Annotated in this window: 56 protein-coding genes (1 of these 56 only partly in view); 33 read left to right on the top strand and 23 right to left on the bottom strand. The window is 44.7% G+C overall.

What is annotated here, in order from left to right; translation table 11 throughout:
• Positions 1 to 1,034 precede the first annotated feature (1,034 nt).
• Positions 1,035 to 1,328: a YczI family protein gene (locus G475_RS0122740; protein WP_026703210.1), complete on the bottom strand. Its 294-nt coding sequence runs from the start codon at positions 1,326 to 1,328 to the stop codon at positions 1,035 to 1,037.
• 979 nt (positions 1,329 to 2,307) lie between these two features.
• Here G475_RS0122740 and G475_RS27470 point away from each other — a divergent pair.
• On the top strand, positions 2,308 to 2,583 hold the full coding sequence (locus tag G475_RS27470) for a hypothetical protein (protein WP_026703211.1): 276 nt from the start codon (positions 2,308 to 2,310) through the stop codon (positions 2,581 to 2,583).
• A 525-nt stretch (positions 2,584 to 3,108) separates the two neighbouring features.
• Here the strand turns inward: G475_RS27470 and G475_RS26610 are convergent.
• The 4 genes from G475_RS26610 to G475_RS0122765 all read right to left on the bottom strand — a co-directional run bounded on the left by G475_RS26610 (position 3,109) and on the right by G475_RS0122765 (position 7,259).
• Entirely contained in the window at positions 3,109 to 4,134 is a 1,026-nt protein-coding gene (locus tag G475_RS26610) for an exonuclease domain-containing protein (RefSeq protein WP_051302842.1), read from the bottom strand.
• Positions 4,135 to 4,138: 4 nt separating this feature from the next.
• Complete coding sequence (locus G475_RS0122755) at positions 4,139 to 4,342, bottom strand: YwbE family protein (RefSeq protein WP_026703212.1); 204 nt, start codon at positions 4,340 to 4,342, stop codon at positions 4,139 to 4,141.
• Positions 4,332 to 5,972 carry a hypothetical protein gene (locus tag G475_RS0122760; protein ID WP_026703213.1) on the bottom strand — a complete coding sequence of 547 codons (1,641 nt, stop codon included), beginning with the start codon at positions 5,970 to 5,972 and terminating at the stop codon, positions 4,332 to 4,334. The genes G475_RS0122755 and G475_RS0122760 overlap by 11 nt, the downstream gene beginning before the upstream one ends.
• A 270-nt stretch (positions 5,973 to 6,242) precedes the next feature.
• Positions 6,243 to 7,259: an LLM class flavin-dependent oxidoreductase gene (locus G475_RS0122765; protein WP_026703214.1), complete on the bottom strand. Its 1,017-nt coding sequence runs from the start codon at positions 7,257 to 7,259 to the stop codon at positions 6,243 to 6,245.
• Between the two features lie 208 nt (positions 7,260 to 7,467).
• Between G475_RS0122765 and G475_RS0122770 the strand changes: the two genes are divergently transcribed.
• Positions 7,468 to 8,673: a CHAD domain-containing protein gene (locus tag G475_RS0122770; RefSeq protein WP_026703215.1), complete on the top strand. Its 1,206-nt coding sequence runs from the start codon at positions 7,468 to 7,470 to the stop codon at positions 8,671 to 8,673.
• Positions 8,674 to 8,676: 3 nt separating this feature from the next.
• Here G475_RS0122770 and tatC read toward each other — a convergent pair whose 3' ends face one another.
• The 3 genes from tatC to G475_RS0122785 all read right to left on the bottom strand — a co-directional run bounded on the left by tatC (position 8,677) and on the right by G475_RS0122785 (position 11,131).
• Entirely contained in the window at positions 8,677 to 9,393 is a 717-nt protein-coding gene (gene tatC, locus G475_RS0122775; RefSeq protein ID WP_026703216.1) for a twin-arginine translocase subunit TatC, read from the bottom strand.
• 71 nt (positions 9,394 to 9,464) lie between these two features.
• Complete coding sequence (tatA, locus tag G475_RS0122780; protein ID WP_026703217.1) at positions 9,465 to 9,686, bottom strand: twin-arginine translocase TatA/TatE family subunit; 222 nt, start codon at positions 9,684 to 9,686, stop codon at positions 9,465 to 9,467.
• Positions 9,687 to 9,700: 14 nt separating this feature from the next.
• Complete coding sequence (locus tag G475_RS0122785) at positions 9,701 to 11,131, bottom strand: alkaline phosphatase PhoX (RefSeq protein WP_026703218.1); 1,431 nt, start codon at positions 11,129 to 11,131, stop codon at positions 9,701 to 9,703.
• Between the two features lie 357 nt (positions 11,132 to 11,488).
• Between G475_RS0122785 and G475_RS0122790 the strand changes: the two genes are divergently transcribed.
• Positions 11,489 to 12,277 (top strand): ABC transporter ATP-binding protein, encoded by a 789-nt coding sequence (locus G475_RS0122790; RefSeq protein ID WP_026703219.1) that lies wholly within the window; start codon positions 11,489 to 11,491, stop codon positions 12,275 to 12,277.
• On the top strand, positions 12,274 to 13,971 hold the full coding sequence (locus tag G475_RS0122795; protein ID WP_026703220.1) for a putative ABC transporter permease subunit: 1,698 nt from the start codon (positions 12,274 to 12,276) through the stop codon (positions 13,969 to 13,971). The genes G475_RS0122790 and G475_RS0122795 overlap by 4 nt, the downstream gene beginning before the upstream one ends.
• Positions 13,972 to 14,459: 488 nt before the next feature.
• Here the strand turns inward: G475_RS0122795 and G475_RS0122800 are convergent, their stop codons facing one another.
• Together G475_RS0122800 and G475_RS0122805 are read right to left on the bottom strand one after the other, a co-directional pair.
• Positions 14,460 to 14,834 carry a DUF2512 family protein gene (locus tag G475_RS0122800; protein ID WP_026703221.1) on the bottom strand — a complete coding sequence of 125 codons (375 nt, stop codon included), beginning with the start codon at positions 14,832 to 14,834 and terminating at the stop codon, positions 14,460 to 14,462.
• A gap of 91 nt (positions 14,835 to 14,925) precedes the next feature.
• A complete protein-coding gene (locus G475_RS0122805) occupies positions 14,926 to 15,876 on the bottom strand; it encodes an L-lactate dehydrogenase (RefSeq protein WP_026703222.1) in 951 nt (316 codons plus the stop codon).
• A 242-nt stretch (positions 15,877 to 16,118) separates the two neighbouring features.
• On the opposite strand from G475_RS0122805, the gene G475_RS27475 reads away from it, so the two are divergent.
• From G475_RS27475 to G475_RS0122820, 3 genes are all read left to right on the top strand, one after another.
• A complete protein-coding gene (locus G475_RS27475) occupies positions 16,119 to 16,283 on the top strand; it encodes a hypothetical protein (RefSeq protein ID WP_156911872.1) in 165 nt (54 codons plus the stop codon).
• 105 nt (positions 16,284 to 16,388) lie between these two features.
• On the top strand, positions 16,389 to 16,892 hold the full coding sequence (locus tag G475_RS0122815; protein WP_026703223.1) for a ferritin: 504 nt from the start codon (positions 16,389 to 16,391) through the stop codon (positions 16,890 to 16,892).
• A gap of 149 nt (positions 16,893 to 17,041) precedes the next feature.
• Positions 17,042 to 17,260, top strand: coding sequence for a YdbC family protein (locus tag G475_RS0122820; RefSeq protein ID WP_026703224.1), 219 nt, complete (start codon positions 17,042 to 17,044; stop codon positions 17,258 to 17,260).
• A gap of 57 nt (positions 17,261 to 17,317) precedes the next feature.
• On the opposite strand, the gene G475_RS0122825 is transcribed toward G475_RS0122820, so the two are convergent.
• Positions 17,318 to 17,497: an H-type small acid-soluble spore protein gene (locus G475_RS0122825; RefSeq protein ID WP_026703225.1), complete on the bottom strand. Its 180-nt coding sequence runs from the start codon at positions 17,495 to 17,497 to the stop codon at positions 17,318 to 17,320.
• 177 nt (positions 17,498 to 17,674) lie between these two features.
• Between G475_RS0122825 and G475_RS0122830 the strand changes: the two genes are divergently transcribed.
• Both G475_RS0122830 and G475_RS0122835 read left to right on the top strand, forming a co-directional pair.
• A complete protein-coding gene (locus G475_RS0122830) occupies positions 17,675 to 18,325 on the top strand; it encodes a nuclease-related domain-containing protein (RefSeq protein ID WP_026703226.1) in 651 nt (216 codons plus the stop codon).
• A gap of 141 nt (positions 18,326 to 18,466) precedes the next feature.
• A complete protein-coding gene (locus G475_RS0122835; RefSeq protein ID WP_233275835.1) occupies positions 18,467 to 19,378 on the top strand; it encodes a glycosyltransferase in 912 nt (303 codons plus the stop codon).
• A 7-nt stretch (positions 19,379 to 19,385) separates the two neighbouring features.
• Here G475_RS0122835 and G475_RS0122840 read toward each other — a convergent pair whose 3' ends face one another.
• The 6 genes from G475_RS0122840 to G475_RS26150 form a co-directional block, all read right to left on the bottom strand.
• Entirely contained in the window at positions 19,386 to 20,399 is a 1,014-nt protein-coding gene (locus tag G475_RS0122840) for a D-glucuronyl C5-epimerase family protein (RefSeq protein ID WP_026703228.1), read from the bottom strand.
• A 35-nt stretch (positions 20,400 to 20,434) separates the two neighbouring features.
• On the bottom strand, positions 20,435 to 21,112 hold the full coding sequence (locus G475_RS0122845; RefSeq protein ID WP_026703229.1) for an acyltransferase: 678 nt from the start codon (positions 21,110 to 21,112) through the stop codon (positions 20,435 to 20,437).
• Positions 21,113 to 21,215: 103 nt separating this feature from the next.
• The gene (locus G475_RS0122850) at positions 21,216 to 21,713 is read right to left on the bottom strand and encodes a spore coat protein (RefSeq protein ID WP_026703230.1); all 498 of its coding nucleotides are present in this window, start codon (positions 21,711 to 21,713) and stop codon (positions 21,216 to 21,218) included.
• 89 nt (positions 21,714 to 21,802) lie between these two features.
• The gene (locus G475_RS0122855) at positions 21,803 to 21,997 is read right to left on the bottom strand and encodes a hypothetical protein (protein ID WP_026703231.1); all 195 of its coding nucleotides are present in this window, start codon (positions 21,995 to 21,997) and stop codon (positions 21,803 to 21,805) included.
• Positions 21,998 to 22,204: 207 nt separating this feature from the next.
• A complete protein-coding gene (locus tag G475_RS0122860; RefSeq protein ID WP_026703232.1) occupies positions 22,205 to 23,215 on the bottom strand; it encodes a glycosyltransferase family 4 protein in 1,011 nt (336 codons plus the stop codon).
• Between the two features lie 29 nt (positions 23,216 to 23,244).
• Positions 23,245 to 24,426 carry a glycosyltransferase gene (locus G475_RS26150; RefSeq protein WP_035712547.1) on the bottom strand — a complete coding sequence of 394 codons (1,182 nt, stop codon included), beginning with the start codon at positions 24,424 to 24,426 and terminating at the stop codon, positions 23,245 to 23,247.
• Positions 24,427 to 24,592: 166 nt separating this feature from the next.
• Here G475_RS26150 and G475_RS0122870 point away from each other — a divergent pair, with 166 nt between their 5' ends.
• Both G475_RS0122870 and G475_RS0122875 read left to right on the top strand, forming a co-directional pair.
• Positions 24,593 to 25,348 carry an SDR family NAD(P)-dependent oxidoreductase gene (locus G475_RS0122870; protein WP_026703233.1) on the top strand — a complete coding sequence of 252 codons (756 nt, stop codon included), beginning with the start codon at positions 24,593 to 24,595 and terminating at the stop codon, positions 25,346 to 25,348.
• 35 nt (positions 25,349 to 25,383) lie between these two features.
• On the top strand, positions 25,384 to 26,358 hold the full coding sequence (locus G475_RS0122875) for a GDP-mannose 4,6-dehydratase (protein ID WP_026703234.1): 975 nt from the start codon (positions 25,384 to 25,386) through the stop codon (positions 26,356 to 26,358).
• A gap of 45 nt (positions 26,359 to 26,403) precedes the next feature.
• Here G475_RS0122875 and G475_RS0122880 read toward each other — a convergent pair whose 3' ends face one another.
• Both G475_RS0122880 and wecB read right to left on the bottom strand, forming a co-directional pair.
• Positions 26,404 to 27,639 carry a glycosyltransferase gene (locus G475_RS0122880; RefSeq protein WP_233275836.1) on the bottom strand — a complete coding sequence of 412 codons (1,236 nt, stop codon included), beginning with the start codon at positions 27,637 to 27,639 and terminating at the stop codon, positions 26,404 to 26,406.
• 91 nt (positions 27,640 to 27,730) lie between these two features.
• Positions 27,731 to 28,804 carry a non-hydrolyzing UDP-N-acetylglucosamine 2-epimerase gene (wecB, locus tag G475_RS0122885; RefSeq protein ID WP_026703236.1) on the bottom strand — a complete coding sequence of 358 codons (1,074 nt, stop codon included), beginning with the start codon at positions 28,802 to 28,804 and terminating at the stop codon, positions 27,731 to 27,733.
• A gap of 180 nt (positions 28,805 to 28,984) precedes the next feature.
• Here wecB and G475_RS0122890 point away from each other — a divergent pair, with 180 nt between their 5' ends.
• On the top strand, positions 28,985 to 30,211 hold the full coding sequence (locus G475_RS0122890) for a glycosyltransferase family 4 protein (protein ID WP_035712550.1): 1,227 nt from the start codon (positions 28,985 to 28,987) through the stop codon (positions 30,209 to 30,211).
• Between the two features lie 94 nt (positions 30,212 to 30,305).
• Entirely contained in the window at positions 30,306 to 31,646 is a 1,341-nt protein-coding gene (locus tag G475_RS0122895) for an N-acetylmuramoyl-L-alanine amidase (RefSeq protein ID WP_026703238.1), read from the top strand.
• 97 nt (positions 31,647 to 31,743) lie between these two features.
• Here the strand turns inward: G475_RS0122895 and G475_RS0122900 are convergent, their stop codons facing one another.
• Positions 31,744 to 33,069, bottom strand: a complete 1,326-nt coding sequence (locus G475_RS0122900) for a S8 family peptidase (RefSeq protein ID WP_026703239.1) — start codon at positions 33,067 to 33,069, stop codon at positions 31,744 to 31,746.
• 274 nt (positions 33,070 to 33,343) lie between these two features.
• Here G475_RS0122900 and G475_RS0122905 point away from each other — a divergent pair, with 274 nt between their 5' ends.
• Together G475_RS0122905 and G475_RS0122910 are read left to right on the top strand one after the other, a co-directional pair.
• Positions 33,344 to 34,639 carry a nucleotide sugar dehydrogenase gene (locus G475_RS0122905; protein ID WP_026703240.1) on the top strand — a complete coding sequence of 432 codons (1,296 nt, stop codon included), beginning with the start codon at positions 33,344 to 33,346 and terminating at the stop codon, positions 34,637 to 34,639.
• Between the two features lie 24 nt (positions 34,640 to 34,663).
• Positions 34,664 to 35,785 (top strand): DegT/DnrJ/EryC1/StrS family aminotransferase, encoded by a 1,122-nt coding sequence (locus G475_RS0122910; protein WP_324603228.1) that lies wholly within the window; start codon positions 34,664 to 34,666, stop codon positions 35,783 to 35,785.
• Here G475_RS0122910 and G475_RS0122915 read toward each other — a convergent pair.
• Entirely contained in the window at positions 35,782 to 37,062 is a 1,281-nt protein-coding gene (locus G475_RS0122915) for a glycosyltransferase family 2 protein (RefSeq protein WP_026703242.1), read from the bottom strand. The genes G475_RS0122910 and G475_RS0122915 overlap by 4 nt on opposite strands.
• A 214-nt stretch (positions 37,063 to 37,276) precedes the next feature.
• Between G475_RS0122915 and G475_RS0122920 the strand changes: the two genes are divergently transcribed.
• Both G475_RS0122920 and G475_RS0122925 read left to right on the top strand, forming a co-directional pair.
• Positions 37,277 to 37,588 (top strand): DUF2642 domain-containing protein, encoded by a 312-nt coding sequence (locus G475_RS0122920; RefSeq protein ID WP_026703243.1) that lies wholly within the window; start codon positions 37,277 to 37,279, stop codon positions 37,586 to 37,588.
• 14 nt (positions 37,589 to 37,602) lie between these two features.
• Positions 37,603 to 37,815, top strand: coding sequence for a DUF2642 domain-containing protein (locus G475_RS0122925; protein WP_026703244.1), 213 nt, complete (start codon positions 37,603 to 37,605; stop codon positions 37,813 to 37,815).
• A gap of 201 nt (positions 37,816 to 38,016) precedes the next feature.
• On the opposite strand, the gene G475_RS0122930 is transcribed toward G475_RS0122925, so the two are convergent.
• Positions 38,017 to 38,970: a Gfo/Idh/MocA family protein gene (locus G475_RS0122930; RefSeq protein WP_026703245.1), complete on the bottom strand. Its 954-nt coding sequence runs from the start codon at positions 38,968 to 38,970 to the stop codon at positions 38,017 to 38,019.
• A 294-nt stretch (positions 38,971 to 39,264) separates the two neighbouring features.
• Between G475_RS0122930 and G475_RS0122935 the strand changes: the two genes are divergently transcribed.
• From G475_RS0122935 to G475_RS0122965, 7 genes are all read left to right on the top strand, one after another.
• Positions 39,265 to 40,020 (top strand): IclR family transcriptional regulator, encoded by a 756-nt coding sequence (locus tag G475_RS0122935; protein WP_026703246.1) that lies wholly within the window; start codon positions 39,265 to 39,267, stop codon positions 40,018 to 40,020.
• A 22-nt stretch (positions 40,021 to 40,042) separates the two neighbouring features.
• A complete protein-coding gene (locus G475_RS0122940) occupies positions 40,043 to 40,942 on the top strand; it encodes a fumarylacetoacetate hydrolase family protein (protein WP_026703247.1) in 900 nt (299 codons plus the stop codon).
• Between the two features lie 15 nt (positions 40,943 to 40,957).
• Positions 40,958 to 41,983: a zinc-dependent alcohol dehydrogenase gene (locus tag G475_RS0122945; RefSeq protein WP_026703248.1), complete on the top strand. Its 1,026-nt coding sequence runs from the start codon at positions 40,958 to 40,960 to the stop codon at positions 41,981 to 41,983.
• Between the two features lie 15 nt (positions 41,984 to 41,998).
• Positions 41,999 to 43,180 (top strand): L-rhamnonate dehydratase, encoded by a 1,182-nt coding sequence (rhmD, locus tag G475_RS0122950; RefSeq protein WP_026703249.1) that lies wholly within the window; start codon positions 41,999 to 42,001, stop codon positions 43,178 to 43,180.
• A gap of 39 nt (positions 43,181 to 43,219) precedes the next feature.
• Positions 43,220 to 44,311, top strand: a complete 1,092-nt coding sequence (locus G475_RS0122955) for a TRAP transporter substrate-binding protein (protein WP_026703250.1) — start codon at positions 43,220 to 43,222, stop codon at positions 44,309 to 44,311.
• Between the two features lie 69 nt (positions 44,312 to 44,380).
• Positions 44,381 to 44,836, top strand: coding sequence for a TRAP transporter small permease (locus G475_RS0122960; protein ID WP_233275840.1), 456 nt, complete (start codon positions 44,381 to 44,383; stop codon positions 44,834 to 44,836).
• A complete protein-coding gene (locus G475_RS0122965) occupies positions 44,833 to 46,110 on the top strand; it encodes a TRAP transporter large permease (RefSeq protein WP_026703252.1) in 1,278 nt (425 codons plus the stop codon). Before G475_RS0122960 ends, G475_RS0122965 begins: the two co-directional genes overlap by 4 nt.
• Positions 46,111 to 46,162: 52 nt before the next feature.
• On the opposite strand, the gene G475_RS0122970 is transcribed toward G475_RS0122965, so the two are convergent.
• A complete protein-coding gene (locus tag G475_RS0122970) occupies positions 46,163 to 47,716 on the bottom strand; it encodes a histidine kinase N-terminal 7TM domain-containing diguanylate cyclase (RefSeq protein WP_026703253.1) in 1,554 nt (517 codons plus the stop codon).
• 170 nt (positions 47,717 to 47,886) lie between these two features.
• On the opposite strand from G475_RS0122970, the gene G475_RS0122975 reads away from it, so the two are divergent.
• The 9 genes from G475_RS0122975 to G475_RS0123015 form a co-directional block, all read left to right on the top strand.
• Complete coding sequence (locus tag G475_RS0122975) at positions 47,887 to 48,450, top strand: nitroreductase family protein (RefSeq protein WP_026703254.1); 564 nt, start codon at positions 47,887 to 47,889, stop codon at positions 48,448 to 48,450.
• A gap of 118 nt (positions 48,451 to 48,568) precedes the next feature.
• The gene (locus G475_RS0122980; RefSeq protein ID WP_026703255.1) at positions 48,569 to 49,885 is read left to right on the top strand and encodes a short-chain fatty acid transporter; all 1,317 of its coding nucleotides are present in this window, start codon (positions 48,569 to 48,571) and stop codon (positions 49,883 to 49,885) included.
• Positions 49,886 to 50,055: 170 nt separating this feature from the next.
• The gene (locus G475_RS0122985; RefSeq protein WP_051302843.1) at positions 50,056 to 52,056 is read left to right on the top strand and encodes an alpha-amylase family protein; all 2,001 of its coding nucleotides are present in this window, start codon (positions 50,056 to 50,058) and stop codon (positions 52,054 to 52,056) included.
• A 44-nt stretch (positions 52,057 to 52,100) separates the two neighbouring features.
• Complete coding sequence (locus G475_RS0122990; RefSeq protein ID WP_026703257.1) at positions 52,101 to 53,018, top strand: aldo/keto reductase; 918 nt, start codon at positions 52,101 to 52,103, stop codon at positions 53,016 to 53,018.
• A 15-nt stretch (positions 53,019 to 53,033) separates the two neighbouring features.
• Positions 53,034 to 53,681: an HAD family hydrolase gene (locus G475_RS0122995; RefSeq protein ID WP_026703258.1), complete on the top strand. Its 648-nt coding sequence runs from the start codon at positions 53,034 to 53,036 to the stop codon at positions 53,679 to 53,681.
• A 470-nt stretch (positions 53,682 to 54,151) separates the two neighbouring features.
• A complete protein-coding gene (locus tag G475_RS0123000) occupies positions 54,152 to 54,526 on the top strand; it encodes a YbaN family protein (protein ID WP_035712554.1) in 375 nt (124 codons plus the stop codon).
• A gap of 73 nt (positions 54,527 to 54,599) precedes the next feature.
• Complete coding sequence (locus G475_RS0123005; RefSeq protein WP_026703260.1) at positions 54,600 to 55,583, top strand: Gfo/Idh/MocA family protein; 984 nt, start codon at positions 54,600 to 54,602, stop codon at positions 55,581 to 55,583.
• A 75-nt stretch (positions 55,584 to 55,658) separates the two neighbouring features.
• On the top strand, positions 55,659 to 57,056 hold the full coding sequence (locus G475_RS0123010) for a hypothetical protein (RefSeq protein ID WP_026703261.1): 1,398 nt from the start codon (positions 55,659 to 55,661) through the stop codon (positions 57,054 to 57,056).
• A gap of 580 nt (positions 57,057 to 57,636) precedes the next feature.
• Positions 57,637 to 57,671, top strand: the beginning of a protein-coding gene (locus G475_RS0123015) for a GntR family transcriptional regulator (RefSeq protein ID WP_026703262.1). Its footprint extends 376 nt past the window's final position; only the first 35 of its 411 coding nucleotides appear in the window; it begins with the start codon at positions 57,637 to 57,639; its stop codon lies off the right edge, out of view.

Consider the following 57,671-nt stretch of genomic DNA (forward strand, 5'->3'; position numbering starts at 1 on the left):
GACTCGTGCTTTTCCCGCAGGAGTCGACCTATTTTGACTCCGCTGAATGGACGTTCTTGTTATATAAACCCTAAGATGTCCGTTTTACCAATTTTTCTTTTGTTTGGCCCAACCTCCCTCTCTATTCAGTCGAGGCCGGCCACGAAGGCTCCTATGGGACGGAGACGAACTGAAGATTCACTTGGTAATGCGATCTTCTTTACCAAGTGAGCTGAAGTCGTCCCCATGGAAAGCGCAGGGACCGGCCGCAGCGATTGTACAGCGGCAGACTCCGTTCCCATTGGGTGTTTTAAGAGGGCAGATGCCGCATGAAAAAATCCGAACGACGCCAAATTCTAATAGAAAATGTAAGATAATCGTTCGGATTTTTATCTGCCCTATATGATTTTGTCCCAGCCCCTTTTTGTACAATATCGACAAGTATAAAATTTCGCCTTTTCAAGGTCCAGTTACATCGTCATCGGCCCGAGGATCTGCAGGATGCAGGTCAATTCAGCGTTGCCCCCGGATGTGGCGGTTTTAGCCGAATGTCCTTAAGACAATCCGCGACTTTCGCGGCAAGTCTCCTCGGCGGGTCTTCAGCCCTTGTCGCCGATAGCAGACGCTTGCGCTTTTCTTATGGTAGGGAGGGAGAGGATACTAAGTGATCGATAGGGTGTTTTAGTGTCTTCCAAAGTGATTTTGTGGACACTATAACTCTATCATCTACGGTTAGTGTCCGCCAGCGGAAAATGGGAACCACTAGCGCCGGCTTTCAGCAGCATAGTAGTCTTAAACATAGACTGAGAGAAACTAAGCAGCTGATTCATGTTCATGGTGTCCCTTTGTAATACTTCCCAGCGAAGATGGGAACTACATACATCAGATTTATTTGACAGTTATTTACCTGGCCCGTTTTGCTGCATTAACAGAAGTGAAATCATCAAATGGGATTTCGGTGATTGTTGCATTTATTATTGCAGCTCAAGCCCCTTTTATTTCTGCTAAATTTTTACCACCGCATTGCAGCATTTCAGGAAAACGCCCTCTTCAGCTTAAATAGTATAGATCCCTACATACAAACCAATTCCAACTGTGAGTAAAAGAAAAGCAGCCATTACCTTTCGATACTCTTGAAATTCATTTATTCCCCAAACTAAAAACATTCCTCCTAAAAGCAAATGTATATAAGGCATTATTCTATGTTCCTTGGTTATAAAACTGTAACTTGATCCAGTCTTCATTCTTTTCTCCATTTTAAATTTTACTGGATGGAGTTTCTGGGTTATATCTTGACCTACTGTCGCCGCAGTATTTATCTTATCTCTCCTAACAGCAGCCACGTCCACGTTTATTTCCAGAGTTATTTCAAGATATATTACATTAATTGGTATTTATGTTCCAATAGCGGTTATTTTAATATATTTGATCTCCCAATATCTCATTTCTTATTTGTTAATCACTGATTATCCTATGTCTCTTACAATAATCACGTATGCAGGTTTAATCATTGTAAGCAGCTTCCTCCTCATTTTTAGGTGGAAAAAGAGAGACAAGTGGATATCTTCTGAATAAGGGTGGAGGTTACCGATTTCCGCCCCTTTCGCCTACTTGACTACTTTTATTTTTCATTCTTTTTATAGCAGAAAATGAAATCGCTTTCATGATATAATAGATTTTAGATGCAATGGGAATTTCCTTTAAGGATGGGCAGCCACTCCCCGTGGAAAGGGGGTGGTGCTATGTCTGATTTTCAGATCATCATGATATTGCTAACGGTATTGCTTATCATGGCATCAGGCAAAAAGTAAAACCCCATCCTTAAATTAGAGCGGCAACTCTAAAAAGGATGGGGTTTTAAATTCCCCGATAAAATTGTTGCCCTCTTTGAAGGACCATTCGCATCTTCAAGAGGCAGGGGCAGTTCATCGCTGTCCCTAGCTTTTATTATGTGTTAACTGTACCATATTATGATGATAACATCAAAACAATAAATCGTAATGCTTTAAACAGAAGGGAAATCATCAAATGGGTTCGGTAATCCAAAATAAAAATTTACAAGTAGTGGGAAGTAAGTTTCCCCCTTGTGACGTAGGTAGAGATTTATTCACCTAAAGTATAAATCCCTACATACAAACCAATTCCAGCTGTGAGTAAAAGACCGGTGCTGATGATTCTAACAAAACATCTTCGAAAGAAAGGGAAAACAAAGAGTCAAATAATCCATCTAACAGCGAAAAAAGTGATACATTATCCAGTTATTCTTCCAGCGAGATCGAATATGCCAGAGTATGGTTACAGCTTGGAGCGAATCCAGACATAGACACATTGTACGTCGAACATATTTCAACTGGTGAACCACTCCATGCTGATGATGAAACGAGCATTGACTATCCAGAAGACGTCATCCAGTTATCAGGCTCCCGCTTAGTAGATGGATCTGTAACGTATAGCAGTAATGGAAATGGCACCATTAATGAATACAATATCCCTAAGCGTTGGGATGGGGAAAACCCTGCTGGTGAGGATGTCTATCAAGCGATTATTGAAATACAAAACAAGTATCTATTGATCCAGGCAACGATGATAAGGTGGCAGCATTGATTAAACTACTTGATATTAGGTAGCAAACAGGCGTAAATCTCGAATAAATTTACACCTGCTGTTGTTTTAAACCGTTATATCACCGAATAGAGCATGGTATGAAAGGGGTGTTCATCATTACAATATCATTAATATTTTTAGGGGTTGTAGGCATCCTTTCACTTTCAGTATTTATTATATCTGCAATCATGACAGGTAGAAAGAATGAGGAAATAAAACGTTCCCTGAACTCTGGTTTTTGTTGGAATAATTAGTTTTTCGCTAGTTTTTTTGGAAATTCTAATACTTTCAGGGATTGGTGAGGTGGTTTAGCAACGTTGGTTTTGCCACCCAACATCAACCTGGTACGCGGAATTTGCCATAAAAAAACTGCCCCTCCAGTTTTTACATTGTGCGTCCAACAATTGGGGTACAGTTCACTATGTTAAAAAGAGCAGTCCTGATAACATTATGAAACAACGGGAACAGGACTGCTCTTAACCATATGGTTAAGTTATAGTAGTGTTTTCAAAAACACTAGAAAGATCATTGCTCCAGTAGTTCTTTCATGTAATACTCTCCGGCCGGGCTCTGCTGCTGCAAAAGCTGGACGGTAAGTTTGACATCATCAAGGGCGCGGTGGCTCTGGTGCTGGGTTAGCTGATGGCGCCGGCAGAGATCAAGCAGTTTTCTCGTCGGGAAGCCGTACCGTTTCCAACTTATGCCCTGTACCGAACAACGCCACTTCATCGCCGCAGCAGCGGGAAAATAGCGTTGCACGAAGCTCCGGTCAAAGGAAGCATTATGCGCAATGACAACATCCGTTTCATGGAACAACCGCTCCAGCCGGGGGAAGTCAATTTGCCTGCCCGCCACGTCTTTGTCACGAATGCCATGAATCCGGGACACCGCCGGCGGGATTGGAAAGCTGGGTTCATGCAGTTGGTCGACTTCTTCTAGAATTCCGGTGATCTCCCCGTTTTGCTGATCCACGCGGCAGAGCATCACCCCGATCTCGACAATTTCATCGCGGGCTCTGGACATTCCGGTAGTCTCCACGTCAAGGACGGCGGCTTTTATCTGTCTTTCCTCAGGAACGGAGGCGGGAAACCAAAGGGAATAACCGGAGGAATCCGGCAGTTTTTTCACCGTGTAGGAATTTGCGGTATACCAGCGGAGGGCGGTTTCATCGCACTCTTTTTGTAACGCGGCCGCGGCCTCGTTTTCGAGGATACCCGGATGGGACCGGATATAAGCATGAAGAGCTTCTTTTGCCTTTTCCATCGCCTCGACCCGGGCAAGAACGGCTTCTTTTCGTTCCGCTGGATAAGCACCCGCCTGATCTGCACGATCTACGACGTCCCGTGCCTCTTGAAAACGATCGCGTGCGGCATAAGCCTGAATCAACGTTTCCCGGCAGAAAATTGAACGGGGCTGCTCTGTGAAATGAGGGAGCACTTCCGGCAGCAGCTCCATTCCCTGTTCACAAAGAGCGATCAACTCGCTGCTGTATCTGCGGTGTTTTTTAATGGTGTTATGAATCGCAGTAAATTCATCTACGTCTCTATTCATGAGCTCATCCTTTAAAAATTTCCTTCACCCGGCCGACGTTTCCATCGGTCAGCCTGACTTTGATCCCGTGAGGATGAGAGGGGGAATTGGTCAAAATATCCTGGATCACCCCTCTTGTCCGTTTCCCGGAACGCTGATCCCGTTTAAGAACAATCGCTACTTCCATTCCCGGTTTCAGAGCTGATCTGCTTTGGCCGTTACCTGACATCTGCGTTCCCCCCGTATCCTGCTTTCCGGTAAAGCCGGTACGCTTCCCGAAACGCTTCAGCTGGTTTATTCAGAGCGGCAATCCGACGGACAATCAAGTCATGGTGTTTGGAAGGAAATAAAAAGAACACCCCGGAAGTCATCGAAAACCCTTCAAATGGCAGGAGTCTGGCATAAATTAAATCTCCGGCGGAGGCATGGACGCTGAAGTGGGTATCGATGATTTCACGCTCTACACCAGTGAGGAGATCTGTTAAACAAACTGTGCCATCCACCTTGCTTCCGCCTTTCACATCAAACAAGGAAGCCTCCGCTTTCAGCATCTGTTCGAGAAAATAGTTCCGGCTTCCTTCTTCCGAATTTTCTTCCTGATAATGATGAATGCCTGCCTTTCCATCGATCCTGTTTTCATAAATCACAGCATCGGTGATCACATCACGGTCAAACACGGCATCTTCTTCAAAGGGAACGCCAAGCCATTCTCCCATGTCGCGCATAATATGAGGTCCGTTTTTCTCCACCAGGTAGGAAAAAATGTCAGTATGGAGCTGGACCCCGGTTTGGCGGAGCTGCTTATATGTTTCGAGATTTTCCTGTTTCACGCGGGCCCGCTCTGGCTCCAGCAGATGGTGCCAGGTTTGTTCTTTCTCTTCAAGTTCTTCTATCCGGCTTCCAAGAAAAAGCTCCGCGAGCGGGTAAAAAGAGGCAAGCATTGTCTCTTCGTTCTGGAAGTGCTCCAGTTTCTCCCATATTTCGTTATCGGAAAGCGAAAGAAAATCCTGCAGAGCCCCGCTGCCAATCGAGGCAGCATCTTCGGCTGTCGGGAAAGCGGATCCTGTTCCCGCTTTTTTCATAGCTTCGAGTTCCCATAAGCTGTGTGCGGCGACATCCCGGAGCATAAGAGGATCCAGCTCTGCATACCGATGAACGCTGAGCAGCACCTGGACAAAATAAAACCGGGACGCTTCCAGGTTCACGGTGTCGAGGATCTGCGCAAGGGTATAAAGGGCTTCCGTATGGTCCGGGGCAAGTTTGACCGCCTGTTCCAGAGCGGCGGCAGCAAGATCAGCCCGATGGCCCTTGTAATACAGAATGCCTAATTTGTACCAGAGAAACGCATTTTCCGGATCCTTGCGCAAATAGTGGAGCAGATGCTCCTCTCCATCTGTGGTCCAGGTTGGTTTGTAATCATCAAAAAGGCGGGACTCTCCATTCACCGGAATCGATGGGTCGTCGGGATTCTCCGCATTTCCGAGCACACCAAGATACACCGATTTTTCCAGTCGCTCGCTCCAATCCCATTCACCGGCTGTGTTACAGTTTTCACAACGAAAATAGAACGGAAACTGGACTTTATCTGCCGCTGTCATTTCTTGTGTAATCAGCTGGGAGGTATCGATTTCCGAATAATCGAGGAGCGGCTGGCCGATGTTGTATTTTGCCCGGTGGCCGCATTGCCGGCAGGTCAGCATATGGCGGTTTCTCCGGAAAAACCGGGGCATGTTTTTTAAATGGGCCGTGACTTCCTGTACATAACGTCCGGGAAGACGGCTGCTCTCCGGGAGAACGACATCCTCCGGCAGGGTATCTTCGGCTAATAACTCATAAAGTGCTGGATTGATAAGAAGCATAATATGTATATCCTTATCCTTTCATACAATTTTTTTCTCTATTGTATCATAGCGGAAGGAAAATCCGTGTGACAATCGAATAAAACAGGGAGTTAAAAAGATAATCGCCCGGCATAAAAAGATAACGGGCTGGGATGATAAGGAAATAGGTTTGCTGCTGATAAACGAGCCCAGGTAAGGAGAAAATCAAGCTGGGTAAAAAAGAAAATGGCAGCTGATCATAGAAAAACCCCGATTTCCCTATCCAGGAAAAATCGGAGCCGGTTCCATTTAACGGGAGGGGTTCATTATGTCAGCGACGATTTCATAGGAATGCAGACGGGCGCTGTGATCATAAATCTGCGCGTTCACCATGATTTCATCGGCCTGTGTGTCATTCAGAAAGGTCTGCAGGTCTGCTTTCACTTTCTCCGGTCCGCCGATTATGGAAGAGCCGAGCTGCCGCTGGAGCGAATATTTTTCATGCTCGGTCCAGATGCTGTCCATGTCTTCCACCGGCGGCTGCAGTTTCATTTCCGTGCTGCGGACAAGATTGAGAAACTGCTGCTTCATGGTCGTACTTAAATATTGGGCTTCCTCGTCGGAATCTGCGGCAATGACATTGGCGCAGACGAGGGCATATGGTTCCTCCAGTTCTTGGGAGGGCTGGAACGATTCGCGGTACAGGTTCATAGCCGGTATGGTATTATCAGGTGAAAAATGGCTGGCGAAGGCAAACGGCAGGCCGAGCTGGCCGGCAAGCTGGGCACTGAAGCCGCTCGAGCCGAGCAGCCAGATCGGCATCGTCAGCCCCTGTCCGGGGACGGCCCGGATCCGCTGTGGTCCGGAAGCAAGCGACGGATCAAAGTACTGACGAAGTTCATGCAGCAGCTGTGGAAAATCGCTGCCGTCGCTTTTACTATTGCGGCGGAGCGCCTGCATCGTCAGCTGGTCGGTGCCGGGGGCGCGTCCGAGACCGAGATCAATCCGATCCGGATACAATGTTTCCAGGGTGCCGAATTGTTCTGCAATCACAAGCGGAGAGTGGTTCGGGAGCATAATGCCGCCTGACCCCACCCGGATCGTTGAGGTGGCGCCGGCTACGTGGCCAATCAGAACAGAGGTAGCAGAACTCCCGATAAACGGCATATTATGATGCTCGGCCAGCCAGTAACGCTCAAAACCCCACTTTTCCACATGACGGGCCAGGTCTACCGTATTCTGATACGAATCAGCGGCAGTGCCCCCTTCTACGATGGGAGATAAATCCAGCGCAGAATAGCGTACATTTTCAAATGTATTGGTCATATCTATTCAACTTCCTTCTATATTAAAAATAAACCGATTTTATTTTATCAATTTTCTTTAGGGTTCCAAAATAATTTGATTGTAAGGAATGGCTGAGCACATACACCGGGTGTCAAATAACTACCTGTCATTTCAGCCGGAGAATTCATAGTTTCGGGCAGAGGAATAAGGGAAAGAGAAAGAAAAAGGGAAAAGCGGGGGAAGAAAAATGGCAGATAAAACACAAACCAGGCAGGTTGATGCGATGGGGCGCGTCGTCATTCCAAAACATCTGCGGGAGCAGTTAGCTTTAGTGGATGAGCCACTTCTGTTAAAACATCAAAAAAATAATCGGGCGGTGCTGGTAACTAAAGTAACTTCCAGGGACGTACCAGAGGAGCATAAGGTTCTTGATGAGCAGGGACGTCTTCTTATTCCAGCCGAGCTGCGCCATCAATATAACTGGCAGCAGGGGGAAAAAATTCAGGTAGAACTTGATCAGGATACCATCCGGCTCCAGGGGCTGCATACGAGATGCAGCATTTGTGGGGCCAGAGAATCCCTGTTAAAAATTAAAGACGGATTTCTCTGTGAGCCCTGTCTTACCACCGGTAATGAGAAAATCGCGGAGCGCTGGCGCCTTGTTTTGGATGAACTACAAAACGAATACATCGAATACTGCCAAAAGGCGGTGTCTTTCACCGATAGGGAAGATCTTCATCAAGCGCGGGTAAAAGGACGCCGGCTGCAGATGCTGCTGCTGTTTTTAGGAATGAAAAAAGACCATAAACTGCTGGAAAAAATCCAGAAAGCTCATCGGCACCTGGGCAAAGTAAGGGAAAGAGATGTGCTTATTGAAGCTTTCGCGAAAAGAGCAGCAAACGAAGAGAAGGAGACGCATGCTGCCGTATTCCATCAAGTGAAAGAAATAGTAGATGAAAAGCGGCGGAAAGAACAGAGAAAACTGGAAAAAAACCTGCCGCAGATCATCAATGAAAAATTTGAACGCCGCTGGGACGCCTTTATTTCTAAAGAACTGTACCGTTTAGTGATGCCGCTTGAGATAGAAAATAGAATAGCAGAGTATGAACAGACATTCACCGAGGCCGTGACTTCGTACGAGGAAGCAGCAGCAGAAGAAGGAAAAACCTCCAAGCCGGCTTTGAAAGCTCTTCATGAGGTTCGCATTCAAGCGAAACAGCTCCGCTACATCTATCTTTACGTAAGTAAGATTCACAGTACGGTTTACGAGTCCCGTGCTGAAAGATATAAACAGTATCAACGCCAATTCGGAGATATTAATGATATCCGGGACTGGCTAAGCAAACTGAAAGACAGCCGCAAGAAAATCGAAGCTCCGGCAGAAGAAATAAAGGAAGTAAAAGATAAGCTGAGAGCAGAACTCGAGCAGTCCGTCTCTTATATAAAGTGGTAATGTTTACATTTCGTTTCCTGCGGCATAGTGTTTTTTATACACGATGACACTGAGACCGATACTGCATTCGTAAAGAAACAGCAAAGGAACGATCACGAGCACATCCGACATAAAATCAGGCGGGGTGATCAAAACAGAAAGGACAATCAGGCCAAAATAAGAATATTTTCGTTTCTTCATTAGCTGGTTAGGCTGCAGAATGCCAAGCCGGGTCAAAAACATAATAATGGCAGGCATTTCAAATAAAAAACCAAATGGCAGTGTCAGGTTCATCATAAAGGAAAAGTACTTCTGCACCGTAAAAAACGTTTCAAATTGACTGCCGGCCAGGCTTTCCAAAAACGATAGGACAAGAGGAAACAAAACGAAGTAGCCGAACGCCAGCCCTGCCAAAAACAAAAAGAACAGTCCCGGAATATAGGAAAGGGAAGCTTTCTGCTCCCTGGCAGTCATCCCGGGGCTGACAAATTTCCAGACTTGCAGCGCTGCAATTGGCAGAGTAACAGCCACTCCCACCACCCCTGCCATCATCATATAGGCCCAAAGAATATCACCAGGTCCGAGCAGTGCCAGCTTACCATCTACATCCTGAAGAAGAAACTGATAAATATTCGGTACAAAGAAGAAGGAGACTCCAAACGCGAACAAAAAGGAGAAAAAAGTGATCAAAATTCTTTTTCGAAGTTCGCGCAGATGCTCCGTTACATTCAAATCTTCCATTAATCAGCTTACCCCCTTACTATACATAGAAGCAGGCAGGCTTTTTTCAGGCCTGCCCGTTTTCTTATTTCTTAACTTCCGGTTTTATCCTCGTTTTTTTCCAGCGGATGAATGTTCGTTTGATTCTGATCATTTGTATCATCGCTGTTCATCAAATCATTGGCTGATTTTTTAAACTCTTTCAGTGTGCTCCCAAAAGCACGGCCGATTTCCGGAAGCTTTGACGGCCCGAAAATGATGAGAGCAATAACGAGGATGAGGATCAACCCGGGAATTCCAATGTTGTACGGCATTATTTCGTCCTCCTTTACAAAATCGGCATGCCGTGCCGGTGAAAGGCAGCAGCTTCGAGACTGGTCAGACCTTTGCGTTCGGCAAAAGCAGAAAGTTTATCGGGGATCTGCGGAGCATAGGAAGCCGGCGGCGGGGCATGTCCCATCTGCCGCTGGCGTGCCGCATTTCTTCGTGCAAACGGCCCCCAGACGGCAAACGTAATGCCTGGACTTTGAATATTGACAAAAAAGGTTCTGCCATCGGAGGAAAAAGTGGGTCCGGCCAGCTCGGAATCATTTAAGCGGTTTTCGGCAAACGTGTAGACCTCTCCTTCCGGAGTCATGCCGATAATACGGTCTACGCCGCCGCCGTCTTCGGCTATCCATAAATCGCCCCAGGGCGTAATACAGATATTATCGGGCATTTCAAGATCATTTTGGCTGGTAGATTCGTAGAAAAGCTCTAAGGTATTGGTGGCTGGAATATAACGGTAGACCCGGCCAAGATTTTTATCACCGGCGGAGGTGTCATCAAACCAGAATACCCCTCCGGCAAAGTAAGCTCCTTCCAGACGGGAAAACTGGATACAGTCTTTTTTTATCGCATCATCCGATGGTTTTTCAGGATCGACCTCTTTCCAGACAATGCTGAATTCCTGCCCGTCATCAAAATCAGAGGCCATGGAAGAAGGTTTCTCCTCCAGAGCTGCCGCCTGCAGTGTGCCGCCTTCCTGCAGTGCCCCGGGTTTTTGTTCTCGATTATTCGGAAGAAATCGGAAGAAAAAGCTCGGCCCCTGGTCTTCTGTTAAATAAACAATCCCGGTTTCGGGATCAATCCCCGTGGCTTCATGGGAGAACGTTCCCATATCACGGATGGGTGTTTTGGAAAGGGAGCCCTCCGGATCCGTTGGATCAATTTCAAACACATACCCGTGTCCGCGGTTTAATGTTTCCTCACAGGTCAGCCAGGTTCCCCAAGGAGTAGGCCCGCCTGCGCAGTTGCGGATATTTCCAGAAGACGTGATATATTCCGCTGTGGTTTTGCGGTGGGGGCCAACGACCAGAGCTGTCGTACCGCCGGTGGCTTCTTTATTGTATGGGTTTTTTCCTTCCACCGGATAGTCATGATTGCCGCTTAATTCATGGTTCCGCACGAGAATCGTAGAATGATGCCTGCCGGGAAAAGCCGCCATTCCATCAAACATGGCCGGGATAGGACGACCGTCCGCCAGTTTATCTCCTTCTTCTGAAATAATCCGGTATTGAAAGCCTTTGGGAAGATCAAGGACGCCGCCTGGATCTTTCTGCAGAGGACCGAATCCGAAAAAAGGATTTTTATTGGGGCCTGCAGCCATGGCAGAAGAGCCTGTCCCCAGGGAACCTAGGCCGGCAGAAGCCATGGTTAAGGCAACGGCGCTCATACTCCCGGCCTTTAAAAAATCACGACGGTTCATGTGCTTCTCCACGTTAATTCCTCCTTTTCATAGTAAAAGTGGAAGCTTACCCGAGAAGTAAGCTCTATCATTAATCTAGCAAACTAGTTTTGATAAACCATGTAGTTTCTGTAAAAATAGGTAGAGAAGTCATTTTAGACCAAAAGCCTCAACATACAGGGAAGGATGCAGAAAACCAAAGATGATAATCTAAACCAATAGAGATAGAACGAACCTAGAAATCGAAGCATGGAATAAGAACATTCTGCATCTTGGGAAGGATAGAAGAACTTCGGTTGGTTAAGATTGTAAAGGGAAAGTGAAAAGGAGATAACAGCCTTGAAACGAAGCACATAGAGAAAACGTACAAATAGATAAGGGGGGAACAATATGTCTCATCCAGCCATATATTTGCAAAATGTAACGAAACAATTTGGGTCATTTACAGCTGTGTCTGATATCAACATTGAGGTCACCACAGGGGAATTGTTCGGATTCCTGGGGCCGAATGGAGCAGGAAAAACGACAGCAATCAAAATGATGACAGGACTGCTGGAACCTTCGGAAGGTACTGTGGAAATCGCAGGGACCGACATCTGGAAAAAACCCCTGAAAGCGAAGCGGAAGATTGCGTATGTTCCGGACCAGCCGGAGCTTTATGACAAGTTAACCGGCTGGGAATACATACAATTTATCGCTTCTGTCTTTCGGATCCCCGCAGACCGTGCCAAACAAAAAGCAGACCGGCTGCTGGAACTGTTTTCGCTGCAACACCGGGCCCATGAGTTAATAGAAGGCTATTCCCACGGAATGAAACAAAAAATGGCTCTGACTGGAGCGCTGCTGCATGATCCGGATGTGTTGTTTCTGGATGAACCAACCGTAGGCCTTGACCCGAGCAGTGCCCGGACGTTAAAGGATTTACTGCTTCAGCTGTGCCGCGAAGGAACGACGGTATTTGTTTCGACACACATTTTGGAAATCGCCGAGCAGATGTGTGATCGGATCGGAATTATCCGGAATGGAGAAATCATCGCCCTTGGCACCATGGAAGAGCTCCGCCAAAGTCAAACCGCTGACGGCGCAAGCCTGGAAGATATTTTTCTCGATCTGACCGGAGATGAAGAGCAGCAGGATCTCATACGGGAACTTTCGGAGGAAAGGCCGGAATCCCCATGATCCGTGTTTTATTAAACGTCCAATGGAAAATAGCAAAACATACGATGGAAACCAACCGCGCGCAAACGAATGCGGGTTATGCGATCGCAGGACTGGTGCTGTTTGGCGTACTGCTTTTAATGATGAATATGATCACCTCCCTTCCGGAAACCTATGCGGTGGAATGGCTGCGCTTATTATTCTCTTATGTGTTTCTGATGATGATGGGATTCTTACTGCTGATGGGGATTCCCCAGGTGTTTAAGCACTTATATGCTGCCAATGATTTATCCCTGCTGTTTACGCTTCCAATCAAGGCCCGCCATATTTACTGGGTAAAATATATGCAGAGTTTTATAGGAGTGCCGGCCATTTTATTTATTTTTACGTTCTTTCTGGGGATTCCCTACGGGGCTCGTGTTGGGGCTCACTGGTTTTATTATCCGGCGCTTCCATTGATTTTAATTTCGTTTCTTGCGCTGGGGCTTGCGTTAGCGTATTTCATCAATATGGGCCTTGTCCATATTATCCCGGCAAAAAGAGCAAATGAATTGATGACAGCAATGAGTGCAGTTTCCGGTTTACTGGTATACGGGATTTTTCAAATTCCCAACTTTTTCATGGATGAGGAGGACTTTACTAATCTGCAGTCCGGAATCGTGCCGGAGATGCCGGGATGGCTTCCAATGAGCTGGGGAGCGTCCGCATTAACAAAAGCGATGGAAGGGGACGGCTCTTTTCTGTTCCCCTTGCTGCTGTTATTCGCAGCCGCGGTTGGGTTGTCTTTTCTTGCCTCCATTCTGGTTGAAAAAGGATTCCGTACCGGCTGGATTCAGCTGAACGAAGGAAAGAACAAGAAAAAGAAAGCAGCGGCAGCAAAAACCATGACAAAGGTCCGCCATGTGGTAACAGAAATCGGATGGAAAGAATGGAGGTATATGAAACGGGATGTGCGGGAATGGCTGATTTTCATGCCGTTTGTCTTCTTTTTTATCTTTGTCGGGGCGGGTTACTTTACCAGCGGAGCAGAGGCAGCCGGCATAAGAGAATGGGACCCTTTATTAACGTGGACTGTTGTGCAGGCGGTCGTATTCCTTATGTTCGCTTTCTTCAACGGCAGCATCGCTGCATCCTTTGTGGCAAGAGAAACAGTCTCAAACTCGATCCTGCCGGCCCTTCCTATTACCGGAAAACAGATCGTACTCGGGAAATTATGGATCAGCTGGCTTCTTCCATGGATTCTGGTATCGATGATAGAAACAGCAGCCGGGATTTTTCTTGGCTGGGCTTTTTGGCAGTTTGCTGCGTCTTTGCTAATGAATGGTCTGGTCAGCGTTGGGATTAGTGCCATGGGAATTTGGATTGGCATCATTGGGGGAAAATATAACCCGGCTAATCCACAAAATCGAATTCAATTTGCTCCTTCCCTCCTGCTGCTGGTAATGTCCTATGTTTACGTATTTGCTGTGATCGCTCCCTTTTTTATCCTGGCTGTTCCTGCTTCCTATACGGACTTTTTCCATACCCTCAGCAGGGCGATGCCAGGATTTATAGGCGGGACAGCCGGGGCAGGAGCGCGTCTGCTTGAATGGAAAATGATAAATACCATAGCAATGACAACTGGAAGCATTATAATCTTTTTCCTGTTAACGGCGGGGTGTACCTTATGGTTTATCCAGTTGGCCGCGAAGAAAATGCTGAAGGAAAAAGGATAGAGGCAGCACAAAGACAAAAAACGGGCAGAATTCCTCTCTCTGCCTTGTTTTTCGATCCAAGCGAAAAGACAGGCGACTTCACCAGGAGGAGCTAAGTTTGGAAAAAAGCTCAATCGTTGATGAAGTGAGGGAGATTGGAGGACAGCCCAACGGAGTTACTTTTTGCTAGCGGGGTTCATGGGAGGATTGGAAGACAGTAGCTGTCTCCTGTTTTCTGTTCGTGTCCTCCAAGAGCATTTAAAGAACACTGCTTCTCCTTTTTTTCCTGCTAATGGGTTTAACAGCTGTTTTGGAGGCTACTATGAACGTAAACCTATGAGCTGGTGGTCTCCAGGGGTCTCCCTTAGATTAGAGAGCACTATAGAAAGGTTGATCGACGGACCGTGAGAGGGGATAGCTGTGTCGACGGCCTTTAAAACGGCCGTGACTCCGCCTGCAGCGGACGCACGGCCAAACAGGCCAAGTGAGTGGTTTTTCTTATTTAGGAATCACTGGGTGTCCATCATCAGGCGGTTGTTGGAAGGCAGCACGTGCGTGGCAAGGTATAAATGAAAATAATATTCACACACAGCCAGGACGGCAGCAGCGATGGCGGAAGCAGCAGCCAACGGCACTCCGGGATCCACTAGGAAAGAACCTGCTCCCCATAGTAAAAGAAAAGCAAGTACAAAATCAGCAATGGCAGCAGGCAGATTTAAGATGCGGGGTAGAATAAATAAGTCTCCGGGATAAGATACGGCACCTACAACAAGGGTTAATAGAAGGACAGTTAAGAAAGAAACGCCATATCCGATGCCCAGGATAAGAAACAGGACAACAAGTGTCGTTACGCCTTTTAAAAGCAGGGCTTTGGTGTGTTCCATACAAATGCCTCCTTTGGCACTGGTCTTCGATGTTTCTATATTGTCCTTTTTCCGTATCCTGTATTCGTTAAACAATCGAATATGGTAAACGTTACCGTGCTGCCTGCTTCATCATTTTTTTTAGAACATTGGCAGAGTAAGTGAATTGTTCTTGTTCCCGGGGATTGAGCTCAATTTCAATAATCTCCCGGACTCCGCCCCGGCCGAGGACAGCCGGTACGCCGATATACATATCATGCTGGCCGTATTCTCCGTCCAGATAGGCGGACACGGTCATCACGGACTGTTCGTCGTTCAAGATAGCTTTTGTTATCCGCAGGAGCGACATTCCGATACCGAAATGGGTAGCCCCTTTCCGCTGTATGATGTGGTAAGCCGCATCGCGGACATTTTCAAAAATAGTGTCCAAAGGCTTATTTTCATCCACTGCTTTTTCTTCTAAAAGGGTTTTGATGTTCTGCATTCCAACGGTGGCATGACTCCATACCGGTAGTTCCGTATCCCCGTGCTCACCGATGACCGCAGCGTGAATATTCCTTGCATCCACATCAAAGTAATCACCGAGTATGTACCGCAGACGTGCAGAATCAAGAACGGTTCCTGAGCCGATGACTCTTTCCCGGGACAGGCCCGAAGCCTTCCAAGTGACATACGTCAGGAGGTCCACAGGATTGGTGGCGACAAGAAAAATACCATCGAAGCCGTTTTCCATGACCTGCCTTACAATCTGTTCAAATATCTCTGTATTTTTTGTAAGAAGGTCCAGCCGTGTTTCTCCTGGTTTTTGGGCAAGACCGGCCGTCATTACAATCAGATCCGCTTCTCTGCAATCCGTGAAATCCCCGCTCCATATGCTCACTGGCGCAGGAGCGAAAGGGACCCCATGGTTTAGATCCATCGCTTCTCCCGCCGCCTTCTCTTGATGGACATCTATCAGCACAATCTCACCGGCCGTCCCGTGGTGGAGCAGGGAATAGGCGTAGCTGCAGCCCACAGCTCCTGCTCCTATGATAACGACACGCTGTACATTATTGTGTTTCATCGTTCATACCTCCTTGTATAACATGTGAATCATTTCACAATTATAGTTTAACATAAATATTGTGAATGTTTTCACGTAAAAATGTGAAAAAAGTGTGAAATAGTTTAAAAAAGTTTATTAATGCGGAAATATAGGTAAAATAATAGGTAAGGAAAAAGGGGATTCAAGAAGAAGCAGCTGTTAAGGGGGATCAAGCGTCCTTTAAAATTCAGGAATAACATTTGCAGGAAAGGAGCATCTCTATGTCGTTGCGGGATGATATTCACGCTTTGATCGACAGTCTGCCGGAAGAAAGCCTGATGGAAGTATACAATAATTTATGGGAATACCGGGAAGAAGAAGAAAAAGAGCTGCTTGAAGAAGCGAAAAAAGAAGTTCAGGCGGAACGCCAGCAGAACAGCGTGTAGAAAGGGGAAAAAGAAAAGCACGTTTATGACATTCACCTTTTCCAATGATATGATTAAAATAGAGAAGTGAAAATTGTGGAAAAATGCGAAAAGGTGTGATGCATGATGTTAAGTGATAAGCTGAAAAACGGTTTAATCGAACAGTTGAATTACGAGTTTTATTCGGCACACGCCTATATGGCGGCGGCAGCCTACTGCTCAGCGGAAAGCCTGGACGGGTTTGCGAATTTCTTCCTCGTACAGGCCGAAGAAGAACGGTTTCATGGAATGAAATTTTATCATTTTCTGAATGATATGGGCGAGCGCGTTTACGTGCACGGTTTTGACAGCCCGAACAATGAATTTTCCTCTGTACTGAATACATTTGAAAAAGGCCTGGAACAGGAAAAAGATGTGACACAGCGGATATACAAGCTTGCGGACATGGCTTTGGATGAACGGGAGCATGCGACCATGACGTTTTTAAATTGGTTTATTGAAGAGCAGATTGAAGAAGAATCCCTGTTTGATGACCTGATTCAAAAGCTGAAGCGGATTGACAGTGACAGCAATGCCTTTTTCATGCTGGAAGAAGAACTCGGCAAGCGCAAATTCAATGTATCTGAATAAATAAAATACAAGGCGGAGCCCGGTTTAATTCGGTCTCCGTTTTTCTATGCCATGGGACACTCTTGGCCGGACCATTTTTCATATCGTACCGGATCCTTTTCTTATTGTATAATTAAAGATAAAAAAACAAAAGGAGCAGTTAAGATAGTATGGCAGATATCAATTATGAAATCACCGCTCATCTAGGCGTATTATCAGAATCGCCAAAAGGCTGGACGAAAGAGCTGAATCTAGTCAGCTGGAATGGCCGGGACCCGAAGTATGATATAAGGGACTGGGCTCCCGGGAAAGAAAAAATGGGAAAAGGGATTACGCTAACCAAAGAAGAAGCTGTGGAACTTCAAACATTGCTCCACTCGCTGGATTAATAAACCGGACCAGTGCACGGCATCTGGTCCGGTTTATTAAATGTGAATGTTTTTCGATTAATGTTCCTCTAGGTGATACAACGGGACGGTTAATTCCTGGTCGGGGTCATCCAGGGAATAGATTCTCGCTGTATTGCTCTCCTCATACACATGTTGAATATAGATGGGGGTCCCATCATACGTTACATCTGCCATAACCGGTGATTCTGAAATTTCCTGAGCTCGTAATACGTCCACTTTATCCCCTCCAGTGTCTTTGTTCTTATTGTGGAGAAAAGGCCTTTTCTTATACTTTTTTCAACAACTTTCTGTATACACTCACAATTTTTTAACTTTTTTGTGTTTCCTTCCTCAAGTATTGCCGCTTCGTTACGATATAATAAGTAAGGAGAGAGGAAACGGGAGAGGATAACGATGCTTTTTAACCTTTTTTTTCATAAAAAGCAGAATCGGGATAAAATAGAGGCTTTTAAAAACGTGGGCGAAGTACCGGCAGAGGAGCTGAATGACCGGCTGGACAAGCAGTTTGAACAGCTGCCTGGAGAGTTGAAATGCATCAGGAACATTTTATTGAAAAATCCGGAGGCTTCTGCTGGTTATTCCTTTATGGATGGTATCGTTATTTCTCCCTATTGCATATTTTTAATTACTCACCGCTGCGAGGAAGGAACCATAGACGGGCGCCTGTCAGAGAATACGTGGTTTCTTAATGAGCGGGAAGAGATAGAAAATCCATTTATATCAATGAAGGAACGTATAAAAGCTTTAAAACCTTTAGTGGACACAAGGTACCATAATTCCTTTATCTCTATGGTTTCCTTTAAGGAAAACTGTACATTTAAAATAGATCCGGGACTCTGCAAAATGGTTTCCAATGAATTAGTAGTACATGAACAAAATCTCGCAGAGTACATTCATAGAAAATTATTTGTAGCAAGGTTTCAGCATACAGCGCCCTTAATTACGGAAACAGTCATGGAGTCCATGTATCAAACCATTTCCTCCAATCAGATCCGCCCGGTCAAGGGAAAAGAAAAGCATAGAAAGCCAGCCAAAAAACATTAGTTACATCGTAAGTGGCTGGGACCTGGGCGGGTGCCCCTGGTTAAGTTTTTTCTTCGTTCTCGTAAACATGATACCCAAGTTCCGTCATACAATATAGGGAGGATGTATTATTAGACAGGAGGAGAGGGTCTCATCAAAATATTGTGGATTGGGTATGACACCTCCCGGTTTGTTGATAATAATTTTTCTTTATTGGAAAAAGAACTTGCAGCCGTGCACGACTTGTATATTTGGAGGAAACCCGGCCATATCCACTATATCCTGAACCAGCTTCCCGAATGGCCGGATTTTATATTGCTATTAAACGACATCGGTCAAAGACTGCATCCGCGGGTGAAAGGGCTATCCACTATTAACATCCCGGCCGGTTTGTTTGTAAATGACGTCCACCGCCTGTCCAAAATAAGAGATAACTATATTAGAAAGAACAACATTCAATATATATTTTCAATGGTCCGGGACACGTTTCTATCGATCTATCCGGCCCATAAACATAAGATGATATGGTTACCTCATTTCATTGATCCGTCTCTGTTTAACGATTATCCGCAGGAAAAGAATATCGATCTCTTAATGATGGGAGCCGTTGATGATCATTATCCGCTCCGCCGGAAAATATGCGAGACGTATAAACATGACCATCGATTTGTGTACCATCCGCACCCGGGCTATCATACCCTTCCCGCAGAAGGCGACAAAGAGTATCTGATAGGTGGAAGGTATGCCAAAGAATTGAGCAAAGCAAAGCTGTTTTTTACCTGCCCCTCTATCTATTATTATCCTGTCAAAAAGTATTTTGAAGCACTGGCCTGCCGTACTCTGCTGCTGGCGCCGACATTTCCTGAATTAGAAGATCTTGGATTTATCCCAGGTCATCATTTTGTGGCGGTGGATGAAACGGATTTTAAAGAGAAGGCGGACTATTATCTGCAGCATCAAACCGAAAGAGAAAAAATAAGTGCACAGGGGTACGATTTTGTTCATCAATTTCATTCGAAGCGTGTGAGAGTGAAACAGCTGGAGACCCAGATTAATCGCATCCTTCAGCAGTAATAATTTGCTAGAACTTAAATTGTCCTTTTAGATAACTCTTCCATCTCGTCATAATTTCTTGGAGCCCCGTAGCTCTTTCAATAGAATAAAGAGCCGCCAGCAGATGCAGATGGGTGATGTGATATCCCCACGTAACAACATTTGGTATTCCGTGTCCTGTGGTATAATGCGTTAAATCGTATGCGGAACGGTGCCCCAAATCATACAGGGGAAGCATTCTTTTTAATGTAGTCATGCCTTGATTATATAAGAACAGAGGATCATCATTGTTTGTCATCCGGTATAAATCATACAGACCAAGCAGGGAAAACATAAACCCATTGAGAATAAAACTTGGTGGTTCAGTTGGACATTCTTCATAAAACGGAAACTTGTCTTCGAATTTAGCCAGGACACCGTTTTGGTGCACTGGAGTTTGGAACAGGGGTAAAGCTTTTATCGCAGACACCGTGTATTTTTTATTCTGCGTCAAATAAGAGGCTCTGGATAGCAGGGAAAAAGCCATTCCCAGGCCAATGGCTGAATACCAGGGAGCTTTAAGTTTTTGCACTCTTTCGGGATAAAAATCGTGATCAAATTGGTACGTCCACCCGCCCCGATTATCCTGGGCCAGTAAGAACCATTCGGACGCTGCCAGAAATTTTTGTTTATTTTCTGCCTGATTATTTTTTAAAAACAGGCTGTAGTGCTGTAAACCGTAATGGGCAATTGTAGAAGGGTTATAAAATTCTCCAGAAGGATAAACCGTTTTGGGAATGCCATTCTTGTCAAATACTACATTCCAGTTTTCCACTCGGTTTTTGTCATAGTGCAAATAATTGCCTCCCGGATGGTAATTGGTTATCTCAAGAGCGTCAGCATGAGTGGGACTGATCTTAAATACTTTATTTTCCGATGTCCACTTGGCCGCCGAATGATAAACATTTTCTAACAGACGATAAGGAACATATATTTCGTTATCTATTTGTTTTCCCGTGTCCTTTCCTAGTTCATGTAAGATGATAGTAATGTCCCGATACATATCGTTTTCCCTTCTTTCTTCCTATTCCTGCTTTTTTATGATTGGTTTTTTGCAGGTACACCTGTTACGACAAGGCCGCTTTCTACATCCTTTGTCACTACGGCTCCGGCTCCAACCACAGCATCTTCTCCGATTTGAATCCCTGGAAGCAGGGAGGCGTTATTTCCGACTTTTGCTCCCTGCTTAATATAAGGGCCGCGTAAAGTATATGCTTTGGCTCCCATATATTTATCGTTTGCCATGGAGACGTTTGGACCGAGAAATACGTTATTTTCTAAAATGGTATCCCCAGTTACGTAAGCCAGCGTTTGAACGGTACAGTTTTTTCCGATTCTACTATTTAATTCAATAACAGCCGATCTTCCAATAACCGTGCCTTCTCCTACGAGTACATGTTCTCTGATGCTGGCAAGATCGCCGATAAACACATTTTCGCCTACGAGAGTTCCGGCATAAATCGTGACCAACTGCCCGATTTTTGTACCGTTTTTGATTATTAAGGGGTGCACGTTTTGGGAGCTCTCGCGCATACTGTTATTTCCCTCTGGGTAGATTCCTATTACACAATTAGCACCGATTTTCACATTATCCCCTATGGAAGTGCCAGGTAAGATCACGGTGTTATGTCCAATGACCACATTTTTTCCGATATGGACATCTTCTTCGATAACCACATTTTTTCCGGTTTGCACGTTTTGAAATGGATCAGACATCGTACATCCCCTCTCTACTTGTTCTTTTATCCTGCTTGCTTGGGTGATAAGTATAGGAAGATACGCGAAACCGGGTAAAATAACCGGTTTCGCGTGAGGTTTTTTAGAAGATATCTACTACGATGGCTACAGCTAATAGGAGCTGTAACAGCAGTTGAATGTTGAGGGCAAGCTGCGTATCGTTTGTTTCTATGGTGACATCTCTGCTGTTTTCAATATAGGTTTGCTGGAAAGTGACTTGCTTGATTTTCGAAGATTGCAGCAGATCCTGCGTGAATTCATCAGCCTGGGAAGCATCGCCCCCGAAGATGGTAATGGTAATGATGATCACAAGGGCTGCCTGTAATGCTGCCTGTAAGTTCAAGGCACCTTTCGTATCGACGGTGGAGACCGTAACATCACAAGAGTCTACCACCTGGATATATTCTTCCGATGCCTGCACCGTTTTACTCGATTGTTCGGCTGATTGTGTTTCTCCACCAGTACCGCAAGAAGACATTCCGCCGTGGGTGCAGGATGGATCCAGCGCATCCCATTTCCTTTTGTCTCTTCTATCCCTCTTTCTTCTTCTATCTCTATCTCTATCTTTACAATTACCCATTCTTTTACCTCCTTTCTGTTACACTATATGATGAAGAGATGGAGTGGTTTGGACAATCTACCTAATATATTCGTTTGTTTTTCTATTATTTAATTATCTGTGTTAGAGTTTTCAGAGACCTGTTGGTTCTCCAAAAATTGATTTACTTCTTCTTCAATCTGCTGGATGATACCCTGCAACATCTGTCTATCTTCTTCTGAAACCTCAATGGAAGACGGGTCGACATTATATTTTCTCAAGAGTTTTCTTACTAACATTTCGGTTAGTCTTGGATTTTGCTGCATGTTTTTCCCTCCTTTATTCCGTTTCTATATCCATCAAATGCAAATGTCTCACTATTGTATAGGGAGATTACTAACATTCCAGCCTATTTCTGAAAGATTCCACTGCTGTCCCTCTATCACGGCCCCTTAAACAGGCAATACCACCAAAAAACGCTTTTCTTAGCATGAGGAGGCCCACGCTAAGAAAAGCGTTTCTTTCAGGACATTTTAAATCTTCAACTGTTGATAAACATCAATATACTGTTCTGCCGTTTTTTCCATGCTGTGGTGTTTTACAACATATTGTCTGCCTTTAACTCCGAGATCATACCGCTTTTGAGGATTCTGGACGACTTCCTTTAATACCTCGGTAATTGTGTCGGGGGTGGCGTTAACAATGGGGGACCCAGAAGGATACTTACTCTCTAGATCTTTCCGTATATAACAAATCACCGTTTTTCCAAGAGCCATGGCTTCAGAACTAATAAAACCGCTGGCTCCTATTCGTAATTGATCGATGACAACATCAGATTCTGAAAGAAGCTGCAATGTTTCTTTATAAGATTTTCCTTCAATTAACTGAAAATCCAACGTTGTACCGGACTGCTTTAATTGGTTCACAGCTTGCAACACAGCATCGGTTCCTTTCAGGTCCCGGGCAGTGGGAGCATGCACCACTTTAGGAACCCTCTGTGCGGGGTCCGGGTAGTGGGGTTTTATCTGTTCTGTGTCTATTGTGTGGGGGATAACATGGATTTGTTTGTAGTATTTTTTAATATATGGTTCTAACTCATAATCTTGGACAAAGGCGTGGTCGATATAATCTGACAAGACAGTCAAATTATGATGAATTTTTTCTTCCGACCAACCCGGCTTCTCTCGTACATGAGGATTATTTTGTTTCGCGATGGAGATCATCCGCACATCTGATCCATGATGATGAACTACCATTTTTTTTCCGGCCTGCTTTAACTGCTTTAAATCGCTTTTATCCGGAAAAAACGTTTCCCCAAAATGAAAATGAAAAATATCATATTCTTTCATGGCTCTTTTTAAATATTGATGAAGATATGCCTCTCTTTCTACTTTGGATAATATGTTAAGCCGTAAACAAATGTCGGGAGTAAACTGAAACCGGTTTTCATCAAAATGGCATGCGGCGGCGTCTATCCCTTTTTTACGCAGAGCCCTGCATAAATCAATCATAGGAGAACCATATGGCAGGTGTAGAACTTTCACAGTCAGCAGCCTCCTTGATTTTCCATGGTTTAGGTCATGAGGTATCCCGGTTTATCCCCTCGCATGGAGTTGTAAACTTTGAGTAATCTTTTTTCCATATAACTCCAGTTAAAATGATCTTCCATGACTTTTCGAGCGTTCCAGCTCATCTCTCTGGCTTTATTTTTGTGGCGGTATAAATATAGAAAACCATCTACATAGTCTTCCGGTTTTGGTTTTTGTTTGTTAATAACAATGCCGCAGTGATACGTACGTATAAAATGCTCCATCTCATGACATTTGCTTACTACGACGGGAACAGCGTTATTTAAATAAGTAAAAAACGAACTTGGTAAAGCAAAGGAGTCATGAAGGGAACGGGAGGAATCCATATTGATGAACCCAGTGTCCACATCGGCCAGTGTTTTCGGAAGGGAATCATAAGGTAACAAGTCTGTCATAGTTATATACGGGCTGAGCTGATCAGGAACAAAGACCTGGCTGCCCCCGCCGATCACTTTAAAACGCAAATCAATATCTTCTCTGCCTTTTCGCATGCAGGAAACAATCATCTCTCTGTTTTCCTTTGATGGAGCTCCAGTAAAAGCGGCAGTGAATGTCTTTGATTCTCTCCCCTTTAGATGGTAAGAAGAAACAAGGGGAGGTGAATCGTAAATCACTTCAACCGGGATACGAGGATATTTGGATAAATACCAGGCTTTCATCGACTCGGAAGTACTGATGATATAATCCACTTCTTTTAAACTTTCCAGAAGCATTATATCCCGCTGTCGAATCGACTCTTTTGGAGTATCGCTGTATGGGTCGGGGTCAACCCAACGACTGTCATATAGTAACTTTGTCATTTTGTTTTCCCCGGTACGCAGCGTGCGCTTAATTTCCTTCCCAATATGGAAAGATTGTAATTCATGGGCGTGATAAATGTCAGCGCGTTCTTTTAACCCAGTAAGATAAAGAGGATGAGCGGCAGCAGGATCCACTTTATGGGTGTATTCATAGGTTTTTATTGTGATATTTTGGTGGATAAATACCTCTTTTTGAAAACGATTAGAAAAAGGACTGCCATTTACATCAAATAACGCCCCTTTTATTTTCGGGGCAATAATGGTGACTTCGTATCCCTGTTTGACTAGACTTTTTCCTTCCTTTTCAAAAACCCGTTCATCTAAAAAAGAAAGGGAGTTTAATAAAAAACATACCTTTGTCCTCAATACTCATCCTCCATCCTTTAATGGATACAGTAATTCTTTGTTTATACATTATGTGTCCAGTCAGGAAAAAATGACTCAGGCTCTGCTGCAAAAGGGCTTATTACCGTGACAATGTGGATTCTCCTTTCATATGCTTAGTAGTAATTATGCGGTGGGAGTAGATATGATGGATTTGCAATTAAAGGGAAAAAAAGTATTAGTCACAGGAGGCTCAAGAGGAATAGGTAAAGCTATTGCTGCCGCTTTTCAACAGGAAGGGGCAATGGTGGGGGCAGCGGCCCGGAACAAAGAGGAACTTTATTCCGTTCAGAAAGAGCTTGGGATACAGACGTATGAAAAAGATTTATCCGTATCCCCTCACAGAGAACAGCTGATGGAGGCGTTTATCCAGGATTTTCACCGAATTGATGTATTAGTAAATAATATTGGAGCAGGTTTCGGAGGACCCCCGCTGTCCACTCCCTATACTGTTTATGAGGATGCGATGAATGTAAACTTCACCATTGCTGTGCATATGAGTCAGCTGGCTTCCAGCTACATGGTGGCCAATGAGTCCGGCTCGATTATAAATATCTCTTCTATTTATGGAAGAGAAGCGGGGGGGACGTCGGCTTATAACGCTTCGAAGGCAGCTTTGAATAGTTTCACGAAGTCCTTCAGTTCAGAAATGATAAAATATAATGTTCGTGTCAACGGCATTGCTCCGGGCGCCGTTTACCATCCTAATGAAATATGGAAGCGCCGACTGCAAGCAGACCCCCATGTTTTAGAAAAATATGCAAAGAAGAATATTCCTGCGGGACGTTTAGGAAAACCGGAGGAAATAGGGAATGCAGCGGTTTTTTTAGCTTCTGATAAAGCTTATTGGATTGTAGGATCCACGATAAATGTTGATGGCGGTCAATCCCATTTAAATTTTTAATACAGAATAGGTTACTTGGAAAGGAAGTGTATATCTTGAAACGTCCTGCTATTGCAGATAGTAATATATTGATCGTTGGTGGAGCAGGTTTTATCGGAAGCCATCTGGCCGATAAATTATTAGAAGAAGGGGCAAAAAAAGTAGTCATTCTCGATAATCTCTTTGTGGGAAGAAAAGAAAATCTGAGGAGTGCTCTTGATAAAGGCGCTATCCTTCACGTGGACGATGCAGAAAACCGGGACATTCTTCATCACACGATGAAAGAGTATCATATTCAGATTGTATTTAACTGTGCAACAAAACCATTAAATTATTCGTTTATCAATCCGTCTAATGCGTTTTTAACCAATGTTACCGTGTTAAGCAATCTATTGGAACTGCAGCGGAAGAAGGTTTTTCAGACTTTGTGCCAGTTTTCTTCTTCGGAGGCTTACGGGTCCGCTGTCTACCAGCCCATGAATGAAGAGCATCCTTTTGTTCCAACGACCACCTATGCCGCTGGGAAAGCATCGGCAGATTTATTGCTGCAATCCTACGTTAATATGTTTGAGGTAGATGCCTTTATTGTTAGACCTTTCAATAACTATGGACCGCGCCAGAATACAGTAGGTCCCTTGGCCGGGGTGATCCCAGTAACGATAAAAAAAATATTAGATGGAGAAGCACCGGAGATCCATGGCTCCGGTCAGCAAACGAGAGACTTTATCTATGTCAAAGATAATGTGCAGGTTGTCGTTCAGCTCTTTTCGGTTTTGCCATCGGGAGAAAGTGTAAATATTGCCTCAAATCAACAATTATCGGTGGAAACAGTAATAAAAACCATTATGCAGGTGATGGGTTATAAAGGAGATGTTGTTAAAAAGCCTAACCGAACCGCAGATGTTGACAATCACTGGGCCTGCGTAAAAAAACTGGAAACCTTTATCGGAAAACAGCATCGAACTGATTTTGCAGAAGGTATAAGCTCAACAGTGGATTGGATACGAAAACACGTTTCCAAAGAAGAATAAAAGGAAACCGGGGATCGATTTATTAACCGATACCCGGTTTTTGTATTACATGTGCATGGTCGCGCCTTCGTTTAAAAGTTCCTCGTATACATTTGCTAGCCTTTTTTGCATGTGTTCCCAGCTGTATTTGTTTTCCATCACGGCACGGGCGTTTTCACTCATTTGCTGTAATATCGATTTGTTTTTATTGAGATAAAGAAATGCTTCGGCATAGTCCTGGGCAGACGCATCTGCTTTATCAAGAACGAGGCCGCAGTGGTGTTTCCTTATAAAGTTCTCCATTTCATGGCAGCGGTTGACTACTACCGGCACCCCATTGTTTAAGTAACTAAAAAATTTATTCGGCATCGCATACAGACGATTCAGGGAATGATGGAGATCTTCATAATCGATCCAGCCTGCATCTACATCAGCCATATGATTGGAAATGGCATGATAGTCGACCCACCCGGTTAAATGAATTTTATTCGTCAGGGTTTGTGGAAGAGGGAAAGAATCACCAAAGCGGGCCCCTCCAATAACCTTGAATTTGAAGTCTGAGGCTGCTGAACAAAATTCTGTTATACCGGTGATTTTTTCTTTACTTCCCCGCTTATTATCCATGTTCCCTTCGTAACAGACGGTAAGACTATCGGTCTGTTTTTTGGGCTGATAAGTGTTGGATAAAGGAGGAGAATTATAAATGATTTCTACCGGTATTGCCGGATTTTGAACGAGAAACCAAGACTTAATGGAAGGAGAAATCGTAATAACATAATCTACTTCTTTCAACATGCTCAGCAGCCGCTCTTTTAAGACGTTTCTTATCTCTTCAGTATAATTAGGGTCAAATGGGTCTGGAGTAAGTTCATGGCTGTCATATATTAATTTCACTTCTTTGCCCTTTTTCCGAAGCTGGTGTTTGATCCCTACCCCGGCAAATAGTGAGAGGTATTCATGAACATGATATATATCAGCATTTTGTTTCATACCAAGTTGAGTTAATTGGTTATGAAAGCCGGAATGTTCCCAACGAACAGGATTGTCCCTGACTTTGCTAAGAAATGCCCGGCTGCTTTCCCAGTCATAGGTAATGATTGTAATCCCTTTATATTTAAAACTAGGGGTTAAAAAACGGTCTTTTATTGGTGTTCCATCGATATCCAGAAGATATTTATTTTTTCTCGGAACAATCATTGTGACCTCATATCCCATTTTTTTTAAACTCAAGGCTTCTCGTTTAAAAATTCTGGAATCCAAAAATGGATGATCGGTAACGAGCATGCAGACTTTTTTTCCCACCTTTATTTCTCCTCTCTCATTTATAGGTTCGCCTCATTTATTCACGCAGTGTTCAGTGTATTTGGAAGGGCCTAGCGGGTGTGAACACGGTCTAATATTTAAACATTTCACGTAATACAACTTGAATATGATGGGCAGCGTTTCCATCTCCAAACAGGCTGCGGTAAGCCTGAGGTTTTTCACTATTTAAAACAGCTTCTACAATTTTTTCTGAATGAGTGGGCGGCATAATTGTATTCCATTTTTCCCGCACGGTTTCTTCCCATTCTGTTTCTTTGCGAAGCGTAATACATGGGGTGCGGAGCATATAGGCTTCTTTTTGAATGCCGCCGGAATCCGTTAAAATCGTTTTGGCCTGACTTTCCATGACTAACATATCCAAATAATTTAACGGTTCAATTAATAAAATATTGGAATTGGTGCCTTGTTCCCACTTCTCTATTGTGTGTTTTGTTCTTGGATGCAGGGGAAAAACAACTTTTTTATCTAATTGCTGAAAGGCTTTAAGAATGTTCTTTAACCGATCCGGTTCATCTGTATTTTCTGCACGGTGGATCGTGGCAAGATAATAATCTCCTGCCTGGAGCTGCAGCCGCTGGAGAATGTCGGATTGGTTAACAGCCGTTTCTTTATAATGAAGCACAGCGTCATACATGATGTCTCCCGTTACATAGACACCTTCTTTGATTCCTTCCCGGGCTAAGTGATCCACCGCTGCCTGGGAAGGAGCAAACAGGAAGGTAGATAGGTGATCTGTTACCACCCGGTTTATTTCTTCCGGCATCCGTCTGTTGAAACTGCGAAGGCCGGCTTCTATATGGGCAATAGGGACATGCAGCTTGGATGCTGCCAAACTACCGGCAAGGGTGGAGTTCGTATCCCCATATACTAAAACGAGGTCCGGCTTTTCTTTATTTATGACATTTTCTAGTTGTATCAGCATATCCGCGGTCTGCTTCCCGTGAGAACCCGATCCTACTCCGAGATGATAATCAGGAGTCGGAAGCTGCAGCTGAGTGAAAAATATATCAGACATATTTTTATCATAATGCTGCCCTGTATGAACGATAATCTCATTAATATTCTTATCGTTCTGCAGAAGCCTGGATAACATACAGGCTTTAATAAACTGGGGTCTGGCGCCAAGTACGGTTATCATTTTCATTTTGTATTCCTCCCATGCTCTTCATTTCGTGACAGCCCTACAGTAATCTATGAAAAATAAGAGTGCGCTGCCCCCTCAAATAACACAAGGAAAGAACCTAAAATGTATTTTTTTCTCGGTTTGGACATAACGTGAAATAAATCAAAGGCAAGAATTTTCCATAAGGAGAGCGGGGAAGGCATGAGTAAAAAGATTTGTTTTTTAGTAGCGGATCATCCGTTTTTAGATGCAAGAATATTTAAAAAAGAAGCGAAAACGCTGTATCATCAGGGGTATGATGTAACAATGATTGTTCCTCGAAGAAGCGGTTTTTTGTTTGACATAGACGGGACCCCGTTCCGTGATACATTTCAAGGGGAATCATTTGTGTATGAGGGTATCAAGATGGTCACGTATGAACAAATAGACTTTGAGAAAAAGCTCAAATTACTAAATTATCACGTCCAATCAGGAAAAGCGGCCCATTTCACGGATCCGTTGACTAAATTGGGAACTGCTCAGCAGGCTGATATTTATCATGCCCACGAGTTTTTTTCGTTGTATGCGGGGGTGGGGATAAAACGGAAGCTTGGCTCCAAAGGAAAATCCGTTCCATTGATTTATGACAGCCATGAGCTAGTTCCTGACCCGGAGAGTGCTATCGGAGAGGCGAAAAAAAGAACGATGAGGAAAATGCTGACGGCCATGCTGCAGGAAACAGATTATGTCATTACGGTTTCCGAATCGATCAAATCTTGGTATAACGCTGTTCATCCCAGGATACCCGTGGAAGTTATTTTTAACTCCCCTCCATTAACACCGGAATACAAACCCAAAACATATAATAAAAGCAGCTTAGTCCTTGGATATGAAGGAATCGTTAATAGGACAAGAGGGAATGTAGAAAAGCTGTTTCTGCTGCTGGACATCTGCAAACGACACTTTGATCTGCATTTAAATATTATAGGCGGTTTATCACATTCTACGAAAGATACACTTTCCGTGCCTTCTCATTTGAAGACTAACGTTCACCAGAAGGGATGGATCCCATATGAAGACATTCCGCTGGCGATGAAAGAAGTGGATATCGGCTTAGTTGACCTCGATGCAAAACATTCGTTAAATAATCATTATGCTGTTCCTAATAAATTTTTTAGTTACTTAAACAACGGTGTCCCTGTATTGGTGAACCGGTGTAAAGATATGAAGGATATTATCCGCCGATACCAGTGCGGATTTGTGGTAAACAAGGAGGTGGCTTCAGCTGCTGATTATGCGGAAGCATTGTTTCACCTATCCCAACACAAAGAACAGCTTTCGCAAATGAGTGAGAATGCCCGGAGAATAATGGAAACTTATTATCACTGGGGAATCATGGAAGAAAAGCTCATGGCATTATATAAAAAACTGCTGGGTCCGGACAGATAGTAGTCTATTCCCTTTTATTTTTATGAGAGCGGGTACGTATATCCACACGTATGTTTTCTTTCTGCCATACTGTGACAGAGAAGGAGGTGCTCTTGTGAAACTATTCTTGGATCCGGGTCATGGAGGAAATGATTCTGGCGCAGCCGGGAACGGATTACTTGAAAAAAATATAAATTTAGACATCGCTATTAGAATAAGAAATATTTTATTAAATGAGTACCAGAATGTAGAAGTAAGAATGAGCCGTACGTCAGATATCAGTGTTACTCTCAATCAGCGGACCAGTCAGGCTAATGAATGGAATGCAGACTACTTTCTATCGATTCACTGCAATTCTTTCAATGGGCAGGCCGCTGGGTATGAGGACTATATCTACCAAGGCTTAGCGGACTCTTCGCAGACAGCGGCGTACAGAAACATCATGCACAACCATGTTACTTCTGTAAATTCCCTGACGGACAGAGGCAGAAAGAAAGCTAATTTCCACGTACTTCGGGAATCAGCAATGCCGGCAATATTAACAGAAAATGGATTTATCGACAACGCCAACGATGCTTCCTTGATGGCGGGCGGGGAATGGAGGCAGGCTGTGGCCCGCGGCCATGTGAATGGACTGGAGGAAGCGTTTAACCTTCAGCACCAGCAGAATGCAGGTTCTGTGTATAGGGTGATAGCAGGATCCTTTGAAAATAGAGAAAATGCCGATAATCGACGCTCCCTGTTTCAATCCAATGGGATAGGAGCTGTCGTAGTGGAGACCACGGTTTCCAACCAAACAAGGTACCGTGTGCAGACCGGAGCTTTTAAATATAGAGATAACGCGGAAAGACGACTGGAAGAAGTTCGGCGTTTAGGGATAGAAGATGCCTTTATACTCACAGATGAGGAAAACACATCCGTGGAAGGAGATAACGGAATTTCTATTTTGGGAGACGTAGTCCTGTCTCCTCATTTGTTAGATCAATACGTGAGATCCATTCACGATCAGGCACCGCAAATTGGAGCCTATTATTTAAAATATGGAAATTACTATGGGATCAGAGGAGACATTGCTTTCGCGCAGGCTTTGCACGAAACGGATTATTTCCGTTTCACCGGGGTCGTTCAGCCTGAACAAAATAATTACGGAGGCCTGGGTGCAACAGGGCCTGATAATCCCGGGGAAAGCTTTGAAACGCCGGAAGACGGCGTGATGGCTCACCTGCAGCATCTGTATGCATATGCCTCCACGTCAGAACTTCCATCGGCTTATCCGCTGCTGGATTCCAGATTTGAGCTGGTGGAGCGGGGATCAGCCCCTTCCTGGATTGGTTTAAATGGAAAATGGGCTGTTCCCGGCAATGAATATGGGCAGCTCATCCTAAACATGTATGAACGCTTGATCAAATTCAGCCAGAACACCCTGGAAGATATACTGGAAAATATAAAAACGTAAAAACGTCCTTGTGCAGCAAAGACTGGTTTTCAATAAAGGATGAAAAAACGGAGCCCGGGTAACGTCCCGCGGGCTCCGTTTTTTGTGTTCCGTATTGTTATTTGGGTAAGGAGTTTCTGGCGTTGATATAACCGCTGCCGTAAATGTTTGGATCCCTGTCTCTCCATAGATCTGATCCGTTCAACAGTTGTTCTTTTATTTGCTGAGGAGAGGCGTCCGGTTTATTTTGAAGCAGCAAAGCGGCAACGCCGGCGCAAATAGGAGTGGCCATGGACGTGCCGGACATTGTAAAGTAGTAGTCGCCCACTCTGCTGCTTTTCTGGGTTCGATCGACATAAGAATTGGGGGAGCGAAGCGAGACAATATCAACGCCGGGCGCCAGAAGATCTGGCTTTGTTTTCCCATAGATGGTAGGGCCGCGGCTGGAAAAGCCGGCCACTTCATCATCGTCTCTGGATCCCGTGTTATTATCATCGAGCGCCCCCACTGTAAGGATTTTTTCGCTGACTCCCGGACTGGCAATGGTCTGCGGTTCGGGACCTTCATTACCGGCAGCCACACAAACCAGAATGCCCTGATCCCATGCAGCATTAACCATTTGCACCATCGGATCATCCTCTTCTTCTTCATACCTTTGGGCAGGACTTCCCAGGGACATACTAATAATATCAATCGAGTAATCCATATCCTGCTGATTGTATTCCATACACCAGTCTATGCCAAGCATGATGGACTCCAACGTACCGGAACCTCTATTATCCAGTACTTTTACTCCAATAATGTTGGATTCCGGGGCAGGACCGCTGTATTGGCCGCCTGATGCGGCGCCGTTTCCGGCTGCATCCCCTGCACAATGCGTTCCGTGCCCGTTATCATCGTATGGTTCCTCTCGGTTATTAACAAAATCTACGAAATCGACCATCCGATCAGAAAGGTCCTGATGCGGATAAACACCAGTATCAATAACGGCTGTCGTAATTCCCTGCCCCGTTAACGAAGTGCCGTTGATTTCCACGTTGTTCGCATTGGCAGACGGGACGGCGGTGTCCAGAAGCGCGTTCACTTCCCGGTTCAAATATACTTTTCGAATCGTTGAACAGCGGGAGAGCATATCCTCCAGAGCCCCCGGTGTGACTTCAGCACTGCAGCAGGCTGCCTTGGTAAAATGATTTTTTACTTTACAGCGCCTGTGGCTGTGTAGCAACCCCTCGATTTCCTGCAGACCTTCGGTACAATGATCGTGATGAAATCCGATGATGACCGGCAGCTTTTTTCGTTTGGTAATCATCCGGTCTATGACGTTGTGGAGAAAACATGGGACAGACTTTAAAAAATTGTAGGAATAAAGCATTTCTTCCCGCAGAGGACGGTCAATTTTCCCGGCCTGGGAACGCATTAACTTTACCATTCTATAATGAAACACTGCTATCACCCTTTCTTTTTCGTGTGCTCCCACACTATGAGAGGGAAAGAATGATAGGAACGGCAGAATGTCTAAATAGATTTGTGAAATAGGATTTTAACTAGAACGGCAGGGAAGGCAAAAACGAGGGGAAGTGGGTGTCTTCTCTATCTTTTTTAATTGGAGGACGAAAACTCTTCTAAACCTGCTAATAGTCCAATCATCAACTATATTTCCACATAAAGTATGAAATGAGGAAAGGAACAGAGCAGAAGAAAAGAGGGTTGGAAAGGACATGAATGATAAGAAAACAGTACAAACCGTTGCCGTCATTGGATTGGGGAAAATTGGCCTGACGTTGGCAGCAGTGTTTGCCAACAATGGCTTTCATGTTATCGGAGCCGATCATAAGGAAACCGTGGTTCATCTTGTGAATCAAGGGGTATCCCATGTCAGTAATGAACCCGGCCTGGATCAGCTGGTGGCGGAGGCCGTCCGCAACGATAGACTTCGTGCTGTACGCGATACGTCGGCGGCAGCTGCCGAATCTGATTTTGTGGTCGTCATTGTCCCCGTTTTAATTAAGGAAGACCACGAGGTGGATTATTCATTTATAGATGCAGCTGTGGAAGATATAGGAGCAGGATTAACGAAAGGAACGACTGTTATTTTTGAAACAACGCTGCCTGCGGGAGATACCCGGAACAGGTTTGGGAAGCGGCTTGAAGAAATTTCCGGTTTGAAAGCCGGTTTTGACTTTTATTTAGCTTACAGTCCGGAAAGAGTGTATTCCAACCGAATGATCCACGACCTGCAGCAATACCCGAAAATAGTAGGGGGAACAAATGATAAGGGACTGCAGGCTGCCTCGGATTTTTACAAACAGTCCCTGCGTTGTGAAGTAATAGAAGTAGATTCCGCAGAGACAGCGGAATTTTCAAAAACAGCCGAATGCGTCTATCGGGATGTAAATATTGCTCTTGCGAATGAGTTAGCCGTCTATGCGGAGAAAAAAGGGGTAAAAATTTCGGATGTCATTTCAGCAGGCAACACGCAGCCTTTTTCTCATCTTCATACTCCCGGGATTGGAGTCGGAGGACACTGTATTCCCATTTACCCCTATTTTTTTATAAAAAGAGGACTGCATGAGGGGTTAACCCCTATGGCAAGAAAAATAAATGATAGCATGGCAGCTTACGCTGTCACCAAAATGGAAGATTATCTAGATACGCTGGAGCATAAAAATGTTCTGATTTTAGGGCTTTCCTATCGAGGAAATGTAAAAGAACCGACGAAATCTACCGCACTACTGCTGGCAGAAGAGCTTAAGCAGAAAAATGCATGGGTCTATGTAAACGATCCATTGTTTACGGATGAAGAAATTTCAACGTTTAGCATAACCCCGTTGTCATTGGCAGACGAAAGAATTTCCAGCATCGATGCAGTAATCCTTCAAGCCTTTCATAATGACTATCACTCTATTCAATTTGACGCCTTTACAAATTGTAAATTAATTTTCGATGGACGCAATGAGCTGAATGAGGAAGAAATTACAGCTTTAGGCATTCAATACGAAAAAATAGGTTTGTGATGGGACGGAAGGGAGGTGAAAACCGTGAATCGCACAGAGTTTATTCCAATGGTGGATCTACAGAAAGAAATAGATTTGTTGAAAGCCCCGCTGTTAAAAGAAATGAAATCAGTCCTGAAAAGCGGAGAATATGTACTGGGGAAAAAGGGGGAGGAACTCGAAAATCAAATTGCTGAATATACAGGTACGGCTTATGCCATCGGGGTTGCAAATGGGACTGATGCGTTGTATTTATCATTAAAAGCATTGAATATCGGTCCGGGCGATGAGGTGATCACCACCCCATTCACCTTTTTTGCCACGGCAGAAGCAATTGCCCAAACCGGGGCTGTACCGGTTTTTGCAGATATTAAGGAACAAACCTATACCATTGATCCAGAGAAAATAAAGGAAACCATGACTCCAAAAACAAAAGCAGTTATTGTGGTTCATCTGTTTGGAAAAGCAGCGGATATGGAAGATATCATGTCTTTAGCGGAAAAATACAACATTAAAGTGATTGAAGACGCGTGTCAGGCGATGGGAACGGAAATAGAAGGAAGGAAAGCCGGGGGGATTGCAGATATTGGATGTTTTTCCTTCTTTCCCTCCAAAAACCTGGGTGCCTTTGGAGATGGGGGCATGATCGTAACCAATGATCACACACTTTATGATAAAGTACGTGAACTCCGAAATCATGGCAGTCAAAGGAAGTACCATCATTCTTCCATAGGCATAAACAGCAGGCTGGATGAACTTCAGGCAGCGGTATTACTGGTTAAACTCAAATATTTAGACCTATTTCTGCATAAAAGGAAGGAAATTGCCAAGAGGTATACCGAACAGTTGAATCGATACGTCAAGACCCCGGCACCGGGGGAAAAAGAGGGACGGACGTACCACCAATATTGTATAGAATCAGGGAGGCGGGATGAATTAGCTTCCTATCTGAAGAAGAGCGGCATCGCTTCTGCTGTCTATTATCCGGTCCCTCTTCATTTGCAGCAGGCATTTGATTACTTGGGATACCAAAAGGGAAGTTTTCCCGTCTCTGAAAGGATAGCAGACCGGATTCTGGCACTTCCTATTTTCCCGGAGCTGTCTATTGAGAAACAAAACAATATTATTTCAAGCGTGATTCATTTTTTTGAGCATGGGGCAGATTAATATGGTTTCATCCATGTTCTATAAAAATCATTCCACCTGGAATGATTTTTTTTTGTGATACTCCCCTCATGTTCGCGAATGTTGTATACGGTGAAATTTTGAAAGAACAAAGGAGCTTCTCTGAAAAGATTCATTAAAACACTGACGTCCTCATACAGCCTCCCATCATCAAAAGGGATCACCGGAAACCCTCCGATTTGTTTCAGCGTGGATGTTCGGTATACCCGGGGGCCAAGCGGAAAGCGGTAGGATAATAGATCTTTTTTCGAATGCACCCTCTTTCCCTTAGAGAGGCCTTTATATAAAATACCACTCTCCGCAGTCTGCTTCCACCGCCGGAGGTTTCCGTATAACATACATGCTTGTTTCGGCAGATTCTGAAGATAGTGTTTCACTGTGACTACAGCATCGGGATCGAGCCAGTCATCTGCGTCCAATTCCATAACAAATTCCGTAGAAATGTAGGGAAGAACGTCATTCAGAGCCCGGGCTTTTCCGCCGTTTTCTTTTTCCATCAATGTTACCCGGGAATGATTTCTCCATTCAGAAAGCCGGCTCCGGGAATCGTCTGTGGATCCATCGTCGATCACAAAAATGGCTTCCGGCTGGACATTTTGCAAAACACAGGAAAGCACCGCTGTTTCCACATAGGCTCCCATATTATAGTTGGCTATAATAATCGACAGAGAAGGGGGCTGAGGTTCGACAGCTGCCGGTTTGTATTTCGTCAAAAAATGAATCTTTTCCATTTGACTTTTGGAACTGCTTTTATTTATTTTTTTCAGCCCATCCAGTGGCAACACTGTTATTTGATGGTTTTCTATAGTGCTGAGCCAGGCAGGCAGCAGCGCTTCGTGAAAAGGGAGCTGACGGGTGGACGGAAAAGGATTTTGTTTACCACTGCTTGTTTTTATCAGGAACGGATGCTGAAGCATTGCTCTTCCTATCCGTTGTGGAAAAGTCATGACTGATTTATAAGGATCAAGGTTTAAATAGGATGGCTCAAGCAAGGAAGAAAGATAGTCATCGTCGTTTAAAACCAAAAAATAGGATGTCTCTATAGAGCACAAAAGCCGGTTCATAGCGCGGCCCGGGTCCTGCGCCGGAATAAAAGAAATATCGAAGCTGCTTCGTTCCTCTTCGTTTCCAGTTTGTGCCGTCTGCTGCAGGATCATAACCCTGTCTAGACGATGACTTATTTTTTCGAGGGAGAGCAGAGCCTGTTGTAATGTCTTCGTGTTCGAATACCCGAAAAGTAAAGCAGTTATATCTTTCACTTTGTATCCCTCCTGATTTTCCTGTGGGACGGGGAATATTTATACCTATGACAGGAAGAACCGGAGGGTTCATGAATATATGTGTTTTTCTTAAAAATAGAATAGAGGACAACTGTGGAATCTTTCTGAAATAGGCAGAGTAGTTAGTAGTTTCCCTATACAATACCCTTCCTCCCTGCATCTAATATATTGAAACAAAGAAAGGAGGATTAATATGGCAAGAGTAAACGTCTCTCAATCCGCAAATATTGAACAGTTAGTTAATCAGTTATCGAATATAAGTACCAATCTCGGCGGGGGGTCTTCGTCCAACAATAATTCCACTACGTGTCCCCCCAATACTCCCGGAACACTGCGGGAGGTATTATGTTCCTTGGTAGGAGAGCCGGTTCAGGTCACCACTCCATTTGGTGTCGTGGACGGTACACTGTTATCCGTGCAGAGCGACTATATTGTGATAATAGATGACACTGGTTCTCAAGTCCTTGTACGTCTTGAAAATATCGAGACAGTAAATGAACTGTAAAGGAGGGTTTCACATTGTTTGAGAACACGTTTGTTGCAGAATTAGCGTCCAGACTCGGTTCAAGGGTGGAAGTAGCCACAGATAATAATCTGACCGAAGGCATATTGATCAGTGTTACCAGTGATTTAATCAGCATTGACACCACCAACGGCTATGGAACAGGTAACAGATTGTATATTTCTATTAATTCCATTAACTACGTTCGTTTCCCAGCCACAGCAGCCTAATCGTCAATTGTAAACTTCATCAATAACACGGAAAAGCTCCCATGTTAAACACTCTTAATATAAATAATAGGACCTTAAAATCTGCTCAAAAAAAAAGCAGATTTTAAGGTCTTTTTTTAAGAACAGAAAGGTCGAAGGCTGAGTGGGTTTCTTACCTTCCTCTTTTCTTAATAAAAAACCAGCTGCTTTTTCGGCAGCTGGTTAGGAAGGACGAGCTCCTTTTTGTTTTTTAATGGCTTCGCTGATTTTACTGGAAAGCGCCAGCGATTTGACACCGTCCTCCCCTTTGACCAGCGGGGGGGTATTGTTCTTGATACAGGAGATAAATTCTTTCAGCTGCAAAGTTAACGGTTGATAGAAAGGGGGGATTTGGATTGTTTTCGTTACAGTACTCGGGAAGTCCTTTGTTTTTTGTTTATCTGGACGGGTAACATTAATTTCATTGCGCAGAAGATCAGCAATAAAATAAGCCTCTTCTGTTAAAACCTGAACTGAACGTATCGTTTTGTTGGATTGCATACTGGCTGTTACCTGAGCAATCACTCCCTGTTTAAATTCAGCTATCATAATAGCATGTTTTGGGGAAGTTTCCATTAACTGTCCGAGTGTATAAAATTCTTTTAATTCGTCTTCCATAAGTTCATTTATGATATAAAGATCATGAATCATTAAATCGTGTACGACATCAATATCTTTTAATTTGGGATGATACGGGGACATGCGGTGCGTATCAATTGCAATGACGTTCTGATCGGCTATTTCTTTTTTTAATGTCTGGATGACTGGATTAAATAGTTCAATATGTCCCACCTGCAGAATGAGATCCTGTTCCTCGGCTTTTTTGACTAACGTTTGGGCCTCCTGGACGGTGGAAGTGATTGGTTTTTCCATTAACATATGCACCTTGTTTTCAATACAGCGCAATCCGACTTCGTAATGAAACGGGGTCGGTACTGTAATGCTAACGGCATCTACTTCCTTTAAAAGCCCCTCCATCGAATAAAAGGGGGAAACATTATATTTTTCGGCTATTTGCTGGTTTATTTTTTCATTTTCATCATAAATTCCAGCCAAACGGCAGGAATCAGATAAAGACTTGTACGTTCGAATATGATTTTCGCCCATGTTTCCCGTGCCTATCACTCCGACCTTCATGATGAACCCTGCCTCCTTTTCTATTAACACATGTAATCGTACTACTTTATTGTATGGTCGCTCTCAGCCGGAGAAACGGCAGAACCAGGAAACAAACGCAGGCCTATCATAAGTAGTGTTTCATAGATTACAGGGATATAGAGAAAGAAAGGGAGCACAGTCTAGTAAATGTAGGTAAAACAACAAAGGATTGAAAAAAGATTTTGACAATTTGCTTAAATGTGTTACGATAAATTTAGTTTTAAATATTAAACTTAGTTTATTATAATAAACTAAGAAGAGAGGAGGGTGACAATGTCTCCGAAATACTGGGTTCCGGCGTTGGAAAGAGCGAATATCATTATCGATGTGATAGCTGAAAATCCTTCCAAGCTGCGGTTGATAGACATTTCCAACAAACTTGATATTAATAAAAGCTCCATGTACTCCTTATTAAACACACTGGAAACATTGGGCTGGGTAAAAAAAGACAGGCATGAAACCTATACACTGGGACCGGTACTGGGATCCTTTGCCTCTGCCTACTACCGCCAGTTCGATATTTTGGAAACGTTCTCAGTAGAAGCGGCAAAGGCAATTGAAGTCGTGGATGAACATATCCAGCTCGGAAAACGGTATGATGCGGAAGTGTTTTATCTTGCCCGGGAAGAAGGAAGTTCTCCTGCCCGCTTAGTAACGGATCCGGGGATGAGGTTTCCGGCCCATGCGTCTGCTATTGGCAAGATCCAGCTAATAAAACTCTCGTATGAAGAATTGCTTGAGCTTTTCCCTGAAAAAGACCTGCCCCAAAAAACAGAGAATACGGTGGGACATGTGGATGAGTTATGGGAACAGCTGCAGCAGGCCAAAAAGGATGGATATGTGGTGGAAGAGCAGGAGGGAGCAGTTGGCTTCTGCTGCGTGTCCGCCCCGATATATAACAAAGATGACCAGCTGACAGCGGGCGTGAGTTTTACGATGCTGGAAAATAACTGGACTGACAAACGAGAACTGGCTGCCAGGGAAATTATGAAACTGGCAGAACAGCTTTCTACGAATCAAACCCTGTAACGAGACAGAAAGGATGAAACCGATGCAGTTTCTTACGTTTCTAACAACAGAAGGCAACGAAAAAGTTGGTCTTCGTGACGGCCGTGATATCTATTCTCTTCCTGACCTGATTCCTCTCTTTAACAAGAAACAGGGAAAAAAGGTAGAACCGTTAGAAGATCTCGTCTCCGTTATTCAGAAAAATAATCTTTCAGCAGTGAAAGAAGCATGGGAGTGGGCGCTGGCCAATGAAGAAGAGGTGTCTGCTTGCAAATACAACTCTGCCGATGTTCAGCTGAAAGAGCCGCTCCGTCATCCAGGGAAGGTGGTCTGTGTCGGCAATAACTACATGGATCACTGCAGGGAACAGAACGTGGAGCCTCCAAAAAAGCCGATGATTTTTTCAAAATGGGCATCCTGCCTTATAGGAGATGGAGATACCATTGAACTGCCGGAAGAATCCAGCCAGGTCGATTATGAAGTCGAGCTTACCGTCGTGATTGGAAAAACGGCCCGGAATGTTTCGGAAGAAGAGGCCATAGATTATGTATTCGGCTACACCATCATGAACGACATCAGTGCCCGTGACGTTCAATTCGAGGATGTACAGTGGGTGAGGGGAAAATCATACGACACGTTTGCACCGCTTGGCCCTGTCGTCGTCACTAAAGACGAAATACAGGATCCGCACAACCTGAAGATTTCCTTAGAGGTAAACGGGGAAAAACTGCAGGATTCCAATACAAGTAATTTGATTTTTAAGATTCCCTATATTATTTCGTACTTATCTCAGGGCTTCACCTTTGAACCGGGAGACATTATTGCAACTGGAACCCCGCACGGTGTGGGAGTATTCAGAGACCCGCAGATTTTTCTGAAATCAGGGGACACCTGCAGACTTGATATTGAAGGAATAGGCACATTGGAAAACAACGTTCAATAAATGGAAGGTGAGCCAATGAAAGTACTAGCATGGAATGGACCTAAACAAATGAACTTGGAAGAACGAAGCATTCCGGAACCAAATGAAAATGAAGTATTGATAAAAGTGGATGTGGCCGGTATCTGCGGTTCTGAAATTGAAGGATTTCTCGGACACAACAGCTTGAGAGTGCCTCCGCTTATCATGGGGCACGAATTCTGCGGGTACGTAGAAAAAACGGGGGAAACAGCGGAGCATGTGCCAAAAGGCGCGAAAGTGGTTGTTAATCCGTTGATTCACTGCGGGCGTTGTGAGAAGTGCCGAAAAGGGCTGGAGAATTTGTGCGATCACCGGCAGATTGTCGGGATCCACCGCTCCGGGGCGTTCGCTGATTATGTTGTCGTACCGGAAAGCGCTGTGGTAGAAGTACCGGCTTCGCTGGACTCTTACACAGCTTCTTTATCAGAACCGCTTGCCTGCTGCTTTAGGGCTGTGCGAAGGGCGCTGGATAAGCATCCGCTCGCCAATGTTTTCATATACGGCGCCGGCACCATTGGTGTATTAAGTGCATTAACGGCCGAAATTCTCGGAGCAAATCGGATCATCATGGCCGACATAAATGAAGAACGGCTCGCGACAATGAAAAAAGCTGGAATAAATCACACGTTAAATCCGGAAAAGACAGATGTGAAAGAAGCACTGCCGAAGATAGCGGGAGAGAAAGGAATTGATGTGATTATTGATGCAGCCGGATTTCTGCCAACCAGATCCCAGGCCGCAGAAGTCATTAATTCCGGGGGCGTCATTATGAATATAGGCCTTGGCATCAACGAAACACCGCTTCCGATCAACGATTTTATTCGTAATGAAGTGACAGTACTCGGTTCTTTTTGTTATTCCAGACAGGACTTTTACGATGCTGTGCAGCTGCTTGAGGAAGGAAAAGTCAACCCGGCAGGCTGGTCGGAAGTAAGAAGTCTTGAGGACGGCCAGCAGGCATTTATGGATTTGATAGAAGGCAGGGTTAAAAACAGCAAAATATTTCTTCAGATTAATAAATAATGGGAGGCAGAAAGCATGGGAGTGACAGGACACAAGATAGCAAATATCCGGGCCTATGTTGTAAGCGGAGGCGGCGGGGACTACCACGATCAAGAAGAAGAACATTGGATCGTCAAACAGATAGCTACACCGATGAGCATATATCCGGAATATAAACAGACAAGAACCAGTTTTGGTATTAATGCTCTTAAAACGTTAGTCGTCGAAGTAGAAGCGGATAACGGGGAAACAGGATTTGGTGTCTCCACCGGCGGCTGGCCGGCGGCCTGGATTGTCATGAACCACTTGGATCGGTTCATCGAAGGCCAGCCGGTGGAAAACATCGAAAAAATGTGGGACCAGATGTACAAAGGCTCTCTCTTTTACGGCAGGAAAGGGCTTGTTATGAATGCGATTTCAGCTGTGGATCTGGCGTTGTGGGATCTGCTCGGAAAGCTGAGGGATGAACCAGTGTATGCCATGATCGGAGGAAAAGTCCGGGAAGAGCAGCCATGTTATGCGACCGGCCCCAGACCGGATCTGGCCAAAGACATGGGTTTTATCGGCGGAAAAATGCCTTTAACATACGGTCCGGATGATGGGGAACCCGGTTTGAGGAAGAATATAAAAAGGGCGGAAGAGATGAGAAACCATGTTGGAGATGATTTCTGGCTGATGTGGGACTGCTGGATGGCCCTGGACCTCTCATACGCACAGAAGCTGATGCAAAAGTCAGCTGAACTGGAATTTAAATGGGTGGAAGAATGCTTTAATCCTGACGATTACTGGGCGTACCGGGACCTGAAAAAACGAGCTCCAAACAATATATTAGTGACAGGAGGAGAACATGAAGCGACACGGTACGGTTTCCGGATGCTGCTCGAATTCTGTGACATCGATATCCTGCAGGCCGATGTCGGCTGGTGCGGCGGTTTAACGGAACTTATTAAAATCGGAAACCTGGCGGAAAGTTACGGGAAATACGTTATTCCACACGGAAGCGGAATTTACAGCTATCATTATGTCATGACCAAAACGAACAGCCCATTTGCCGAATATCTCATGATGAGTCCAAAAGCAGATAAAGTCGTGCCGCAATTCTATCCATTGCTTGAAGGTGAAATTCTCCCGGAAAACGGAAAAGTAAAAATGAACGATAAGCCGGGATTTGGAGTAGAACTAAACCGAGATCATTTAGCAGCTGTGCAGAAAGACTAGTCGATTGGATGTAAGCGTTAACAAAAAGGGGAGAAGAAAATGAAAAAAGGAATGGTATTTTTCTTATTATCATTGTTTATTATGGCGTTGGCAGCATGTGGTTCACTGACCGAAGAATCGGGGGAAAACGGGGATTCGGAGCAATCGTCGGGCGAAACAAAGGAAGAAACAGACAGTGCTGAAGCGGATGAAGAAACCAGTGAAGCTGAAGGAAGCAGCAAAGAAGCAGAAACAACCATTCGTCTCGGCTCTCATTTGCCGCCATCCCATTCTGTAATCGCAGTAACTGAAGAATTTAAAGACATTGTTGAATCAGAATCGGACGGCCGTATCGCCGTTGAAATTCATCCTTCAGGGGAATTAGGGGGACAAAGTGAATTGATACAGTCCCTTCAAGTAGGTTCACTGGAAATGACCATTAATGATGCAGGGGTTTTGTCCAATTTTGCTCCTAAAGTAGGGGTTCTCGATATGCCATATACGTTCAGCAGTTATGAGCATGTTCATAATGTACTGGATAGTTCTGTCGCAGAAACACTGGAAGCAGAATTGGCAGAGGCAGATATTAAGTCCATCGGCTGGGTCGATTCGGCATTCCGGGATTTGTTGATTAATGAAGAAATCAGCGGCATTGAAGATGTAGATGGCATGAGCCTTCGTGTGCCTGATGCCCCGCAGTATTCCCGTACGGTAGAATCCTGGGGAGCATCAGCTACCTCTATTCCATGGGGGGACCTTTATAATTCCCTGGAAACCGGCGTAGCAGATGGATTTGAAGGATCAGCGGAAAGCATTTATTCAGACGGTCTGCATGAAGTAGTAGAATACCGCGTTCCAACGGAGCATATATTTACGGTTTTATCGCTCAACATCAGCCAGCAGTTCTTTAATGAATTACCCGCAGAAGATCAAACACTGATAGAAGAAGCCGGGCGTGAAGCCGCATTATTCGGACGCGAACTCGCTATGGAACGGGATGAAGAATATAAAGGGCAGTTAGAAGAGGAAGGTCTGCAGACATTGGAAGTGGATAAAAAACCATTCCAGGAGGCAGCAATGGAATTTGTAAACAGTTATGCAGAGGAAGAGGGACTGACGGATCTGCTGGAACAAATCAACGAGCTTGAATAATGGCAGTCGGAGCCAGCTTTCATGCTGGCTCTCCTTTCAAGAGGAAGGAGTGAAAAAGTATTGGAGAAGATGTTCAATAAGGGTGTCAGAATCGTATTAGTTTCATTATTCAGTACTGTGACTCTATTAGCAGTGCTCCAAATTTTTTCCCGCTTTTTTGGTTTTCCAATGAGCTGGCCGAACGAAGCGATGAGATTCTTATTTATATGGTTTGTCATGCTGGGATCGGGGTATGCTTTACGCGAAAAAAAGCATATTGTGGTCGATTTTATCGGAGGCGCTCTCTCCGTAAATACAATGAAAGTCATTGATTTAATCATGCATGTCATCATTTTGGCCTTTGTGTTAGTATTAATCATTTATGGGTTCCAGGTCGTCGAAGTAACCAGCCTGCAGACGTCATCGGTACTTCGGATTTCCATGGGATATGTTTTTCTTTCGATTCCAGTTGGCGGATTGCTTATGTTTTTATATACATTGTTAAATATTGTGGACTTGGTGCAAGGGAAGGAGGTTCGTTCATGACATTGTTTCTCATGTTTGGCATCCTGTTTGTGCTGCTTGTACTGCGTATGCCCGTTGCATTTGCAATTGGTGTCTCTTCCATAGCAACACTTTTTCTCACCACAGATGTCACGCTTGCCCAGGTGATGCCGAGGATCGTTAATACATTGAACAGCTTCACTTTCCTTGCGATTCCATTTTTTATGCTGGCCGGCTCGATTATGGAACACGGCGGGATCTCCACGAGGCTCGTACGATTCGCTAACAGTCTGCTCGGTCACATTAAAGGTGGACTCGGCCATGCCACAATATTCACGAGTACCACATTTGCAGGAATTTCCGGATCTGCTTCAGCGGATACTTCCGCTGTCGGATCTGTAATGATTCCTTCAATGGTAAGCCGTGGTTATCCGAGAGGATATGCTGCTGCATTAACAGCCTGTGCCGGAGCGATAGGTCCCATTATACCGCCAAGTATTATCATGATTATTTATGGGTCCTTGACCGGTTTGTCCATTTCTAAACTCTTCCTGGCAGGTGCTCTCCCAGGTCTTGTAATGGCAGCAGGTCTGCTGGTTATTAATTATATTGGCGCGGTTAGACATCATCTTCCTTATGAAAAGAGGGCGTCCTTAAAAGAAGTTTGGCAGAGTTTTTTAAGTGCCTTTTGGGCGCTGCTTGCTCCGGTTATTATTCTTGGCGGTATTTTGTTTGGTATTTTCACGGCAACAGAAGCCAGTGTAGTAGCCGTGGTTTATTCCTTGATTGTCAGCATTTTTATTTATAAGGAACTGAAAATAAAAGATTTATATAAAGTGTTGATTCAATCGACCCACACGAGTGTGATGGTACTATTTATCGCGGCGACGGCATCCATCTTTGGATGGATCCTTGCGAATGAACAAATTCCTCTTCAGATTTCCACCTGGTTAAGTGATTTTACAGGGAACCCTTATCTCCTCATGTTATTGATAGTCATCATGTTGCTTGTTATTGGATGTGTAATTGAAACCATTGCGGCTACTATCATTTTCATCCCTGTATTGTCCGTTATTGCAGAGACGGCAGGTTATGACCCCTTTCACTTCGCCACCGTCGTTGCTATATGTTTGATTGTAGGCGGTGTGACCCCGCCTGTAGGGGTTCTGCTTTTCATCACGAATGGCATTGCAGAAGCAAATTTTAAAGATACCTTAAGGTACCTGTGGCCCTTTTTTACATTGATTGTTATTGTCATATTGTTTGTGGCTTATGCTCCAAATGTATCGACGTTTTTACCCAGCCTGCTTCATTAATCGATTTTTATCTTTGTTCATTCACATCATGGTGAATGGGCAAAGATTTTTACTAGGTATGAAAAGAGACCTGATTTTTACCGTGTCTTTTCGAGTAATACAGCACCGCATCGGCCTCTCTGTACATCCGTTCTATAGAGGCAGAACCGGCAGTGTCAGAACTGATTCCTAAGCTGACAGTAACCGTTATAGATAGCTTATCACTTATGGAGATGGGAGAACCCGCGATCTCCCGGCAAACATATTCTCCGTAGGAACGGGTGTCCTCCCGGGCTGTTCCGGTTAATAATAAAGCGAATTCTTCCCCTCCAAGCCGGGCGGCGATGCGATACGGAATATCCATCTGCTGCAGCATTTTACTGAAGCGTATCAGTACTTCATCCCCGATATGATGTCCGTATGTATCATTAATTTTTTTAAAATCATCAATATCCAACAGAATGAAGGAAATTTCTGAATCCCTATCGCCTTCCTTTACCTTCTCCGCTTGTTCAAAAAAATACTGCCGGTTGGGGAGACGGGTGAGCGGATCCGTAACTGCCTGTTCCCATAACAAGTTTTTTGCTGTCTTATCAGCGGTAATGTCCGTAACCATGATAAGAAAGCCAGTCGTTTGACCGTTTCTTCCTGCTATTGGAAACATGGAAACATCAAAATAAGTTTCTTCTTCTTTCGTAACAAGATGTATTTCCAATTGCCCCTTTTGTTTTGCTGCGATAAATGTCTGCACTTCAGGAAGGGGATTCAACAGGGAATATAGATTGGTGCCAGTCTGCAGAGTCCCAGACACGCCGGCACGGTTTTGCAGCCATTCTCGTGCGTGAAAGTTCATTTCAATGATGGTGTCTTCTTTATCAATAAGTACAATCCCGTCTTTTAAATTTTCAATAATTGTATCCTTGGCAACCGGCCATAAGGAAAGCAGCCTGAATTTCATTAAACCCAAAAATAGCAGAAGGCTGGAGGGAATAAAGGATACAGCGGTGGAGCTCCATATCCCAACTGGCAGGAACGGGCGGATAACAGCGAAAAACACAGGCAGAGCGAGACCGATTAACAGCAGCAGATAAGGAGTCTTATTGTAAGTGGACGTATTTCGAAAGTTCAAGGCAAAAATAGTAAAAGCAGCAAAATTCAAGGCATTATTGTAAATGATGAAGGCCAGGCTTAAGCCGGTTATTTCGACGGTCGTGAGTTCCACATTGCCGGTGGATGCGGTCTGAACTCCGTTTCTCATCCAATGATGGTAACCATCGGTATAAATGAAAAGGATGTATAATATATTAGGCAGTGCAAGCAGTATCATTCGTTTCAATGTGAGAAAGGAGCGTTTTCCCAAGTAATCCAGGACAAAAGCTAAAATAAAGACGGGGAAAGAAAAAAGTGGTATTTGTTGGATGTTCCGCCAAACCAGTTTTGTATGTAAATCGGTAGATAGAATCTCACCTAAAGACGCAAGAGACATGATTGCGCACATAAACATCGTCATAATGAAGTATTTTGTTCCGGGAGTATAACGGTAACGGAAAGCGGTGAAAGCAAGGATAAGAGTTGTCAAAAAAGAAAACACAATGGCGGTGACAAATTCATCAAGCGCTGGCATCATAAAAAACCCCTCTTATCTTCAACCTATTACATTTATTATACTTTAATTTTCATAGATTTGAAGCAGAAAAATAAGAAGGAAGTGCCGGGCAGGGGTTGATTTTACAGCGATCTTCGTTATAATTTATTTGATAACGATTATCAATATCGATATAGAGAGGAGAATTTATGATGTCCTCTGTGGTGAATAAATCTCAACTGGCCAAGTTAATTAGGGAAAGGCGTTCGTTAAAAAAGAACTATAAACCAGATCCAGTGCCGAAAGAGCTTGTTTTTGAATTGTTGAATGATGCAGTATGGGCTCCGAATCACGGGAACAGAGAACCGTGGCGATTTGTGTTTATCCCGGCTGAAACCAAAGAGGCGTTTATTGAACAGCTGCTGACTGTTTTCCCAAAAGACCAGCAGGAGAACCGGCGGCAATATTTCCGCCAGCCCGCAGCCATATTGGTTGTTATTATGGCAAACGATCCCCGGCAGAAACAATGGGAAGAGAATTTCGGAGCAGTTAGCTCGATGATCCAGAATTTTCAACTGCTTGCCTGGGAACGGCAGCTCGGAGTGGTCTGGAAAACAAATCCCCATATTTACGAGCCAAAAACCAGGGAAATCCTTGGTGTGGAAGCCGGTGAAAAAATAGCAGGTTTTCTGCATATGGGCTTTTTTGATTCTGATCACATTCCTAAAACGAAAGAACGTACCCCCGTGGAAGAAAAAATGACGATTTACGAATAATTATTTATTACAATATAGAATAAGTATATAACTTTCATTTATTTTACTAATGTAAGCGCTTGTAGTAGGGTTGACTTTGACTCTGATTTTTAAGATTCAGTCAAAGGAGATGAGAATATTGAAAGCGCTCACCAATGCTTCGACGAAGCTCGTACAACGGTATCTCCCGGATCCGTTTTTATTTGTTGTTATATTAACCATGGCTGTGTTTCTACTGGGGCTGTTGATTACTTCGAGCGGTCCGCTGGATATGGTGGTCTACTGGGGAGAAGGCTTTTGGGATCTGCTTGAATTTGCGATGCAGATGGTTTTGATTTTGGTGACTGGTTATGTGCTGGCAAGCAGCCCGTTTTTTAAAAAACAGCTGCAGAAATTAGCGTCTCTAGCGAATTCTCCCGGCCAGGCTATTGTGATCGTGACACTGGCGGCGCTGGTGGCAAGCTGGATTAACTGGGGATTCGGCCTGGTCATAGGTGCTCTGTTTGCCAAGGAGCTGGCGAAAAAAGTAACGAGTGTGGATTACCGGCTGTTGATCGCGAGTGCCTACAGCGGATTTGTCGTCTGGCATGGCGGGCTGGCAGGATCGATTCCACTGACAGTGGCGACGGAAGGGCATTTTTCTGAAGATATTATCGGGATTATTCCTACAGGAGAAACAATTTTTGCTCCGTTTAATATAGCGATTGTAATTGCACTGTTTATAGCTGTTCCTTTATTGAACCGTGCGATGATGAATCAGAAAGAAGCGGTTACTGTAGATCCGGAATTGCTGGAAGAGGATCCTGGACCGGAAGAAAAGCCCCGCGCAGAAAAAACTCCCGCGGAAAAAATGGAAAGCAGCGTTTTTTTGTCTTGGCTCACAGGCGGATTAGGTCTTATTTTTATTGTTTATTATTTAAGCACCAATGGCTTTGATTTAAATCTTAATATCGTCAATTTTCTCTTTTTGATGCTTGGGATTTTATGTCACGGCACACCGAAGAATTTTCTCGCCAGTGTAGCCGGGGCGGTAAAAAACGCTGGCGGGATAATTATTCAATTTCCATTTTACGCTGGTATTATGGGTATGATGGTAACTTCTGGACTGGCCGTGCAATTTTCGGAATGGTTTATTTCGATATCCACTGAGGTCACCTATCCGTTATTTGCCTTTCTCAGCGCCGGTATTGTTAATTTCTTTGTTCCTTCAGGCGGCGGCCAGTGGGCGGTTCAGGCCCCGATCATGCTGGCAGCGGGAGAAGAACTGGGAGTGGATGCAGCGAAAACAGCAATGGCTGTGGCCTGGGGAGATGCCTGGACAAACATGATTCAGCCGTTCTGGGCACTGCCGGCATTGGCCATCGCCGGATTAAACGCCCGTGATATTATGGGATTTTGTTTATGGGTCCTTGTATTAAGCGGAGTTATAATTGGACTTGGCCTTATTCTACTATAATAATTACTGGAGGAGTGTCCGCCATGGGCACTCCGTTTTTATTTGCTGCTGCGGGAAGACGGCAGACTAACTTTGATAGCAACCAGCTCCGATTTTCAAGGCGGTTTTCAAGGAAAATAGCATGAAAAGTAGAAGTAGTAAGACGGAAAACTTGGAAAGGAGCAGCGATGATGACTTTACCATTTAGACAAATACATTTGGATTTTCACACGTCCCCGTTCATTCCGGATGCAGGAGAAGATTTTGATGCGATCACTTTTGCAAAGACATTAAAGGATAGTTTTGTAAATTCCGTGACCGTATTTGCCAAGTGCCATCATGGATATTCCTACTATTCCACAGAAGCCGGTATTAAGCACCCTTCTCTAAAAAGGGATCTGCTGGCTGAAATGATGAAAGCCTGTCACGCAGAGGGCCTCCGGGTCCCCGTTTACCTGTCGGTGGTTTGGGATGAGGCAGCTGCTGAAAAGACGAATTGGCGCCAAATCGACCGAAAGGGGCAACTGGTGGGGCGAAAACCGCTGAGTGCAGAGGATAATACGGAGGCTGCCGGCTGGAAATGGCTATGTATGAACAGTCCCTATATGGACTATCTGGAAAAACAAACGCTGGAAGTGGTAAAGAACTACGAGGCAGATGGTCTCTTTTTTGATATTGTTCATCAGACGCGGCCCGGCTGTGTCTGTCCTTATTGTCTGGAATCAATGAAAGAAAAACAGTTGGATCTGCAAGTAGAAGCGGACTTGTACCACCATAGCCTGCGGACCGAACAAGAGGCGATGCAGCGGCTTGAGCAGGCTGTGCATCAGGTGAAGCCTGAGCTTCCGTTGTTTTTTAACGGAAGAGTGCGACTGGACTACAACATACAACGGGGAATACGTCAGGAACTGCCGTGGATGACTCATGTGGATATTGAATCGCTGCCGTCGGGATTATGGGGCTATAACCATTTTCCCCTGTATGCTTCGTTTTATAAAATACTTGATCAAGAGTTTGCCGGAATGACCGGCCGTTTCCATAAAATGTGGGGAGATTTTGGCAGTCTCAAAAACAAGGCCGCCTTGGAGTATGAATGTTTCCAAATGCTTGCTCACGGAGCCAAATGTGTAATCGGAGATCAGCTCCATCCACGTGGGAGATTGGATAATGAAACATATGAGCTGATCCGGAGTGTATATGAACAGGTATCGGAAAAAGAAGAGTGGTGCCGAGACGTGAAGCCCGTCGATGAAATCGGAGTGCTTGTATCCCAGCATTCGCCGGGAGTTGCAAACAGTCCGTCTAATTTTAGTGATGAAGGGGCCCTGCGCATGCTGATGGAGGAGCATCGGCTGTTCAGTTTTCTGGATGAAGCCTCGGATTTTTCCCCGTACTCTCTTATTATTGCCCCGGATGTTATCCCCTTCACTGAACGTTTAACAGAAAAGATCCAGGCCTTTCTTGATGATGGTGGAAAATTACTTTTTTCCCATCAGGCCGGATTAAACGAAAAAGGGATGTGGGAGATAGGGGGCGGTGTAATCTATGAAGGAGAGCTTCCCTTCTCTCCTGATTATATAAAGCTTTCCGAGGCATTTGATTCATTGTCTGCTATGCCGCAGGTGTTTTATGAAGAAGGGAGCCGGGTGAAGGCGGTAGAAGGAGCCCGGGTACCTGCCTGTGTGTATGAACCATATTTCAACCGCGGCAGAGATATGTACATGTCTCATTTTCATACGCCGGTCTCCCATCGATCGGAGAATCCTGCAATGGTTCAGACCGAACAAACGATATATCTGGCTCATCCTGTGTTTGCCGCTTACCGGAAGCATGGGAATCTCGCTTACAAACAACTGGTCGACCGTTGTTTAGCTGAACTTCTGCCGGAACCGTTAATCGAGACAAATCTGCCTTCCACAGCCCAGGTGACAATGAATGCGCAGCCGGCAGAAGAACGCTGGGTTCTCCACTTTCTTCACTATGTACATCAGCGGCGGGCGGAGGGGATAGATGTAATTGAGGAGGTTCTGCCGCTTTATGCTGTAACGGTATCTCTGCGTTTGAAGAGTGCTCCGCAGCAGGTTTATATGGCTCCTACAAGAGTGAAGCTGGATTTTTCCTTTCAAGAAGGAGTGCTTACTTTTACCGTACCGGAAATCAGGGGTCATCAGATGGCTGTCATTCAATTTTAGCATCCCGTATAATAGAACTACATGCGGAAGAAAGGAGTCTTTATATGAAATATCGTACATTAGGCAAAACAGGCATGGAAGTTTCGGTCATCGGCCTTGGCACCTGGCAGTTCGGCGGAGAATGGGGCAGGGATTACACCCAGCCGGAGGTGGATGCCATTTTTGATAAAGCTAGAGAAACAGGAATAAATTTGATTGATACCGCTGAATGTTACGGGGATCATTTGTCGGAGAAGTTTATCGGCCGCGCCATTGAGCAGGACAGGGAAAATTGGGTGCTGGCGACGAAATTTGGGCATAAATTTCATGATTTGTACGAACGAACCCGCCATTTTCAGGCAGATGAGGTACGGCAGCAGCTGGAAGATTCCCTGCGGGCCCTACGTACGGACTACATTGATTTGTACCAGCTTCATTCCGGTGTCGGCGAGGAATTTGATAATGATGAGCTTTGGACGATGCTCGATAAGCAGAAGCAGGAAGGCAAAATCCGTCATATTGGATTGTCCATCGGCAAAAAAGAAGACAGCTATCAGACAAAAAAGGCAACAGATGTTGGAGCTGAATCGATTCAGGTCGTTTATAACCGGCTGGACCGATCGCCGGAGGAAGAAGTCTTTCCTTCCTGTGAAGAACAGAACCTCGGCGTTCTCGCCCGGGTTCCGATGGCAAGCGGTTATTTAAGCGGAAAATATAAGCCGGGCGCCACCTTTGCGGACAATGATGTGCGGCACCGCCATGATCAGGAAGAAACCCGCCGGAAGCTGGAAACGGTAGCGGAACTGGAGAAAAATGAAGTACCGGAAGGAGTCCCGATGGCACAATGGGCACTGGCCTGGTGTCTGAAGCATGACGCAGTCACCTGCGTGATCCCAGGCTGTAAGAACCCGGAGCAGGTTGCCTCAAATGCGGCAGCTGCAGAGCTTGATATGGTGAGTGGCAGTCACCCTCAGTCCGTTTGATATGGAGGAGGATATATGAAAGCTCTTATTTTTGACTTTGACGGCTTGATTATGGATACGGAAACACGGCAGTATGAAGTGCTGCAGGAATTATTTGCCGAACATGGCAGTGAGCTTCCGCTGCACGTCTGGCAGCAGGAAATCGGAACGTCGACCGGTTTTTCGCCCGTTGATTACCTGTTTTCTCAAACCGGGCGTTCTGTAGAAGCGGAAGCGTTTAATCAGCAGCTGGAGCAGCGTTTTCTGGAGAGACTCGCGCAGGAGTCGGCGCGGCCGGGGGTGAAGAGCTATTTGACAGAAGCGAAGAAACAGGGACTCCTCCTTGGCCTGGCGTCGAGCTCCAGCTATGAATGGGTTTCTACACATCTGCGGAATCTGCGGCTTATGGATTACTTTTCTTGTATCCGGACCTCCAATGACGTGGATCATGTGAAGCCGGATCCCGCTTTGTATGTACAGACTGCTGCCTGTCTCGGTGTACGGGCAGAGGAATGTCTGGTATTTGAAGATTCAGCGAACGGTGCACTGGCAGCAGCGCGTGCGGGGATGCGCTGTGTGATTGTGCCAAATCAAGTAACGGCTGATTTAGAATTTGGGAAGGTGGAGCGGCGGATCGTTTCGATGGAAGAAGTGCCGCTTGCTTCGCTGCTTAAGGATTTATAACCTGCTGCTTCATGCAGCAGGTTTTTTGTGCCTATCGTGCTAAACGATTTGTCCAATATCTCAGGATACCAGACTTTTTTTGGTAAAAAAAAGTGAACATTGGTTTGTAAATAAAGTTATCAGACAAAACAGGGAAGCTGCCCGTGGAAATTGTCCATCCATTATATTCTGATAGTGGACATGTTGAACAAAAACTTGTCCCGTTCTATGCTGGATTGTTTTTTAGAGCGGCATGTTAAGATCACTTTTACTGGCAGCGAAGAAAAAGTCATGGGTAAAAGTCAGGTGAGGGTTACTTTTCATGTGTTTATCAACAAATGTAATGGTTAGAAACAGGATAGCGTTACAATGGAGGCTGAGGAATGGAAATGTGACGTTAAGGAGGAGCTTCCGGAAGCTCCTTTTATTTACGAACCCTAAACTTCATTCTATAATATGCATATAAATTACATATTATAAGGGGCGGCGTTATGTTCCGACAGACGAAGAAAGCTTTATTCATTATCGGCGGATCAACCGCACTTATGCTCGGCATCATCGGCATCGTGCTGCCGCTTTTGCCGACGACGCCGTTTTTACTGCTGGCAGCCTGGTGTTATGCGAAATCATCAGAAACCCTATATGATCGTCTGCTCGCTTCTAAATGGCTGGGTACATACATTAAACATTTTAGAGAAGAGCGTGCGCTTCCGCTGAAGACTAAATGGACAGCGGTGCTTGTATTGTGGGGAAGTTCGTTGTATTCCATCCTATTTCTTGTTCCTCTTCTGGTTGTCCAAATCCTTCTGTTCTGTGTGGTTGTTTCTATTACGTATTTTATTTTTTCATTGAATACGTTACGCTGAAAACAGAAGCACTCCATATATGATACAATAAAAAAAGGACAAGAAATCAGGCGGTCGAAGGAGGTAGGATGCCATGAACGTTGCCACGATCGGTACGAATTGGATTACGCAAGCTTTTATTGAAGCGGCAGGCGAGGTGGAGGACTTCCATTTATACGCAGTGTATTCAAGAGAGGAAGAAAGGGCCCGGGCATTTGCTGCAACCACCCAAGCCGATACATATTACGCGGATCTGGATGCAATGTTCCATGATAAGAACATTGACGCCGTGTATGTAGCCAGCCCGACCCGTTACCATGCCGAGCAGGCAATGGCGGCGATGGAACAGGGGAAACATGTTCTATGCGAAAAACCGCTGTGCAGTAATGAACGGGAAGCACAGCGTTTAATTGACACGGCTCGGCGTCATAACGTCGTGTTGATGGAGGCGGTGAAGAACTTATACACGCCGGGATTTACAGCGGTCCAACAATGGCTTCCTAAAATTGGAACGGTACGGAAGGCACTGATTAGTTTCTGCCAGTATTCGAGCCGGTACGACGCCTACCTGAACGGAGAAGTGCTGAACGCATTTAAACCATCCCTTTCTAATGGGGCCACAATGGATATTGGCGTATACTGCCTTCATCCCCTCCAGTATTTGTTCGGGGAACCGAGGCAGGTGAAAGCGGCCGGCTATGTCCTTGAAAGCGGCGTAGATGGAGAAACCAATGTTCTGCTTTCCTATGATAATATGGATGCGATGGCTTCTTATTCCAAAATCACGGCATCCCGGAGTGCCAGTGAAATTCAGGGAGAGAAAGGAACCCTGTATATCGAAACCATACATCAGCCGCAGAAAGTGACCTTTGTGTCGGTGAAGGGAGAAACGGAAGAGGCGGACATTCAGCAGGAAAAACCAGATATGTATTATGAAGCGGCCTATTTTATCGAGGCTTGTTTAAAGAACGATACAACAACATTAAATTGGCACAATTCGCAAATGGTCATGCGTCAGACGGATCAGATCCGGAAGGACCTGGGTGTCGTATTTGAGGCGGACCGGGCGTTGACGTGACGAAAGAAGAAGCAGTCCCATCGAAAGGCTGCTTCTTTTTGTACGATTTTACAAATAGAAGGAGGGCTCCACAGAATGAAATCGATGGAATGTACCGTAACCGATGGAAAAAAACAAATTGTTGTTCAGCCGGCGGCAATGACGGTGTTTCTTCAGAATAAGATGGTAGAAGCCTATGATGCGAAAGGCAGCGTCTATTATTTGGTCTTCTTTAAAAACGAGTATTTAACGACATGGAAAGCGGAAAGTCTCCGGCGCCGCTCCTTTTTGGAAAAAGCCTGCAAATATGGAGTTGTCTATCAGTCTCCTCACCCTTTTATACGTGAAGTTCTATCCTCTCAAACCTCATATCATAAGCGGAGTCTCAGCCAGCTTCGTGGAAAATTCCAAGGCCAGCATACTACGCAGGAAACGGCCCTGATGCTCACCTTCTTTGATGCATTTGTTTCCAAAAAAGAATTGTTTAAAGAGATTCAGTCCTTCTATTATCAGCACCGCCGCAGCGGCCAGTTATTTCTCGGCTACCGCATTATACGTCTGCTCCAGGATTTCACGCCAAAACACAGCTGGGTCAAACAAATGGCTAATGATATGGAATTTTCTTCGTTCAAAGATTTGTATCAGCGGTCCGCTCCGGAATTGTGGGAGAAGGATCCAATTTATATGGAAAAAGCTCACTTTTATGCCAGAAAGAACCCTGAGAATACGACTCGTTTACTCCAGTTTTTAAAGGAAGAAAAACGCTGGGCGGAAACATTTTCTCTTATGGTCGATCTAATTTCAAGATATAACGCAGAGGCTTATTACAAGGAACTGCTGCAGTGGTTGAAATTGTATTATGACAAAGAAGAGCAGCTGGCTGTTTTAGAGGATCTGTATGATAGAGCACCCTCGATCAAGCGTCTTCAGGAAGATCTGCTCGAAATGTACCTGACTGAAAATAAACTGGAAGATGCTTTAATCCTTATAAAACGCCATCACCTCGCCCTCGAAGGAAAGAACGAAGCCGCGCTGGAAAACATGCTGGAAACAATGGATCTGCGTACCGGTTCGATTCCATTGGATGAATTGAGCACCTACATTGTCCCTCTTTATGAGACGCAGCCGCAAAAAGCGGAAAAAATTCTTCAAAAGTGTGTCCATCAACTGCTTTCCGACCGCACGATACAGGACATTATGAATTGGCTCGCACCAGTCCGTGAAAAATATCAGAGCTCTCCCACGGTGAAACAGATGGATAAAATGAAAAAGCTGCGGGAAGATCCTGACAAGCAGCGGGAATTGGGGGAAATGCTGTATGAATTCAACCAGCTCGACCAGGCGATTGAGTGCTTCAGCTGGGAAATGGAGCTGAATACAACGGATCCCGAACCCGTCCGCTGGCTCTCAAAAATATATCTGGACCTCGGCAAAGAAGCCGAATCGAAAGCGTACCAGGATTTGTACCGGAAAATGCAGAAAGCTAATGCTTAGTAAAAGTTGAACCGGCCCGTAAAGTGTTGAAAAGCTTTACGGGCCGGTCTTCTGCGGGCCCTTGGTAATTCCTCCGCCAAAAAGAATAGGCCCATTTCTCAGAGGCCTTCCCGGACAAAAGGGGCGTGAACTGTCCCCTCTGACAAAAAGCCGAGCTCAAAGCTGGAATGTGGACATTTTCTGAAGTCAAATGTCCATAACCCTTAGGTAGTGGACAAAATGTGGGAAAAGGGTGTTTAAAATGTCTGGAACCAGCGAGTATTGGACATTTTTACAAGACAGGCTGGGAAAATGGTCCACTATCTTCATTTTTCGAACATTTTCAGATCGATTATGTCTCCAATTGACGAAAAGATGACACCAGGACGGTTCTCAAGCAAAACGTTAAAAATAAAGCAGTACGACAGCGGAGCAAGTCCCACTCCGCTGCGTTTTTTTTGCTGACATTTTATCATGAGTGAATCAATCGCAAATGTTATTTTTCTTCTTTACAAATAAATAAGAATCATCTATACTAAATTCTGTATTAATAAAAATAATACAGATGATACAGAAAACGTCAAGCGGAGGAGGGGATGTCTTGTTTGAGCTTGATGTTCGCAGCCGGAAGCCGAT

Source organism: Salibacterium aidingense DSM 18341, assembly GCF_000429685.1.
GTDB classification, from domain to species: Bacteria; Bacillota; Bacilli; order Bacillales; family Marinococcaceae; genus Salibacterium; species Salibacterium aidingense.

Excerpts from the sequence above, each read along its gene's own strand:
- G475_RS26610 (WP_051302842.1), bottom strand. The coding sequence starts at position 4,134 with ATGAATAGAGACGTAGATGAATTTACTGCGATTCATAACACCATTAAA.
- G475_RS0122755 (WP_026703212.1), bottom strand. The coding sequence starts at position 4,342 with ATGTCAGGTAACGGCCAAAGCAGATCAGCTCTGAAACCGGGAATGGAA.
- G475_RS0122760 (WP_026703213.1), bottom strand. The coding sequence starts at position 5,972 with ATGCTTCTTATCAATCCAGCACTTTATGAGTTATTAGCCGAAGATACC.
- G475_RS0122765 (WP_026703214.1), bottom strand. The coding sequence starts at position 7,259 with ATGACCAATACATTTGAAAATGTACGCTATTCTGCGCTGGATTTATCT.
- G475_RS0122770 (WP_026703215.1), top strand. The coding sequence starts at position 7,468 with ATGGCAGATAAAACACAAACCAGGCAGGTTGATGCGATGGGGCGCGTC.
- tatC (WP_026703216.1), bottom strand. The coding sequence starts at position 9,393 with ATGGAAGATTTGAATGTAACGGAGCATCTGCGCGAACTTCGAAAAAGA.
- tatA (WP_026703217.1), bottom strand. The coding sequence starts at position 9,686 with ATGCCGTACAACATTGGAATTCCCGGGTTGATCCTCATCCTCGTTATT.
- G475_RS0122790 (WP_026703219.1), top strand. The coding sequence starts at position 11,489 with ATGTCTCATCCAGCCATATATTTGCAAAATGTAACGAAACAATTTGGG.
- G475_RS0122795 (WP_026703220.1), top strand. The coding sequence starts at position 12,274 with ATGATCCGTGTTTTATTAAACGTCCAATGGAAAATAGCAAAACATACG.
- G475_RS0122800 (WP_026703221.1), bottom strand. The coding sequence starts at position 14,834 with ATGGAACACACCAAAGCCCTGCTTTTAAAAGGCGTAACGACACTTGTT.
- G475_RS0122805 (WP_026703222.1), bottom strand. The coding sequence starts at position 15,876 with ATGAAACACAATAATGTACAGCGTGTCGTTATCATAGGAGCAGGAGCT.
- G475_RS27475 (WP_156911872.1), top strand. The coding sequence starts at position 16,119 with ATGTCGTTGCGGGATGATATTCACGCTTTGATCGACAGTCTGCCGGAA.
- G475_RS0122815 (WP_026703223.1), top strand. The coding sequence starts at position 16,389 with ATGTTAAGTGATAAGCTGAAAAACGGTTTAATCGAACAGTTGAATTAC.
- G475_RS0122820 (WP_026703224.1), top strand. The coding sequence starts at position 17,042 with ATGGCAGATATCAATTATGAAATCACCGCTCATCTAGGCGTATTATCA.
- G475_RS0122830 (WP_026703226.1), top strand. The coding sequence starts at position 17,675 with ATGCTTTTTAACCTTTTTTTTCATAAAAAGCAGAATCGGGATAAAATA.
- G475_RS0122840 (WP_026703228.1), bottom strand. The coding sequence starts at position 20,399 with ATGTATCGGGACATTACTATCATCTTACATGAACTAGGAAAGGACACG.
- G475_RS0122845 (WP_026703229.1), bottom strand. The coding sequence starts at position 21,112 with ATGTCTGATCCATTTCAAAACGTGCAAACCGGAAAAAATGTGGTTATC.
- G475_RS0122850 (WP_026703230.1), bottom strand. The coding sequence starts at position 21,713 with ATGGGTAATTGTAAAGATAGAGATAGAGATAGAAGAAGAAAGAGGGAT.
- G475_RS0122855 (WP_026703231.1), bottom strand. The coding sequence starts at position 21,997 with ATGCAGCAAAATCCAAGACTAACCGAAATGTTAGTAAGAAAACTCTTG.
- G475_RS0122870 (WP_026703233.1), top strand. The coding sequence starts at position 24,593 with ATGGATTTGCAATTAAAGGGAAAAAAAGTATTAGTCACAGGAGGCTCA.
- wecB (WP_026703236.1), bottom strand. The coding sequence starts at position 28,804 with ATGAAAATGATAACCGTACTTGGCGCCAGACCCCAGTTTATTAAAGCC.
- G475_RS0122890 (WP_035712550.1), top strand. The coding sequence starts at position 28,985 with ATGAGTAAAAAGATTTGTTTTTTAGTAGCGGATCATCCGTTTTTAGAT.
- G475_RS0122905 (WP_026703240.1), top strand. The coding sequence starts at position 33,344 with ATGAATGATAAGAAAACAGTACAAACCGTTGCCGTCATTGGATTGGGG.
- G475_RS0122920 (WP_026703243.1), top strand. The coding sequence starts at position 37,277 with ATGGCAAGAGTAAACGTCTCTCAATCCGCAAATATTGAACAGTTAGTT.
- G475_RS0122930 (WP_026703245.1), bottom strand. The coding sequence starts at position 38,970 with ATGAAGGTCGGAGTGATAGGCACGGGAAACATGGGCGAAAATCATATT.
- G475_RS0122935 (WP_026703246.1), top strand. The coding sequence starts at position 39,265 with ATGTCTCCGAAATACTGGGTTCCGGCGTTGGAAAGAGCGAATATCATT.
- G475_RS0122940 (WP_026703247.1), top strand. The coding sequence starts at position 40,043 with ATGCAGTTTCTTACGTTTCTAACAACAGAAGGCAACGAAAAAGTTGGT.
- G475_RS0122945 (WP_026703248.1), top strand. The coding sequence starts at position 40,958 with ATGAAAGTACTAGCATGGAATGGACCTAAACAAATGAACTTGGAAGAA.
- rhmD (WP_026703249.1), top strand. The coding sequence starts at position 41,999 with ATGGGAGTGACAGGACACAAGATAGCAAATATCCGGGCCTATGTTGTA.
- G475_RS0122955 (WP_026703250.1), top strand. The coding sequence starts at position 43,220 with ATGAAAAAAGGAATGGTATTTTTCTTATTATCATTGTTTATTATGGCG.
- G475_RS0122960 (WP_233275840.1), top strand. The coding sequence starts at position 44,381 with ATGTTCAATAAGGGTGTCAGAATCGTATTAGTTTCATTATTCAGTACT.
- G475_RS0122965 (WP_026703252.1), top strand. The coding sequence starts at position 44,833 with ATGACATTGTTTCTCATGTTTGGCATCCTGTTTGTGCTGCTTGTACTG.
- G475_RS0122970 (WP_026703253.1), bottom strand. The coding sequence starts at position 47,716 with ATGATGCCAGCGCTTGATGAATTTGTCACCGCCATTGTGTTTTCTTTT.
- G475_RS0122975 (WP_026703254.1), top strand. The coding sequence starts at position 47,887 with ATGTCCTCTGTGGTGAATAAATCTCAACTGGCCAAGTTAATTAGGGAA.
- G475_RS0122985 (WP_051302843.1), top strand. The coding sequence starts at position 50,056 with ATGACTTTACCATTTAGACAAATACATTTGGATTTTCACACGTCCCCG.
- G475_RS0122990 (WP_026703257.1), top strand. The coding sequence starts at position 52,101 with ATGAAATATCGTACATTAGGCAAAACAGGCATGGAAGTTTCGGTCATC.
- G475_RS0122995 (WP_026703258.1), top strand. The coding sequence starts at position 53,034 with ATGAAAGCTCTTATTTTTGACTTTGACGGCTTGATTATGGATACGGAA.
- G475_RS0123000 (WP_035712554.1), top strand. The coding sequence starts at position 54,152 with ATGTTCCGACAGACGAAGAAAGCTTTATTCATTATCGGCGGATCAACC.
- G475_RS0123005 (WP_026703260.1), top strand. The coding sequence starts at position 54,600 with ATGAACGTTGCCACGATCGGTACGAATTGGATTACGCAAGCTTTTATT.
- G475_RS0123010 (WP_026703261.1), top strand. The coding sequence starts at position 55,659 with ATGAAATCGATGGAATGTACCGTAACCGATGGAAAAAAACAAATTGTT.